We start from the raw sequence: 57,671 nt of genomic DNA, 5'->3' as shown, positions 1-57,671 counted from the left end.
CCGAAGCCGTGAGCATCATCCAGTAACAACCCGGCATCATACTGCTCACATAGCGCCAATAGTTCAACGACAGGAGCGATGTCACCGTCCATGCTGAACACAGCATCGGTGACGACGAGTTTACCACTTGCGTCTGAGTTCGCCAGATACCTTTCCAGCCTTGTCAAGTCAAGATGGGGATAACGCTTAAAGGTGGCCTTGGAAAGCAGCGCTGCATCATTGAGAGAAGCATGATTGAGCCTGTCGGCGAAAATCGCATCGCCACGACCGACCAGCGACGTGATCACTGCCATATTCGCCATATAGCCGGTAGAGAACAATAATGCCTGGGGTAGCCCTACAAAATGGGCCAACGCTTCCTCGAGCGTATGATGAGCCAGAGAATGGCCGCAGATCAGATGGGATGCACCTGATCCCACGCCATAACGTTGAGCGCCCGCACAGGCCGCTTCAATTAATGCGGGGTGGTTGGCGAGGCCTAGATAATCATTGCTGCAGAAAGCAAGATAATGCGTTCCCTCAATCGCAGCATGAACCATCTGAGGGCCGTCGAGCATCAACCGGCGACGGGATAACCCCGCGTTTTCGCGTTCCCTCAGTTTGGCTGAGAGATGTGTTAGCATGCCTGTTCCCGGCTAGAGGGTGCGTAACCCCAATTTGTCAAATAAGGCTTTATCGCTCTCTGTTTCGGGATTACCTGTCGTCAGCAACTTGTCTCCATAAAAAATGGAGTTAGCGCCCGCCAGAAAACATAATGCCTGCACCGCCTCTGACATTTGCCGCCTGCCTGCAGATAACCTGACCATCGCTTTCGGCATCGTAATACGGGCGGCTGCAATGGTACGTACAAACTCGAACGGATCAAGGGGATCCGTACCATAAAGCGGGGTCCCTTCAACTTGCACCAGATAATTGATCGGCACTGATTCAGGATAAGGATCCAGATTGGCCAGCTGGGCAATCAATCCAGCGCGAGCCAGCCGGGATTCCCCCATACCCACAATCCCGCCGCAGCACACATTGATGCCTGCCTTGCGCACTTCCTCAAGGGTATCGAGGCGATGCTGGTAGTCGCGTGTGCTAATGATTTCTTCATAGAACTCGGGTGAGGTATCCAGGTTATGATTGTAATAATCCAAACCAGCCTGTTTGAGCTGCTCGGCCTGCCCCGGTTTCAGCATGCCCAAAGTCGCACAGGTTTCAAGTCCCAGCACCTTCACAGCCCCAATGATCTCGCTCATTTTATCAATATCACGTTGTTTGGGGCCACGCCAGGCTGCTCCCATACAAAATCGTGTCGCACCTTCCGCCTTGGCTGCCTGGGCAGCGGCCACAACGGTATCCAGCGACAGCATATCCTGATTCTCCACACCGGTATGATAGCGCGCGGCCTGGGGACAGTAACCACAGTCTTCCGGGCAGCCACCTGTTTTAACAGAAATCAGCGTAGATAATTGAACAGCATTGGCCTCATGGTATTGCCGATGAATGGTTTGCGCTTGATGAACCAAATCAGTGAAAGGGAGATCCAGTAAGGCCTGGATTTGTGGAACGCTCCATGGTGCCATACGGCTGTGATCCTGTTGTTCACCCCTAGAGTACTTTTTTTCGTTTGCAACAGACTTGGTACTGGATTCAATCATGATAAGGTCAGAAAATTTTGCTCGATCTATAATAGAGTGCCAAGAATCATCAAGGATCACGCTTCAATTGTCAAATTTTCTTTCAAAATTTTTGAACAGGCGATTAAATTTTGTGCAAACCCTGTTCCCAACCCATTGTCTTTTATGCCTGGCAGACTGCGAAAGCGATCTGTGTCGTGCCTGTCGTGAGAGCTTACCCCAATTACCTTCTGAACATTGTCCTTTGTGCTTATTGCCCACAAAAGGTTCCTGTATTTGTGGTAATTGCCTCAAGCATCCGCCAGTATGGACACATGCGCTTGCAGCACTACAATACGTTTTTCCCATCGATGCCATGATTCATTCGCTTAAATATCAGGGTAACCTGACTGTGGCGCCCATCTTGGCTAATCTATTGCTCGCAAAAATGAATCATTGCCCTCTGCCCGATGTCATCATTCCTGTTCCGCTCCATCCGACTAAATTACAGGAAAGAGGCTTTAACCAGGCGCTAGAAATAAGTCGACATATATCCAGACAAATCAATGTGCCTTTGCTGCCTCATGCTTGTGTGCGTACCAGAGACACGTTTTCTCAAACTGAGTTATCGTGGAAGAAACGGCTAACTAATATACGAAATGCGTTTGAATGTACGACGAGTCTCGCACATAAGCAGGTTGCCTTACTGGATGATGTCATGACAAGCGGTGCCACATTGAATGAATTGGCCAAGGTGGTACGTAAACAAGGCGCAACCGGGGTGAGTGTATGGGTGATCGCTAGAGCAATGCCCATCCGCTTTAATCAACGCCACTGAGCATCATCAGACTATGTTATAGAATAGGCCTTATGCTGAATGTTATTCTCTATCAACCTGAGATTCCTCCTAATACGGGCAATATCATCCGACTTTGTGCCAATACAGGCGCTACACTTCATCTGATCAAACCGTTAGGGTTTCTTCTGAATGACAGGCAGCTGCTCCGGGCCGGACTCGACTATCATGAATTTGCTCATGTCGTGTTACACAAAAGTTGGGAAGAATGCAGGCGTAGCTTACCAGGACGGCGTATTTTTGCGGTGTCTACCAAAGGAACCCAGCGCTATGATCAGGTTAAGTATCACCCTCAAGATGTTTTTCTGTTTGGTACAGAAACCCGTGGATTACCGATTGAAATTCTGGAGAGTTTTTCCAATACGCAACGTATTCATATTCCCATGCTGCCTGACCGTCGCAGCTTGAATCTTGCTAATGCTGTTTCCATCGTAATCTACGAGGCTTGGCGACAGCTTGGGTTTATCGCAAACGGGAAATGTTAGCCTCGATTTCTGAGCCGGCTGTGGTGCATATTGGTACAGCAGCGAAAACAGGAGGACAAGCATGCAATCGATAAGAAAGACTACTATATGGATTCTCTTAACAACCGAGCTAGCCATTAGCTGCAAAATCCAGCTTTAATGGTTTAACGTATGCTTAAATTTTCATTCAAAATCCGAGGGGTGACAAAAATCAGCAGTTCCCGCTTATCATCCCGTCTTGAATTATTCTTGAAGATATTACCGATTATCGGCACATCACCGAGCAAAGGCACTTTGTTATTCGCAACATTTTCTGCTCGCTCGAAAATCCCACCAATTACTACGGTGCCACCATTCTCAATGAGAACTTCAGTCGTAATTTGTTTAGTGTCAATCGCTGGACCAGCAGGCGTATCTTGACCACGGGTGTCCTGATTAACTTGCAGCTTCATGATAATGTTGTCATCCGGAGTAATCTGTGGCGTTACCCTGAGGGCCAGCACAGCTTTTTTGAACTGAATCTGCGGCCTTCCGAGCTGGCTGACAATCTGGAAAGGTATTTCGGTTCCCTGCTCAATGGTTGCTTCTACACGGTTAGCTGTAACCAGGCGTGGACTGGCAATCACTCTACCTTTACTGTCTGATTCCAGTGCAGATAATTCCAGATTGATCAGCGAATCATCATTGATCTTGATTAAACTCAGCGCTAAAGCAGCCGGCCCCCCTGCTGCACCCGCAATCGCAGCAGCCGGTAAATTGACGTTAAGATTCTGGCCACCGCCCGGGGCAGCGCCAGTAGCAAGTGCGCTGGAGCTGTCCAGATTGCCGGAGATTCCCAGATTACGGTTTCCGATCTGATGAGCACTTTGTACGCCAAACCGGGCACCTAGATTGCGACTAAAGGTATCCGTTGCGACCACGATACGGGACTCGATCATGACTTGACGCACAGGAGTGTCAAGATTTCTGATATGTTTGGCGACCTCTGCCAGTCTGATAGGAATATCGGTGACGGTCAAAGTATTACTGATATCATCAACTTCTACCGTTCCACGTTGACTCAAAATCCCTTTGAGAGGAATTGAACTGGCTGTCCGATAATTTAATCGGAAAGTCTCAGTATGCAAAGGTTCTAATTCAGTAATTTGCTGACGAGACTCCAGTTCGGTTTTTTCCCTGGCAGCTAATTCCTCACGTGGAGCAATAAAAATGACGTTACCTACTCGCCGTTTATCGAGCTCCTGGGACTGAAGTACAATATCCAAAGCTTGGTCCCAGGGGACATCTTTCAGACGCAAAGTAAGACTTCCTTTAACTGAATCGCTGGCAATAATATTGAGATTAGTAAACTCAGCCAGAACCTGCAAAACTGAGCGAACTTCCACATTCTGAAAATCAAGCGATAGTTTCTCGCCAGTATACCCTCCTGTGAGCAATTTCCTGTGGGCAGGCACATCTTCGCTTTCAACAATCGGCTTGACATCCAGAATAAATCTCGCCCCTGCATGATAGGAGGTATGCTCCCACCGTCCTTTGGGTTTGATGACCATCTGTACGTTATTACCTTGTGTCATGGTTTCTATAGTTTGCACTGGTGTGCCAAAATCTACCACATCCACACGCCGCTCTAAATGAGGAGGCAAATAAGCGTTGATGAATTCGATCATGATCCGGTTATCCTGTTGACGGACATCGACGCCGATGCCTGGGGCGGAAAGATCGACTTCCACACGGCCCTCGCCATTCAGGCCACGCTTGAAATCAATATCTTGCAGGCTCAACAGCTTCTTCTCCTGCATATCTACGCTGTTAAAAGGATGAACGGGAGCATGGGCAGTTTTTTTTGCATTGAGTCCATTTAGTGAAATAAACAGTTGATTTCCTACCATTTTAGTCTCATAGATCATAGGCTTTAACAAGTTCATCACCAGGCGGGTACGGTTTTCAGTTTGAACAATATCAATACTCTTCAAATCTCCTTCCTCTACTGCCTGTACTCTTTTACCCAGTGCATTAACCGTATTGATAAAATCAAAATAAATTCTATCCGGATTGTTCAAAGAAATCCCTACAGGCGCTGTATCAAGCAGTTGATCAAGCGATACTTTCACTATGATTTGTCTGTTTCGATTGCTAACCACATCGATTCCACTGATTCTGTTCTGCTGCTTTGATGCCACACGCGCCGGATTATCGGCCGCGACGATGGGAACCTGAAATAATATCAATAATAGTATGAGTTGGGAGGCAGCATATCGCCACCCGTAGAAAAGCTCTCTTGCTATCATCCTTCTCATTATTTCTGCGCCTGCACTTGCAATACGAGCGTACTCAGGCGCTCGATCCAAACATGGACACCATCTTGTACGATTTCTTTTAGCTGGATTTCTGTCTCGGAAATATTGGTAATCAATCCAAAATTCTGGCCTAAGTAATTACCAGCCTTGACACGATGCACAGTATTATCAGGCGTTCTCACTAATGCAAAAATTTGCTTGTTTCGCTGCAATGTTCCTACCATGGTCAGATTTTCCAGCGGAAAATTCTCCAACGCTTCCTTACGTCGTTTCAGATCAGGCTGAAGCGTGTCATGCTTGCTGGATGGAATGTTTTTTTGTGCATTGAAAGGATCGGAAACGTTAAATGCTTCATAATTGAACTGAGCAAAAGGCCTGATCTGAGGTAATGGCTCGACCTTGCCACGCAACCCTTCTCCAGATTGGTTCACAAACTCTTCAAGATCACTGTAGGTCCCTTCACTACAGGCCGAGACCGAAACGATAACAAGCCATATACGCCATAAATGAGGAAACCACTTAATCATTTATTTCCCCCACTGTTGCTCTTGACCTGATTAGCAAGCTCTTCATCATCAAGATAGCGAAAGGTCTTTGCGACAGCGTTCAATACCAGATTTTGCTCCTTCCCGGGAGTAATATTGATCTCATTTAACGTTACAATCCGTGGTAATTGGGCAACATCACTGGCAAAAGCACCGATGTCGTGATAGTTACCCATGACACGTACCGTTACGGGTAATTCAGCATAAATTTCCTTGATCGTTTCGCTCGCTGCGGGCTTGAATAACTCAAATTGCAATCCCCGTCCTAAACCAGCCCGATTAATATCTACCAGCAAAGCATCTATTTCAGATTTATTGGGTAATTGTTTCAGCATCAAACTGAGTGTCTGCTCGATCTCCTGTAATTGCTGCCGCATAATATCCAAATTAACCGCGCTTCTTTTTTTGATCAGATAAGTTTCTTTAAGCGTCACTTCCTCTGCTTCAGCCCTTTCAAGCATTTCTGACTGCTCCTGCCAATCCAGAAAATAACCTACTGCAACAATTGCCACCAGCAAACTGATCAATGCACAGACCTTAATGGCTACCGGCCAGCTACCGGGATCATTGGGGTTAAGTAGCCGCAATTGTTCTGATAAATTCATCCTCATCCCCCTTTTTATTCCAGTTCTAAATCAAAACTGCCTTTGCCGGCTTCACCCTGCCGTATGATGGATACTGTCTGCGGCTCGCCTTCGCACCATTTTTGATTTGGAAATGGAATCAGCTAATTGGAAATATGCGCTGGCGTAGATCCATTATCCCAGCTAGTCAATAATTCGGTGAGCCTCACATTCAAATCAAATTCATTCATACGCACATTATTGACATTAACTGCCTTGATCTCGATCAATAGAGGAGATTCAAATATGGGTGACGCGTCCAAATTCCGCATTAAGGTAGATACCCATGCATTTGATTGCGCATAGCCAGAAAGATGGATGTGCTCATTAGTTTGCTTGAGACTCTTGAGATATACCCCATCTGGCACTAGTCTAGCCAGCTGATCTAACATATAAACAACATGCGTGCGATTGACTTGTAATGCTTCTACGACCTCTTTGCGTGCGAGCACTTCCTTGAGTTGCTGCTTGATTTGTTTGATTTCTACAATTTGCTTATCGAGAATAGCAATTTGACTCTGCAGGTATTGATTACGCCTATTCTGATACTCAATCTTTCCCAGAATAGCCTCATGCCCTGCCCAGATAGTCAGTATGCCAAGAACACAAGCAACTCCAGCCAGCATGGCAAACTGCTGCTGGCGTGCCTTACGTTTAAGTTCACGGTGCGGAAGTAAATTAATGCGAATCATGATGGATCAAAGCCCCGCATTGCCAATCCACAGGCAGTCATTAATAGGGGTGCATCTGCTTTCAGCTGCTTGAGGGGGATACGATTAGATAGCTCCATATTGACAAAAGGGTTAGCGATTTGTGTCATCACTTGGGTACATTCAGTCATCATCTCCCCCAAACCAGGAACTGTTGCGCATCCGCCACAAAGAAAAATATAATCAATCCGGGTATATTGGGTAGAAGTAAAAAAGAACTGCAAAGCACGTTTCACCTCCTGCGTAAGTGTTTCGCAGAAAGGTTGCAACACATTCGTCTGGTAGCTGTTGGGTAAACTCCCATTGCGCTTGGCTGCTTCCGCTTCTTCATATGTCAAATTAAACTGATTCTGAATTTCCTGAGTTAACTGAGCTCCCCCAAACGGTTGATTCCGTGTATACACAAATTCACCATTGCAAAGAACATTTAGACGGGTAGTGCTCGCACCGATATCGACCAGTGCAATCACTTGATCCTTGCCTTCTCCAGGCAACTGACGCTCAATTAACTCAAAAGAAGTTTGGGCAGCGAAGTGCTCGACATCGATTACGACTGCTTTTAAACCAGCCGTTAATGCAGCAGCAACCCGATCTTCCACTTTTTCCTTGCGTGCAGCAGCGATCAGGACTTCTACCTCATTTGGATTCTCAGGTATTGCTCTGATGACCTGAAAATCGAGATTGACTTCATCCAGCGTAAATGGAATATATTGATTCGCCTCTGTTTCAACTTGAAAGACCAAATCATCTTCTCGTTGCCCAACGGACATGATGATTTTTTTGGTAATGACAGCAGCCGCGGGCAGTGCAAGGGCGATATTTTTTACACGTGTCTCCATGCGCTTCCATGCACGATGAAGGCTATCTCCCACTTCCTTGAGATCATTGATATTTCCATCAAGAATAGCTTCTTTCGGCATCGGTTCAATAACATATCGCTCAAGGCATAATGTGTTCTCAGCTTTGTTAGTCATGGAAAGCTCGATCATTTTCACCGACGAAGCACTGATATCGACCCCTAAGAGTCGTGACGATCTGGTAGAAAAGAAATTAAGATTGATATCAAAGCTTTTATTCAACATTGATTTATTAGAAACAATATTTTAAAGTGCGGTATTGTAATTATCAGATGACATGCAAAAATTTTCATCGGCATGTGTAATCCTTCGAGTCAATCTAACTTTCTTTAGCAAACTGATATGCTGGGTAAACTATTCTGGCAGATTCCAAAAGAGTTTGATTTATACAAAAACAGCAGATATACCCTCTATAATTAGCAATTGATTTTTATTCCTCATAGTTAGAAATTTTATATCTCATGTTATTTCGTTGGCTGGCCTATCTCTTTCTAGCAGTGCTGGGAGCAAGCATGATTGGTGTTTTGCTAATCGTTTTTGCAGCACTCGTTGTTATCCCGACATTACCTTCGCTCGAAGTTTTGATGGATTATCGGCCTAAGATACCGTTACGGATCTATAGCGCGGAAGGGTTACTCATCGGTGAATTTGGAGAAGAGCGTAGAAATTTTGTAAAAATTAACGAAACACCCACCTATCTTAAACAAGCCATCGTGGCCGCTGAGGATGACCGTTTCTATCAGCACGGCGGGGTGGATTATATTGGTATTCTGCGAGCTGCTTATTCCAATTTCAGTGGAGGAGGCGCGCTTCAAGGTGGCAGTACGATTACGATGCAGGTTGCACGTAATTTTTTTCTGACCAAAGAAAAAACCTTGACGAGAAAATTCAGCGAAGCCTTACTGGCATTTAAAATTGAGCACAGTCTAAGTAAAGATAAAATTCTAGAACTCTATATTAATCAGATATATCTGGGTCAAAGAAGCTATGGGTTCTCAGCCGCAGCTCAAACTTATTTTGGAAAATCGCTCGATGAAATTAATTTAGCGGAAGCAGCCATGCTGGCAGGATTACCCAAGGCCCCCTCAAGATTTAACCCAGTCGTTAATCCAGAGCGCGCAAAGATACGCCAGCGTTATGTGTTGAAGCGGATGCACGAACTTGACTATATTTCCGACGAACAATTAGCCAAGTCAGAAAAGCAGCCGTTACCCATACACCGCCAAGTACGGAATTCTGCCATGCCCGCTGAGTACGTGGTTGAAATGGCCAGACAAGCAGTATATCAACGCTTTGGTGAAGAAGCCTATACACGTGGCATTAAAGTCTATACCACTGTAAGAAAATCAGATCAAGAGGCCGCTAATCAAGCACTGCGTAAAGGCGCATTAGAATATGATAGCCGTCATGGTTATCGAGGCCCAGAAGGGTTCATTGATTTACCCAGAAATGATGCTAACCTGAAAAAAAATCTGGAAGAAGCGCTGCAACCATTTCATGATAGCTACGATATGTTCATTGCTGTAGTGCTAACCACCAGCTTAAATTCTGTTAAAGCTTATCATAAGGGTGGAGAAGTGATACAGATTAGCGGAGATGGACTCAAGTTTGCCAAAAGATTTCTTACCGATGACCCTAAGATTGGTAACCAGCGAATTCGTCCAGGCGCATTAATCCGGATACAAAAGAATGAGAAAAATGTCTGGCAAATTGTCCAACTTCCCGAAATTGAAGCCGCACTCGTTGCCATTGATCCGATTGATGGGATGATTCGTGCTCTGGCCGGAGGATTTGATTTCAATCTCAATCAGTTTAATCATGTCACCCAAGCATGGAGACAACCAGGCTCCAGCTTCAAACCATTCATTTACTCCGCTTCACTGGAAAAAGGATTTACACCCGCAACGATCATCAACGATGCGCCTTTATTTTTCGATGCGGCGCAAACGGGTAGCAAGTCTTGGGAACCTAAAAATTTTGATGGCAAGTTCAGCGGTCCAATACGCATGCGCGTTGCACTGACTCATTCAAAAAATCTGGCATCCGTTCGAATTCTTCAATCCATTGGACTGCGCTACGCCCAGGATTATATTACTCGCTTTGGTTTTGATAGTGATCGTCACCCTCCTTTTTTACCCATGGCGCTGGGAGCAGGCTCTGTAACCCCCCTGCAAATGGCCGTTGGGTATGCCACGTTTGCTAACGGCGGTTTTCGCATTCATCCTTACTTCATCGAAAGAATAGAAGATGATGAGGGTAGAATTCTTGAAAATGCTCAACCTGTTATTGCCGGGATGAATGCTAAGCAGGTGATTGATCCACGGAATGCCTTTCTGATGACCAGTATGATGCAAGATGTGATTCAACGAGGAACAGCCACCATGGCAAAAAGACTCGGTCGCAAGGATATCGCAGGAAAAACAGGCACAACCAGTAATTTTATTGATACCTGGTTTTGTGGTTTTCAGAAGAATTTGGTCACGGTAAGCTGGGCGGGGTTTGATGAACCTAAAACATTGGGTAAGAATGAAACCGGAGGACGTGTCGCTTTACCCATCTGGATAAACTATATGGAAAAGGCGTTAAAAGATATCCCTGTTGCGACTTATACTCCTCCCCAAGGCATCATGATAGCCAGAATTAATCCGGAAACCGGCTTGAGAGAAGAGAGAGGAGCGATGAGCGAATATTTTTTCAACGAACAGCTCCCCCCTCAGGCTGAGTTACCTACTGAGGATTTTGACTCGATAGAAGCGCTATGGAATCAGTTATACTGAAAGAGGATCTCTCAGGTTTATAGATTTTTTTTGAGCCAAGTAGCCGCATCCAAAGCAAAATAGGTCAAGATGGCATCTGCACCTGCGCGTTTGCATGACAACAAAGACTCCATGACACAGGCTTCTTCGTCTAACCAGCCATTCATTGCGGCTGCCTTGAGCATAGCATACTCGCCACTGACCTGGTAAACCAGCGTAGGGGCGCCAAATTTATCCTTTACTCTGCGCACGATATCAAGATAAGGCAAGCCTGGTTTTATCATGACCATATCAGCGCCTTCCTGTAAATCCAGCCCAACTTCCCATAATGCCTCGTCCGAGTTGGCCGGATCCATTTGGTAAGTATATTTGTTACCCGACCGCAGATTGGCGGAAGAACCTACTGCATCTCGGAATGGGCCATAAAAGCTGGAAGCATATTTTGCCGAATAAGCAAGAATGCGTGCATGAATAAATTTATTGCTATCCAATGCTGCACGGATAGCAGCAATCCTCCCGTCCATCATATCCGAAGGGGCAACCACATCCGCTCCTGCCTGGGCATGGACAAGCGCCTGCTGCGCCAGAACCGAAACGGTTTCATCATTCATCACATAACCATTCGCATCAATTAAACCATCTTGACCATGACTGGTATAGGGATCAAGCGCTATATCAGTAATAATCCCTAGCTCTGGAAAATTCTTCTTTAACTGAGTGACAACTTTTGGCACCAGTCCCTCCGGATTGAGTGCTTCGTCTGCAGTCAAATTCTTGAGTGAAGAGTCAATCACCGGGAAGATAGCGATAGCGGGAATTCCAAGTTGTAAGCACTTCTCAGCCTGAAGCATGAGTAAATCTAGACTTAATCGCTCAACACCCGACATAGAACCCACTTGTTCTTTTCGTTGCTTTCCATCTAGTACAAAAACAGGATAAATTAAATCATCTGTTCGTAAATGATTTTCTCGTACCAAGCTGCGGGAGAAATCGTCACGACGTAATCGCCGCATTCTCTTTTGTGGGAATTGACTAATAAATGACATGATTGATCATCAAAAAATAAAATATTAATATGGAACTTACTAAAAAATTTTGCCTCTTAAGGGGAGGCGATATTTAACTCGTCTCTCGCCTTCCCTCCCTGAGGCGGGGCCTTTGATATAAGGCGATTCCCCCCGGTTTTTCCCCTTTAACCGGGGTTTTTTTTGCCTCTAATTCAATATGATGCTGATCAATCTTTGCTCCGGCTGGCCCAAACCAATCCGTTAAAATTGCGGTAGCCTCTTCAATACCATACCCCATCATGCTGGAAAAAAGCTGCACTGTACAGTGTGGATATCGTTCAGTTAAAAAATGTCTTACTTTTTTCAGCACGCAAGCCGCTTGATTGCGACTCAATTTATCTGCTTTGGTTAATAGAATATGCACTGGTTTTTTTGTGAGCAAAAACCACTCCAGCATCTGGAGATCAAGCTTGGTTAAAGGGTGACGAATATCCATAATGAGCACCATGCCGTATAGCACACCACGAGTCTGCAGATAAGTGCTGAGGAGATGCTCCCAATGCTGACGGATGGCTAAAGGCACTTTGGCATAACCATAGCCAGGAAGATCAACCAGAAAGTGACTATCCCCGAGTTGAAAAAAGTTGATATGCTGGGTTCGGCCGGGTGTTTTACTTACATGAGCAAGACGACCACGTTTGGCAAGCGTATTAATGGCACTGGATTTACCCGCATTTGAACGTCCAGCAAAAGCAACCTCCAGACCAGATGCTCGAGGTAAGTCTACTAACCGATTGACGGTAGTATAAAAATGGATATTTTGAAATAATGACATATACTTATTTTCTACCAAGCTATTTCAGGTTTTTCTTGGGCAATTATCTTTAATCCTTCCAGCACCAAATTATCCGCACTCATGGTAGGAATTTTAATATAAGGTAACAATAAGGCAGCGCCTCCACCGCTAATAATACAGTGGATAGTATCGCGATCCAGATAAGTGGAAAGCAATGTATACATATGGTCAAGCGTACCTGTCAATGCATGAACTATTCCGCTGTGAATAGCATCTGCCGTGTTAACCGGAAAATCTTGAAAGCGACCTTCTTTTAAAGTTAACAATGCCGTCTGGTGTGCTAATACCTGTTTCATTAACTCAAAGCCAGGCAAAATAATTCCACCCAAAAACTCTCCTCTATCAGAGAGAGTATCGACTGTCATAGCAGTCCCTACATTGACCACCAGACAGCCCTGTTGTTTCATTCTCCATGCAGCGATCAAAGCTGCCCAGCGGTCGCTACCCAATTGCGCTGGATTTGAGTAGCGATTCTTAACACCACATTGATCAGCAGCCGCTGAGATCCAATGCGGGATGGCTTTCCAAATAGCAAACAAATTTAATAGTGCCGATTCAGCTGAAGGCCCTGCCACATTGGAAACAATAATAGCGGATGGCTCCGGCACATCTCGCCAAATCTGGCTCAGCAATACACGTTGATTCTGAGTAACGCTTCCGCGTTCATGCCAGTCATTACCATTGTGTAACCCCCACTTGATAGCAGTATTACCCGAATCTATAGCTAGAAGATAAGGCATAGCATTTATTTCAGTCTAATTTACGCAGACTGATCTCGCCACCATGGAAGCTTTGCTCGCCCATTAAAGTATTTACCAGTAATGATCCATCAGGCGCAACACCATGGGCAATACCTTGCTGTATAGAGCCATTTGGTAGATGCAACTCAATCAGTTTATTCTCAAAGGCATGATAACGTATCCATTCATCCTTAAATAGCGAGAAGCCCTTCTGATCAAATGTATTTAATGTCGCCACCAATTCTCCCAATAAAACAGCCAACAATTTATTGCGATCAGGAACTTCCTGAACAATGGAATAGAGATCAGTCGTCTCTTGGTCTATCTTATTTTTAATATGATCAGGCAATCTTAGATTGATTCCGATACCAATAACTGCCGTAGCCGGTCCAAGCATGTCGCCCTGCAACTCAATTAACACGCCTCCAAGCTTAATAAACTCAAACAGCAGATCGTTAGGCCATTTTAGCGTCACACCCTTGATCCCGACTGCCATTAATGCTCGAATAATTGCTACACCAATGGCTAAACTTAAGCCAGAGAGAAAATTGACCCCTCGCTGGAACTGCCACGATAATGAAAAAGTCAGGCTGTCTCCTAAGCCTGTATACCATTGCCGTCCTCGGCGTCCCCGTCCCTGAGTTTGTAACTCAGCAGCAATGACATGAATTTTTCCATCATGGATGATATGGTTTCTTGTGATCTCATGCAGCAGTAAAGTGTTAGTAGATTCTGTAATGTCGAGGACCTGAATATGAAAGCGATCTGACTCCCCCGCAAGATGCGTCTGAATCATGGCTGTGTTCAGCCATTGCACGGGATTAAGCCAGCGATAACCACGGCCTTGAATTTTGTGAATAACCAGCCCTAATCGATCAAGATCATGCAAAGCATTTGAGATGCTGGAGCGTGATACCCCCAGAATTTGAGAAAGCTCTGTTCCTGAATGAAACTCGCCATCACTTAATCGTCTTAAAATAGCAAATGTAAGTGATTTCACATTGAGACCGATGTAAAAAATTTGCGAGCATTCCCAAGAACGCTCTTATTCAGGTGAAATGGAAAGCGAAGTAGTTGCTTGATTGGGTATTCATGCTAAGGTTTAATCTTATTCCATTTCTAAATCAAAACTGACTTTGTCGGCTTCACCTTGCCGTATGATTGATACTGTCTGCGGCTCGCCTTCGCGTCATGTTTGATTGGGAAATGGAATTCCCATGAATACCTTCATATAGTGGCGTCCCCAAGGGGATTCGAACCCCTGTACTCACCGTGAAAGGGTGATGTCCTAGGCCTCTAGACGATGGGGACCAGAATATATTTACAACGACTAGCGAGAGATACTGGTGGAGATAAGCGGGATCGAACCGCTGACCTCTTGCATGCCATGCAAGCGCTCTCCCAGCTGAGCTATACCCCCGACTGAAGGAGAAAGGATTATACTGGGACACTTGGTTATTGTAAAGTTGAAGATCAATCTGGAAAGTAAGATATTTGTTGTTTTATTCGCTTCAGGGTTTCTGTTCTGCCGAGCAACTCCAATATGGCATCTATTGAAGGCGTTTGTGTCTCGCCTGTTATCACTATACGCAAAGGCATCGCTACCTTTGGTAATTTGACATTAAATGTGGCTGCTGCTTTCTTAATTTCATCATGGATAGCCTGACGGTTCCAATCAAGCGAGTTAAATTTATCGATTAAATAAAGCAGGATGGATTTTGCCTCCGGATTGAAATACTGCGCTTTGAGGTCATACGAGGGTTCTAGTGGGCGAAAAAAATAGACAGCCGCATCGGCAAGTTCGCTAATCGTATTGACTCTTTCTTTCAGCAGATTAATTACTTTTAATAAATATTGCTGATTTGGGATATGACAGCCGTCTTGCTCAAGAAACGGTGTCATCAATTCGGCTATATGCACATCATCTTTGTTTTTAAGATAGTGCTGATTCAGCCACATCAGCTTTTCCGGGTTAAACTTTGCTGGAGAACGACTTATTGTGGCTAAATCAAACCACTCAATCAACTGATCAGTATTGAATATTTCTTCATCACCATGAGACCACCCAAGTCGTGCAAGATAATTTATCATAGCTTCAGGTAAATAGCCTTCTTCATGATAGTGCATCACTGAAACGGCTCCATGCCGTTTAGATAATCTTTCACCATCTGCTCCTAATATCATGGGCACATGCGCATACTGAGGTATGGGAGCGTCCAGTGCTTTAAGAATATTAATTTGCCGTGGGGTATTGTTGACATGATCATCACCACGAATGACATGACTGATATTCATATCCAGATCATCCACTATCACACCAAAATTATAAGTCGGGATGCCATCACTTCTCAGCAGAACCAGATCATCAAGCTCGCTGTTCGCTACCACAATTTTACCCTTGACCAGATCATCAAAGACGACATGTCCCTCTGTGGGATTCTTAAAGCGGATAACTGGCTTGACTTCGGCTGGGGGGGGCTGTTTTGCATCCCGCCAACGTCCATCGTATCTTGGTTTCAACCCTGCAGCACGTTGTTGTTCTCGCAACAAATCCAGCTCCTCTTTGCTGGCGTAGCAGCGATAAGCAAGATTGTTTTGCAGCAATTGCTCAGCCACTTCATGATAACGCGCCAATCTCTGCATTTGATAAAAGGGGCCTTCATCATAATCAAGACCTAACCATGCCATCCCATCAAGGATGGCTTGCACTGATAGTTGAGTTGAGCGCTCAAGATCGGTATCTTCAATTCTTAAAATAAATTTACCGCCATGTTTACGGGCAAATGCCCAGGAAAAAAGGGCTGTCCTGGCCCCTCCAATATGAAGATAGCCTGTAGGGCTAGGTGCAAATCGTGTACGTACCATTGTGAAAATGCGATGAGTAATGTCAATTAGAAACAGAACAATGCTTGCAATTACGCAAGATAGTGTTCTGGTGGAATATATTTTTATTTTTAACAAAAAAACCGAAATCAATACAGCTTACTGATCTTGCTTTAGGGCACCTCTAAAAATTCATATTTGCGAGCATCCACTTCGAGGATTGCCTGCTTACCCCGCTTCGCCACCATACTTCGTTGTTCACAAAAAATGTTTCCTTACCTACCAGTGATAGGCTGTGGCAACATTTTTGGTGCTCACCTTGTCTTGTTTAGAACTTTGATTTTTTAGAGGTCTCCTTTATTCTTTTATTTAATTTCAAACTATTTGCTATACTGAGCAACTTTAAAAAAATTTCTAATAACATGAGTGAATATCTTTTTACTTCTGAATCTGTTTCTGAAGGACATCCTGACAAGGTTGCAGACCAAATATCAGATGCAGTTTTAGATGCTATATTAAGTCATGATACAAACGCACGCGTTGCCTGTGAAACAATGTGTAGCACAGGTCTAATTGTTCTATCAGGTGAAATTACAACACATGCGTCAGTCGATTACAATGTAATTGCGCGTGAAACCGTTAAAAAAATAGGTTATACCAGCTCTGAGATTGGTTTTGATTGGAATACCTGTGCTGTATTAACCGCATTTAATAGACAATCACCTGACATTGCACAAGGCGTTAACCGTAGTAAAGAAGAAGAAATGGATCAGGGTGCAGGTGATCAAGGACTAATGTTTGGTTTTGCATGTGCGGAAACCCCACAATTAATGCCGATGCCCATTTATTATGCTCATCGTTTGATGGAACGACAATCACAATTAAGAAAAAACGGGCGTTTACCCTGGTTGCGGCCTGATGCCAAATCTCAAGTATCGGTTAAATATATCGACGGTAAGCCGCAGCGGATAGATACAGTTGTCATCTCCACTCAACATGATCCAGATATTTCTTATGCTGCCCTGAGTGAGGCAGTTATCGAAGAAATCATTAAGCCAGTACTTCCCAAAGAAATGTTGAATGGAAATACCCGGTATCTGATTAATCCGACAGGACGCTTTGTGGTCGGCGGACCGATGGGTGATTGTGGTTTAACAGGCCGCAAGATCATTGTCGATACTTATGGTGGTGCTGCGCATCATGGTGGCGGTGCTTTCTCGGGTAAAGATCCTTCCAAGGTAGATCGTTCCGCTGCTTATGCTGTACGTCATGTTGCAAAAAATATCGTGGCCGCTGGACTTGCCTCTAAATGTGAAGTCCAGGTCGCGTATGCTATTGGTGTGGCTCGCCCGGTCTCTCTGATGGTTGAAACGTTTGGTACCGGGAAAATTTCAGATGAAAAACTTGCCAAGCTAATAGAACAACATTTTGATTTGCGTCCAAGAGCCATTATCCATCGACTTAATCTGTTACGACCGATTTATACAAAAACTGCTGCCTATGGTCATTTTGGACGGGATGATCCGGATTTTACCTGGGAAGCAACGGATATGGCTGCCCAGCTTCGCGCTGATGCTGGCATCTAATTGATTTCATTTTTAGAACAAAATCGACTAGCTGAAATTATCCCTACCTTATTTAAGTATAAGCTTAATTTTTCCTGTAGACTGAGGAGCGCTGCAACGGGTACCTATCCGTGAGGCTCAGTATATGAGGATAGCAACCTAACGGCGCTCGTTCATTTTTGGAGATGTGAACTATGAACGGCCAATCTACTGATTTGAAAATTGCTGATATTTCTCGAAGCCAATTTACTGATTACAAAGTTGCTGATATTTCCCTGGCAGAGTGGGGAAGAAAAGAAATAGCTATTGCTGAAACGGAAATGCCAGGCTTAATGGCATTGCGTCATGAATATGCAGACCAGAAACCGCTGAGAGAGGCGCGCATCGCGGGATCTTTACATATGACGATTCAGACGGCAGTATTGATTGAAACACTTGTTACTTTAGGCGCTGAGGTACGCTGGGCCTCTTGCAATATCTTTTCAACGCAAGACCATGCAGCAGCAGCCATTGCGGCAAAAAATATCCCGGTTTTTGCCTATAAAGGTGAATCACTGGAAGATTACTGGGAATATGCTCACCTTATTTTTGAATGGTCGCAAGATGGCAAAGCCGGTAACGCAAATATGATTCTGGATGATGGGGGGGATGCGACCTTACTTCTAACACTTGGAAGTAAAGCCGAGAAAGAACCTTCTGTTATTGCAAATCCCACCAATGAAGAAGAGCGTGTATTGTTTGCAGCGATCAAATCACGAATTAACAGTCAACCTCACTGGTATTCTGAAAAGCTTGCCAGCATCAGAGGCGTCACGGAGGAAACGACCACAGGGGTCCATCGCTTGTATGAAATGCAAAAAAGGGAAGCTTTACCATTCCCCGCGTTTAATGTTAACGATTCAGTCACCAAATCTAAATTTGATAACTTGTATGGCTGCCGGGAATCGCTAGTGGACGGTATCAAGCGTGCTACTGACGTCATGATTGCCGGGAAAATTGCAGTAATATGTGGCTATGGTGATGTGGGCAAAGGCTGCGCACAATCACTGCGGGGTTTAGGGGCCACTGTCTGGATTACTGAAATCGACCCAATCTGTGCATTGCAAGCCGCTATGGAAGGTTATCGTGTGGTAACGATGGAGGATGCATGCGATCAGGCGGATATTTTTGTGACGGCAACGGGTAATATTCGGGTGATTTGTCATGATCATATGCTGAAAATGAAAGACCAGGCAATTATCTGTAACATTGGACATTTTGATTCTGAAATCGATATTGCTTCAATTCAGCAATATCAATGGGAAAATATCAAACCGCAGGTGGATCATGTCATTTTCCCGACAGGCCGTCGGGTTATTGTATTGGCACAAGGTAGGTTAGTCAACCTGGGCTGTGCAACGGGTCATCCTTCCTTTGTCATGTCCAGTTCCTTTACCAACCAGGTATTGGCGCAAATTGAGCTTTGGCAAAATGGAGAAAGTTATCAGAAAAAAGTGTATGTGCTTCCTAAGCATCTGGATGAAAAAGTAGCGCGCCTACACCTTGGCAAGCTGGGCGCAAAACTGACCGAATTAACCAGCGAACAAGCGCAATACCTTAATCTGGATAAAAAAGGCCCTTACAAACCAGAAGCATATCGATATTAATTACGGATTAAAAGCACGAATAGTTTAAATATAATAAGACGCTTGCCTAACCCTAAAAAAACCCCTTTTTAGGGTTAAGAATTCCTTTTAATAGAGAGGGTCAATCATTTATTTTAATATCTTAGTAAGATTACCCTCTTAATTTAGTAATGATCCAGATATAATAAGTTGAAATCACAGAAAGTTTTTTCGCCTACTTTTAGCTTTGAACTTTTCCCTCCACAAACCCCAGAAGGGGTAGAAAAATTACGCGCTGCGCGCCATCAGCTCGCCCAGTTTAAGCCAAAATTTTTCTCGGTCACCTTCGGTGCAGGAGGTTCCACTCGCGATCGGACATTTGATACAGTATTGGAAATGCTGGCAGACGGTCATTCTGTTGCGCCACACCTTTCCTGTATCGGTTCTACTCGTGAAAATATTTATTCAATCTTGAGAAAGTACCAGGAAAGCGGTATTCGCCACATCGTGGCTCTGCGTGGAGATTTACCTTCTGGAATGGCTCAACCAGGTGAATTCCGTTATGCCAATGAATTGGTTACCTTCATTCGCAAAGAATTTGGTAATACCTTCGAGATGGATGTGGCAGCTTATCCAGAATATCATCCACAGGCCCGATCTGCTCAAGAAGATTTCAGGAATTTTAGAAATAAAATAGAAGCCGGCGCAGACTCTGCAATTACGCAATTCTTTTATAATGCAGATGCTTATTTTCATTTTGTTGATATGTGCGAGGCGGCCAATCTGAATGTGCCGATTGTCCCAGGTATTATGCCTATTAACAAATTTTCTCAACTGGTTAGATTTGCAGATAATTGTGGCGCTGAAATCCCCCGCTGGATTAGAAAAAAGTTGGAAGGATATGGGGATGATATAGCGTCTATCCATGCTTTTGGGTTAGACGTGGTAACCGCTTTATGTGAGCGATTACTTAAAGCAGGCGCGCCGGGACTCCATTTTTACACGCTTAACTCAGCTGTCCTGACAACAAAAATTTGGCAACGCCTTGGTTTATAGCATTATCGCTGCTCTTCACCGGAATCTTCTTAATTCGACCATATCCATAAGTTCAAGAAAGTTATAGGTAGAACAATTAATATAGCACGTAAGTTGAATATTATTCTGTAACATGCAATGACAACATTATATTGGCATGATTATGAGACCTTCGGCTCGGATCCCAGATGGGACCGTCCAGCTCAGTTTGCCGGTTTAAGAACTGATGAAGCACTGAATGAAATTGGCGATCCACTCGTTATCTATTGCAAACCACCCAAAGATATTTTGCCTCAACCCGATGCCTGTTTACTGACTGGCATTACGCCGCAAATAGCCGATAACCAGGGTCTCCCTGAGCCAGAATTTATTGCAAGAATTCATAATGAACTGGCACAGCCCAAGACCTGTGGTGTTGGCTACAATACATTGCGCTTTGATGATGAAGTTACACGCTTTACCCTCTATCGGAATTTTTATGATCCTTATGGGCGTGAATGGCAACAAGGGAACTCGCGCTGGGATCTCATCGATTTGGTGCGTATGACTTATGCGCTCAGGCCGGAAGGTATGATATGGCCCAGGCATGAGGATGGCAGACCCAGCTTTCGTCTTGAGGATCTCACAACAGCCAATAATATTCATCATGATTCTGCCCATGATGCGCTATCAGATGTTAAAGCAACGATCAAGCTGGCGCGCTTATTACATGATAGACAACCGCGTCTTTATAGCTGGTTTTTTCGACTTCGTAACAAGCATAATGCCGCTTTATTATTGGATTTAATCAATCATACCCCGGTTATCCATACTTCTCGTATGTATCCCTCAGAAACTGGCTGTACTACAGTAGTGATGCCCTTGATTCAAGAGCAGGGAAACGGGAACAGTATTTTGGTTTATGATCTGCGTCATAATCCGTCCCCTTTTATGGAATTAAGTGTCGAGGAACTGGCAATGTGCTTGTTTACACCCCAATCCACATTACCTGAGGAAGTGCCACGCTTGCCGGTAAAATCAGTAAAGATTAATAAGTGTCCTGCACTTGCCCCTCAGAATGTGCTTGATAAATCCATTATCTCCCGAATTAACCTTAATACAGAAGCTTGCCAGCAACATTGGCAATTGTTGCATAAAAATATCGCATTTATGCAGCGGGTAGCGCAGGCCTATTCCAGTATGGAATTTGAAGCATCTAAAGATGTCGATCTGGCGCTTTATGACAGTTTTTTCAGTGAGAATGATCGCATCCTCATGTCAGCAGTGCGTAATGCTTCACCTCGGCAGCTTACGCATCATCATTTTGATTTCCAGGATAAGCGACTTCATGAACTATTATTTCGATATCGTGCACGTAATTGGCCAGATACTTTATCAGAAAATGAATTACAGCGATGGAAAGCTCTATGCCGTCAGCATCTTATGGAGAAAAACTGCGACAATAGCATGATTCTAACTGAATTCGCTGATAAAATTAAGGCATTACGTGACGCTCATATAGAAAATGCTCATATTGTGCAAATATTGAATGCCATCGAAACATGGGGTAAAGAATTAGCTACGGCAAATAACCTACCTTGGAATTTTTAATATAAGCAATAAATTCCTTAATAAATTCATATTCTTTATTCCCTTTCCAAATCAAAACTGACTTTGTCAGCTCCACCTTGCCGTATGATTGATACTGTCTGCGGCTCGCCTTCGCGTCATGTTTAATTTGGAAATGAAATTAGAATTCACCCATTCTTCAAATCATTCTCCAACAGAATCACATACAGGCTCAAACCAGGCTAGTTTTTGATGTAATCTGACCACTTCCCCTACAATAATGAGCGTTGGAGGCACCAAGTTAGCGGCCGAAGCAAGAGCAGGTAATGTTTCGAGTGAACCAATCACGATACGCTGTTTGTAAGTAGTTCCCTGCTGTACAATGGCTGCCGGTGTTGATGCTGGAAGACCATGCGCAATAAGCTGCTTGCACAATACAGGTAATCCAAGCAATCCCATATAAATTACGATAGTCTGCTGTGGTCTGGCTAACACCTGCCAATCCAAATTAATGGTATTGTTTTTGAGATGACCTGTAACGAAAATGCAGGATTGAGCATAATCGCGATGGGTAAGCGGAATACCCGCATAGGAAGCCACACCTGATGCTGCTGTAATTCCTGGTACTACCTGGAAAGGAATGTGATGCTGGGATAATGTTTCAATTTCTTCGCCACCTCGGCCAAAAATAAAAGGATCGCCGCCTTTTAGTCGAAGTACTCGCTTTCCTTCTTTGGCTAGTCTTACCAATAAATGGTTGATTGATTCTTGTGGCAAGGTATGCTTATTGCGCTCCTTCCCCGCATAGATACGCGTTGCATCGCGTCTTACCATGTCGAGTATGGCTGGAGAGACTAAGCGGTCGTATACGACAACATCAGCTTGCTGCATCAAGCGCATGGCACGAAAGGTCAGCAAATCGGAATTACCTGGCCCGGCACCTACCAAATAGACTTCTCCCCAAGGTGGCTCGTTTGTTTCGTGCTCAAGAGAACTTAATAAAAATGCTTCTGCCTCCCGATTTTTTCCCGAAAAAACCATTTCAGCAAATGGGCCTTGTAACACTTTTTCCCAGAATAAGCGGCGCTTCTTGGGAGAACTGAAACGGTGCTTGACATGCTCACGGAATTTACCAGCATAATAAGCCAAACGGCCATAAGCTTCTGGTATCAAAGTTTCCAGCTGTGCGCGTAACAACCTTGCTAGTACTGGCGATGTTCCCCCACTAGAAATGGCGATGAGAATAGGTGAACGATTGAGTATCGATGGCATGATAAATGAACACAATGCGGGATTATCAGCGATATTAACTGGTATACCCAGTCCATTCGCGGCTTCAGAAACATATTGATTGACTAAGCGTTCATTCGTTGCAGCAAACACCAGCACCACATCTTTCAGATGCACGGGGTCAAAAGTTTCTGCATAATAAATAATGCTGCCTCGTTGGAGAAGGTTATTTAGTTCATCATTAAGATGTGGCGATACCACTCTGACTTGTGCCCCCGCTTTCAATAATAATATCGTCTTCCTGGCTGCAACCTCTCCCCCACCTACGACGAGGCAGTTACGGTCTTTAATATTAAGAAAAATGGGTAGATAATCCATAGAACTGAGGAATTTTTCATTTTGATCATTGCTTGTTATAGCGTACTCATATTTCGCATATTAAAATTTCTTGAACTTTAATTTCCTCTGATAGACAGATTTAATAGCGATAGATTAACAATATACTCAAAGAGTTATTCCATTTGCAAATTAAAACTGGAGTTGGCACTATAACAAAAATGATAATTTTGAAAATAACTGATTTAAAAGCGAATCTCTTTACCCCTAATCAGCTCTGCAGATTATTGAGATAGCGTTATAAAGCTTAAACAGGAAAATAATTTATAAATGAGGTATAGAATAATGGCAAACTATTGCTGATTGAATAACCAATTGATTTGTCAGCCAATCATACTTCTGGTGATCAAAAATCGCAATTTATTGGTCATCAATCAGCAAGTCCTTCATATTAGGTTAATAATAAATTCTTTATGGAATATTCAGCATTACTGAATATGGATGCTGAGGTAAGATTCGTCACTATTGCAGCTCTCTTCTATTGTATATTAGCAGCATGCTGAACCGCAGTAGCAATCTGTTCTGCCCAATGATCAACTTTCTGCTTCATCCTGCCTTCCACCATTACTCTGATCAGTGGTTCAGTCCCTGATGCACGCAGCAATATTCTTCCATCGTTTCCAAGATCGCTTTCTGCCTGCTGTGTAGATGAGTTAATCGTTAAGTCATTAAGGAAATCGAACCCTTTGGGAACATTCACATTAATCAATCGTTGCGGAAATAGTACCATATCTTGCGTAAACTCTGCCAATGTCAAAGAGGTATCACGTAATGCATACAAAACTTGCAGCGCCGTAATGATGCCATCACCAGTGGTATGCCTGTCGAGACATAGAATATGCCCGGATCCTTCCCCGCCTAATTGCCAGTTATTCTTTATCAGTAATTCAAGCACATGGCGATCCCCAACGCGTGCTCTCTTAAAAGGAATATTAAGCTCCCCAAAAGCTTTCTCAATAGCAAGGTTGGTCATCAGTGTGCCGACCACCCCCCCTTTCAGAATATTTTTTTGCTTACGATGTTTAGCAATAATATAGAGCAACATATCTCCATCATAGACAATTCCTTCCTTATCGACCATTAAGGCCCGATCACCATCCCCATCCAGTGCAATACCAAGGTCAGCTTCATGTTGTATCACTGAATTCTGTAACGCTGCAATATGCGTCGCTCCACATTCATGATTGATATTGAAACCATCCGGTTTCGCACAAATCGTGATGACATCTGCTCCTAGCTCGAGCATCACGTGCCCAGCAATATGGTAGGTAGCACCGTGAGCACAATCAACCACGATACGCAAACCACGAAGGTCAAGATCATAAGGAAAAGTACCTTTACAAAACTCGATATAACGGCCTGTTGCATCTTTAAGACGCTGCACTTTCCCAAGCCCTGCTGAAGGCATGGTTTGAATTGGGTTATTTAATCCTGCCTCAATTTCAATTTCTATTTCATCCGGCAGTTTGGTCCCTCCTGATGAAAAAAACTTGACGCCATTATCTTCAAAGGGGTTATGTGATGCCGAAATAACAATTCCAGCTTGTAAACGAAGAGCTCGAGTTAGATAAGCGATAGCAGAAGTAGGTAATGGTCCGGATAATAACACATCGACCCCAGCAGCAGAGAACCCTGCTTCTAGAGCGGATTCAAGCATATAGCCTGATACCCGGGTGTCTTTTCCTATTAAAACTGTAGGTCGTTCTCCTTTTGCAAGGTGCCAATCAGTGGTCGCTATTATTCTTCCAGCTGAATAACCAAGGTGCATGATAAATTCAGGCGTAATGGGGAATTCACCGACTCTTCCCCGAATCCCATCGGTACCAAAGTACTTCTTATCCATTTTGTGAATTAACTCCTTGAAGTTTGAAATTAATTATTAGCAATACTCTTCATTAACCAATGCATTATGAATCATAATAGCGTCTTTTGTAGCCTTAACATCATGTACACGTAGAATTTTGGCCCCCTTGGTCACAGCAAACAAGGCTGCTGCCACGCTAGCATGAACTCGGTTATCCACATCATTCCCTGTAATCGTTCCCAACATAGATTTTCGCGAAAGTCCTACCAAGACAGGTACATTCATCTGCACAAATTGATCAAGATGCCTGAGTAGCTCAAGATTATGTTTGAGCGTTTTACCAAAACCAAACCCAGGATCTATGATGAGACGATGGTATGGAATACCACTTGAAATTGCAATATCAATACGATGCTGGAGAAAGCTTTTAACTTCAGAAACCACATCAACATAATGAGGGCTGTTTTGCATACTTCTTGGGTTACCCTGCATATGCATTAAACAGATAGTTGCCTTGCTTCTTGCAGCCATTTCGATTGCACCTGGTGCTTGCAAGGCATTCACATCATTTATTATGGAAGCACCTGCGCTTATCGCAGCTTGCATGACTTCAGGCTTAGAGGTATCGACAGAAATGGAAATATTTTTTTGAGATAGAATCTCTACTACAGGTATTACTCGGCGTAGTTCTTCTTCAAGAGTAGTACCTAAACTTCCAGGTCGCGTTGATTCTCCTCCAATATCTAATATATCTGCGCCCTCTTCAATTAAGCGCTCAGCAAGCTCAAGAGCCTTATCTGTTGTTGCGTAGAGACCGTGATCAGAAAAAGAATCAGGTGTTACATTGATAATCCCCATTATATATGGGCCGTCAATCAGTTTTAATTGTTGTAATTGGCTCATTATAAAAATAACAAAACTGGGCAACCTAGCAAAATATCAACAGAAATATACCATGTTGATAAAAATATGGCCCGCGTATCAATTAATACGCAGGCCATATTGAATCGGGAAAAATTATTATGGGTTACACTTCAGCTTCTTGTGCCGGTGTTTCAGTTGCAACCGTTCCTGCAGATTGCTTACTTTCTTTCTCCTTAACTGAAGCTGGAGATTGTGGTGATTGAGGTGGCCGTGGTGGCCGTCCATCCATAATATCCTTGATTTGCTCGCTATCAATCGTTTCCCACTCAAGCAGGGCTTTAGTCATAGCTTCTACTTTATCCCTATTCTCTTCTATAAGTTTACGAGCAAGCGCATACTGTTCATCAACGATACGGCGAATTTCCATATCAACTTTCTGCATAGTTGCTTCACTTACATTTTTATGAGTAGTGACCGATCGCCCAAGGAATACTTCGCTTTCATTTTCACCGTAAACCATCGGTCCCAGTGTATCTGACATACCCCATTGAGTTACCATTCTTCTAGCCGTTTCAGTGGCACGCTCAAAGTCGTTGGAAGCACCTGTCGTCATTTGATTCATAAATATCTCTTCTGCAATACGCCCACCAAACATAACCGCGATAGTTTGTAGAATCTGGTCACGATCCATACTATATCTATCCTCTGCTGGTAATTGCATCGTCACACCCAGTGCTCGTCCGCGAGGAATGATTGAAACTTTGTGCACTGGATCAGTTTTTGGTAAAAGATAAGCAACCACAGCATGCCCTGATTCATGATAAGCAGTATTACGGCGCTCATTTTCAGGCATTACGACCGAGCGTCGCTCAGTACCCATGAGGATCTTATCTTTTGCGCGTTCAAAATCCTCCATATCCACTAAACGTTTGTTAGCCCGTGCCGCAAACAATGCTGCTTCGTTAACCAGATTGGCAAGATCAGCACCTGACATACCAGGGGTTCCCCTTGCAATTACATCCGCATGAACATTTGGAGAGATGGGCACCTTTCTCATATGAACCTGAAGAATTTGCTCACGACCTCGAATATCAGGAAGGGGCACGGTAACTTGCCGATCAAAACGACCTGGACGCAATAAAGCGGGATCAAGCACATCAGGACGATTGGTTGCTGCAATCACGATTACACCCATATTGCCTTCAAAACCATCCATCTCTACCAGCAATTGATTCAGTGTTTGCTCACGTTCATCATTTCCACCCCCTAGACCAGCGCCGCGTTGCCGACCAACTGCATCAATCTCATCAATAAAAATAATGCAGGGTGCATGCTTCTTAGCCTGCTCAAACATGTCTCTTACCCTGGATGCACCAACACCCACGAACATCTCGACAAAATCAGAACCCGAAATACTGAAAAAAGGAACTTTCGCTTCTCCTGCTATAGCCCGAGCTAATAGTGTTTTTCCAGTTCCTGGATTACCTACCATGAGCACACCTCTCGGGATACGCCCACCTAATTTTTGGAATTTTGTAGGATCCCTCAGAAATTCAACCAATTCGGCTACTTCTTCTTTTGCTTCTTCGCAACCTGCAACATCTGCAAAGGTCACATGATTACTATTTTTGTCCAACATCCTGGCTTTACTTTTACCAAAAGAAAATGCTCCGCCACTTCGCCCACCGCCTTGCATTTGACGCATGAAGAAAATCCATACTGCAATCAGCAATAGCATGGGGAACCATGAAACAAAAATACTCATGAGCATAGAGGGCTCTTCTTCTGGCTTAGCTTCGACGATCACCCCTGCTCTGAGCAGGTCACTGACTAACCACGGATCTGACGGGGCATAAGTTATAAATTGCCGACCATCTGATTTAGTACCTTTAAGTGTGCGCCCATCAATAATCACTTTCGCAATCCTGCCTTGATTCATTTCATTGATGAACTGAGAGTACTCCAGCGGCGCCTGTAATGATTGACGTACAGTGAATTGATTGAATACGGTCATTAGCACCAACGCAATCACCAGCCAAATAGCCATATTTTTAATTAAATTATTCATGACAGCTCCTTGGTTTGCAGCTTAATAATGTACCAGAATATTAAGTTTCTCATTCTAATCCTATTTTGTAATATTTGTGACAAAACCGGTTATTTGAAAATATCTGATTGAATAAAATTTAATATCCGCCATTTAATTAACAAAACGTATATTCAGTCTAACAGATTTTTTCTAACCCTAATAAATATAGTTCGCTACTTCGATCTCGTGACGCCTTGGGTTTACGAACAACCACCTTTTTAAAGCTTGCTCGCATATCCTTCAGATATTGATCGAAATTACTCCCTTGAAAAAATTTGACAAGAAAATTGCCACCAGGGTTCAATTGTTCCCTGGAGAACACCAATGCCAATTCAGCAAGATAAGAACTACGTGCATGGTCACTGACTCCAATACCAGCGATATTGGGTGACATATCTGAAATTACAAGATCTATCGAACAATTTCCAAGACAAGTTTTAAATTCTCTCAGAATCGCTTCTTCGCTGAAATCACCCTGAATAAAAGTAACACCTGTCAAGGAAGGCATCTCGAGTATATCCAGCGCAAAAACTTTCCCATTTTTTCCTATTTTTTCAATGGCTACTTGTGACCAACCACCAGGTGCTGCTCCTAAATCTATGACCGTCATTCCAGGTTTAAAAAGTTGATCTCGCTCAGCTATTTCTTTTAATTTATAGGCTGCTCTTGAGCGGTAACCTTCTTTTCTTGCTTGTTTAACAAAAAAGTCATTAACATGTTCTTTCATCCATGCTTTACTAGTTTTAGCAGACTTCATCAAGTAGTAAAATATAATTTTAGAAAGAATTTATTCTATGTTGAAATTTAATAGTTCCCAACGCCGATCGCTTGCTGCGCGAGCTCATCACATTAACCCAATCGTGATGATAGGTAAAGACGGTCTATCAGCAGGCGTAATGAGCGAACTCGATAAAGGGCTTTCAAACCACGAACTCATCAAAATTAAAATATTGAATGGAGATAGGAAAGCGAGAGCCTTATTGCTAGAAGAAATCTGCCAGCAATTGGAAGCCTTTCCGGTCAATCATATCGGCAAAATTCTAGTCATTTATCGTCCAGAAACCGAAGGAAAGGAACCTGCCTGCTAAGCCTTTTCTCAAAAAATCACCTTAATCACAGAGGCATCTCTAAAAATCCATATTTGCGAGCATCCGCTTCGCGGATTGCTTGCTTACCCTGTTTCGTCACAATACTTCATTATTCACCAACAATGGTTCCTTACCTATCAGTTATAGGCTGCGTCAACATTTTTTGTTCTCGCCTTGTCTTGTTTAGAACTCCGAATTTTTAGAGGTACCTACAAGAAACCAATCTTTATTCTTCTAGCAGGAATTAATCAATATTCTAAATATATTTTACATCTAGAATTTCATATTCCCTGATACCGCCTGGTGCTTCTACTACTGCGATATCACCCGCGTACTTACCAATCAAGGCGCGAGAAATTGGAGAACTGATAGAAATTTTTCCTTCTTTAATATCAGCCTCGTCATCTCCTACGATTTGGTAGGTTACTGCCACATCACTGTCCATATCCTTAAGATCGATCGTCGCACCAAAAACACAGGCACCATCTGCATTTAGCAGTGTAGGATTGATGATCTGAGCGTTTGAAAGCTTGGCCTCCAGTTCAGCAATACGTCCTTCAATAAACCCTTGCTTTTCCTTTGCCGCTTCATATTCAGCATTCTCAGAAAGATCACCATGTGCACGTGCTTCTGCAATAGCGGCAATGACAGCAGGACGCTGGACAGTTTTCATCTCATGTAATTCTGCACGCAGTTTTTCTGCGCCTCTCACGGTTAAGGGAACTGGACTCATAACACTTTTCCACCTTTTATTATCGATTTTATATTATTTATTTGGAATTCATTCTTTCTCATTATGCATGCAGTTTTTGTAAGTTATAAGCTTGCAACTCGCGCATTTCAGCGATACCAATACATGCTGCACGAGCTCCAGCCATAGTCGTGTAATAGGTCACTCTTGCTTGTAACGCAGCATGCCGGATCGAATATGAATCCTGAACTGCGCTGCGTTTATCGGAGACAGTATTAATAATCAGACAAATTTCTCCATTCTTAATCATATCCACGATATGCGGCCGACCCTCTGCAACTTTATTTATTTTATTAACCACTAAGCCAGCCTCAGCTATCGCTTCAGCAGTACCATGAGTGGCATAAATAGTGAATCCTAACTTTGCAAATTTTTGAGCAATACTGACAGCCTCTGGTTTGTCACTGCGTCGCACGCTGATAAAAATTTTGCCAGTCATGGGTAACCGAACACCTGTAGCAAGTTGCGATTTAACGAATGCCTCTGCAAAAGTAGAGCCTACCCCCATGACTTCACCAGTCGATTTCATTTCAGGTCCCAATATAGTATCTACGCCAGAAAGTTTAGTAAAAGGGAAAACCGCTTCTTTCACTGAAAAATAAGACGGTTTGACCTCACGTAAAATACCTTGATCGGCTATTTTCTTACCAACCATGCAACGCGCAGCAATCTTTGCTAACTGAAGGCCAGTTGCCTTAGAGACAAAGGGAACCGTACGAGATGCTCGGGGATTGACTTCTAATACGTATACAGTTTCATTCTGGATAGCAAACTGTACATTCATTAATCCCTTCACATTGAGAGCACGAGCCATGATGCCAGTTTGCCGACGCAATTCATCTTGCATGACCGAAGAGAGAGTAAAGGGAGGTAGAGAACAAGCAGAATCTCCTGAATGGACACCTGCCTGCTCAATATGTTCCATTATTCCACCAATTAAAACGCTTTCTCCATCAAATATTGCATCGACATCCACTTCAGTTGCATTGGTAAGAAAATTATCTAGCAGAACGGGTGAATCATTGGACACCTTGACGGCTTCACGCATATAGCGCTCGAGCTCACGCTGCTCATGAACAATTTCCATCGCACGACCGCCCAGCACATAGCTGGGACGAACAACTAAAGGATAACCAATGTCATTTGCTGCTGACAAGGCAGCCTCCGCACTACGCACTGTACGGTTAGGGGGCTGTTTTAATCCTAATGTGTGAAGCATCGCTTGAAAGCGTTCACGATCTTCAGCACAATCGATCATATCTGGACTGGTACCGATAATCGGAACACCATTTGCTTCAAGTTCTCCCGCAAGCTTAAGAGGCGTTTGACCACCATATTGCACAATAACGCCCACCGGTTTTTCTATCGCAACAATTTCAAGCACATCCTCCAGTGTAAGCGGTTCAAAATACAATCGATCAGAAATATCATAATCTGTGGAGACCGTTTCTGGATTACAATTGATCATGATTGTTTCATATCCATCTTCACGTAGAGCAAGCGATGCGTGAACGCAGCAATAATCAAATTCAATCCCTTGACCAATTCGATTAGGACCGCCGCCCAGCACAATAATTTTCTTGCTGTCACTGGGGTTTGCTTCACATTCCTCTTCATAAGTAGAATATAAATAGCTCGTATAGGTAGCAAATTCTGCTGCACAGGTATCCACATGCTTGTAAACGGGACGTAAATTTTCTTGATGCCGACGTGCTCGTACAGCTGCCTCAGTGGTATTGAGCAATTTGGCCAGCCGCCGATCAGAAAAACCACATCGCTTTAATTTACGCAGCGCCTGTAAATCGAGTGCCTCTAACTTTTTGTCTCCAAGCGCTTCTTCTTTTCTGACTAAATCCTCAATTTGCGAGAGAAACCAAGGGTCAATGTGTGTAAGATGATGAATCTCATCAAATGAAATATTGCAACGGAATGCATCAGCAATATACCAGATACGTTCAGAACCAGGGTGGCCCAACTCAGTTTCAATCGTTTCGGTATCAGTAGTTTTTTCATCCAAACCATCTATGCCCGTTTCCAATCCGCGCAATGCCTTTTGTAGGGATTCCTGAAAAGTGCGCCCCATAGCCATCACTTCTCCTACGGATTTCATCTGGGTAGTTAGACGATCATTGGCTTGAGGAAATTTTTCAAAAGCAAAGCGTGGAATCTTAGTGACCACATAATCAATGGTTGGCTCAAAAGAAGCAGGCGTCATCCCTCCGGTAATATCGTTACCAAGTTCATTGAGCGTATATCCGATCGCAAGTTTAGCAGCGATTTTAGCGATGGGAAACCCTGTCGCTTTAGATGCCAAAGCGGAAGAGCGTGAGACACGTGGATTCATTTCAATCACTAACATACGGCCATCTTGCGGATTGATGGCAAATTGCACATTGGAACCACCTGTCTCTACACCAATTTCACGCAATACCGCAATAGATGCATCACGCATACGCTGATACTCTTTGTCAGTAAGCGTTTGTGCCGGTGCAACTGTAATTGAGTCTCCGGTATGAATCCCCATTGGATCAAAATTTTCAATAGAGCATATTATGATGCAGTTGTCATTTTTATCGCGCACCACCTCCATTTCAAATTCTTTCCAGCCAATGACTGATTCTTCAATAAGAAGTTCCTTTGTTGGAGAAATATCAAGGCCACGCTCGCAAATTTCAACAAATTCTTCGCGGTTATATGCAATACCTCCTCCGCTGCCACCTAAAGTAAATGATGGCCGAATAATAGCAGGATAACCAATCATGGCTTGGACTTGCAATGCTTCTTCCAGGCTATGCGCGACTGCAGAACGGGCTGAATTTAACCCAATTCGCGACATCGCATCTTTAAATTTTTCCCGATCTTCAGCTTTATCAATGGCCTCACGGGACGCGCCAATAAGCTCCACACCATATTTTTCGAGAACACCATGCTTAACTAAATCAAGCGCGCAATTTAGGGCTGTTTGCCCCCCCATTGTTGGCAATAAGGCATCAGGGCGCTCAATCTCAATAATCTTCTCAACCATTGTCCAGGTGATGGGTTCGATATAGGTGGCATCGGCCATCTCTGGATCAGTCATAATAGTGGCAGGATTGGAATTAATCAGAACAATACGGTAGCCTTCTTCACGCAAGGCTTTGCATGCCTGCACACCGGAGTAATCAAATTCGCAGGCCTGACCAATGACAATCGGCCCAGCTCCAATGATGAGAATGGATTTTAAGTCAGTACGTTTAGGCATATTCCTCTAACCAGGCAATCTGTAAAACTGAATGTGATACAAGCTATTATGATGCAAATTGGCTTTTTTTTCTCTGATTCATCTGACCGATAAAACGGTCAAATAAATAATCCACATCGTTTGGACCAGGGCTCGCTTCTGGATGCCCTTGAAAAGTAAAAGCCATATTTTCAGTAAGTTCAAAACCTTGTAGACTATCATCAAATAGTGATCGATGGGTAATGCGTGCGTGGGATGGAAGCGTATTGATATCTACGGCGAATCCATGGTTCTGGCTTGTGATGATCACCCGACCACTATCCAGATCCTGGACAGGGTGATTTGCCCCATGGTGACCAAATTTCATTTTGATGGTTTTAGCGCCAACGGCAAGTGCAAGTATCTGGTGTCCTAGGCAAATACCAAAAAGTGGGATTTTTTCTTCCAGCAATCTCTGGGTCATCTTAATCGCATAATTACAGGGCTCTGGATCACCAGGCCCATTTGATAAGAATACACCATCGGGCTGCGAGGCTAGAATTTCATTCACCGGTGTTTGTGCTGGAAATACCGTTACCTTGCAATGACGCTGCGCCAGCTTCCGCAATATGTTGCGTTTGATCCCGAAGTCGAGCGCAGCAACATGGAAATGTGTTGTTGGTTGAATAGGATATCCCACCCCCAACTTCCATTCCCCCTCTTTCCATTCGTACCTTTGATCACAGCTAACGACCTGCGCCAAATCCATGCCTGCTAACCCCGGGAATGTTCTAGCTTCCTGCAATGCTTCGGATTCATTGATCCTCCCAGCCATAATACAGCCGGCCTGAGCCCCTTTTTGCCTTAAAATACGCGTAAGCTTACGTGTATCAATCTCAGCAATAGCAATAACGTTATAATTCTTGAGAAAAGCAGGAAGTGATTCAGTTTTTCGCCAATTACTAGAAACGGGAGGCAAATCTCGCACTACCAAACCAGCAGCAAAGACTTTGTTGATATTTGAGGATTCTATATCCTCTAAATTAGTCCCAGTGTTACCAATGTGGGGATAAGTAAGCGTAATAATTTGGCGACAATATGAGGGATCAGTCAGAATTTCTTGATAACCTGTCATAGCTGTATTAAAAGCCACCTCACCAGCAGTTATCCCTTCAACACCGACAGAAATACCATGAAAAACGGTGCCATCTTCTAAAACGAGGATAGCACGTGGATGTTGTGACACAAAAAGACTCCTTATGGATCTAACCAGACTTAAAGACAAAGACAAACGTAGACTCGTATATTGTCCACGTTCAAAATCTCTATAGATTATACGTGAAAAGTGCGTTTTCTATGAATAGCCAAGCATACTGCCCAACAAGCAAAATTATAGCATTATCAACAAAACACTTTATAGTTATTATCAATTATCTAACAGATCTAACCGGCTGTTGAAAAAACGCATTTGAGTAGTCGAGATAGGCAGAAGAGAGGTAGAAACAGGTGAAAAAGCAAAATTTATATTTGATCAATGAGCAGCATTTTGAGCCAGTTTTTAACAGCGCAGCTGCAACGGAGCGAAGAGATATTTTTATCAGACTGCTAATTCAGGTAGGATCAGATCGATTTGTTAACATAAAGAGAATAACATCCTTAGAGGATTAGAGGAGATTGAGTGATAAATAATATTGGTTTTATTGGCTTGGGTATCATGGGCAAGCCCATGGCAGGTCATCTTATTCGAGGTGGGCATAAATTATTTCTACACTCTCGTAGCGGCGTACCTGAAGAACTTATCAAAAAAGGCGGTAAGCGTTGCGCTACACCCAAAGAAGTCGCTAAAAATGCAGAAATAATTTTTCTGATGTTACCTGATTCGCCTGATGTTGAAAAAGTTTTATTTGGTCGCGATGGAATCGCTGATAGTTTGAATGAAAATTCTGCAAAAAAAATAATCGTGGATATGAGCTCTATCTCCCCTCTCCAAACCATAAAATTTGCACACCGAATCAATGAATTAGGTTGCGATTATATGGATGCTCCTGTTTCGGGAGGAGATGTCGGCGCGAAAAACGCTACACTCACCATCATGGTGGGAGGAGACGAAAGTGTATTTCAAAAAATAAAACCCATACTTGATTTGATGGGACAAACCATCACGTTGATAGGGGCGAATGGCGCGGGTCAAATTTGCAAGGTGGCTAACCAGATTATAGTTGCGCTTACAATAGAAGCGGTAGGAGAGGCGCTCCTGTTTGCATCCAAGGCAGGCGCTGATCCTGCAAGAGTACGACAAGCTTTGCTCGGAGGGTTCGCTTGCTCACGTGTTCTTGAGGTTCATGGAGACCGTATGATCAAGCGTTCATTTGACCCAGGATTTCGGATCGAATTGCAACAAAAAGATCTTGCTATCGCTCTTTCATGCGCATCTGACTTAGGCATCAGTTTACCCAATACAGCTATAACCCAATCGCTTTATAATGCATGTATTGCTCATGAAGGCGGCAAGTGGGATAACTCCGCCATTGTTTGCATACTTGAAAAATTAAGCAATCATCAAATAAAGAATTAATACCGATTTATGTCTCGCTTCGAATTAGTCAGTAAATTGCGCTCTTTCCTTCCTCGTGATGCTGTTTTATATGAAACGGAGGATTTAAAACCGTACGAATGTGATGGCCTATCGGCATACCGGCAAACACCGATGATCGTTGCGCTCCCTCAAACAGAAGAAGAAGTGGCCAAAATTCTACAGATTTGCCATGCCACCCAAACCCCGGTAGTTGCACGTGGCGCAGGAACAGGCCTATCGGGTGGCGCGCTACCTCATAATGAAGGTATTTTGCTATCGCTTGCCAAATTGAAACGAATACTTGAAATCGATCCAATAGCACGCACGGCACGCGTACAACCGGGGGTAAGGAATTTGGCGATTAGCGAAGCAGTTGCGCCATACAGTTTGTATTACGCGCCTGATCCTTCATCACAAATAGCTTGCACGATTGGTGGCAATGTAGCTGAGAATTCTGGCGGAGTACATTGCCTGAAATATGGATTGACCGTTCACAATATTCTCAAGTTACGCGTACTCACCATGGAAGGTCAAGCAATCGAAATCGGAAGCAGTGCGCTCGATAGTCCAGGCTATGATTTGCTGGCTTTAATGACTGGCAGCGAGGGAATGCTAGGTATCATTACCGAGATCACGGTTAAGCTCACTCCAAAACCTGAAAAAGCACAGTTAGTAATGGCAGCATTTAATGATATTCAAAAAGCTGCAGACGCTGTGGCTAATATCATCAGTGCCGGAATTATTCCTGCCGGCATGGAGATGATGGATAAGATTACTATCCATGCTGTTGAGGATTTTTTGCATGCAGGCTATGATTTAGATGCTGCTGCTATCCTATTATGTGAAGCCGATGGCATGACAGAAGAGGTGGCAGATGAAATTCAAAAGATAAGCACCATCATGCAAGAGAGTGGCGCAATTAAAATCAGCATCTCACGCAATGAAACAGAGCGGCTTTGTTTTTGGGCAGGACGCAAAGCTGCTTTTCCTGCTGCCGGCAGGGTATCCCCCGATTACTACTGTATGGATGGAACGATTCCTCGCAAGCGTTTAGCGCAAGTATTACATGATATTGAAACGCTCTCTGCTGAATATGGCTTGCGCTGCATGAATGTTTTCCATGCCGGGGATGGTAATTTACATCCATTAATACTTTATGATGCCAATCAACCTGGAGAATTAGAGAAAACTGAAGCTTTCGGCGCTAGAATATTGGAAATATGTATTGAGGCTGGCGGAACGATCACTGGAGAGCATGGCGTTGGAATAGAAAAGCTAGATCAAATGTGTCTTCAATTTAAATCTGCCGAACGAAACCTATTTCATGCGATCAAACATGCCTTTGATCCAGCTGGCTTACTCAATCCCGGGAAAGCGGTTCCATCGCTCCATCGCTGCGCAGAATTAGGAGCCATGCATGTACATCATGGCGAAAATAAATTTCCAACGATCCCTAGATTTTGATTAAGCAATAAACTGGGTAAATTCATCCAAACTATATTATTTTTTTACTTTATGCCAAAAGCAGTTGAACACTTTATTCATACTATCAATGCTGCAGTAAAAAATAAAAGACCGCTTTATATCCGTGGCGGTAACAGCAAATATTTTTATGGTGGTCAGCTAACTAGTCAAACATACGAAATACTTGATGCCGCAGCATATTCGGGTATCGTAAATTACGAGCCGAGCGAACTTATCGTAACCGCACGTGCGGGCACACGCTTATCTGATCTTGAAGCAGTATTATCCGAACATCATCAGATGCTGGCTTTTGAGCCGCCTCATTTTGATGAAAATGCCACATTAGGTGGCTGTATCGCCACCGGTCTTTCCGGACCCCGAAGAGCCTATACGGGAGCAGCTCGTGATTTTGTGCTCGGGGTACGCATGCTGGATGGCAAAGGGGATGATTTACATTTTGGCGGACAGGTCATGAAAAATGTGGCTGGTTATGATGTTTCACGTCTTGTAACCGGCGCAATGGGGACCTTAGGAGTTCTGCTGGAAGTTTCACTCAAGGTATTGCCGCTACCGTCGATGGAAATAACGCTAGGCATGCAGATGACAGAACCCGAAGCAATTGACAAAATGCATCATTGGGCAAGCAAACCATTACCTATTTCTGCTACCTGTTTTTATAATGACCATCTTTTTGTAAGACTCTCTGGTGCCGAGTCTGCGGTGCACGCCGCTCGCCTTAAACTGGGTGGAGAAGAAATGAAACAAGCCAAATCGTTCTGGCAATCCATACGCGAGCATACCCATCCCTTCTTTCATTCAGGGACGAGACTGTGGCGCTTATCACTCAAATCTTCTACTCCGAAGCTACTACTGCCAGGAGAACAATTATTAGAATGGGGGGGGGCATTGCGCTGGCTGGCGAGCGACGAAAATTTAAATGAAAAAACGATTCGATCGCAAGCAGAAGCAGCAGGTGGACATGCTACTTTGTTTTATGGCAACAAATCCTCTGCTCAAATTTTTCATCCCTTAACATCTTATATGATGACACTCCATAAACGCTTAAAACAAAAATTTGATCCTACGGGAATATTTAATCCAGGACGAATGTATCCAGAGTACTAAAAAATGCAGACGAATCTTGCTGATTTTATTAAACATACCCCGGATGGCCAGGAAGCTGATGCGATATTGAGATCCTGTGTACATTGCGGTTTTTGCCTGGCCACATGCCCTACTTACCAGTTATTGGGCGATGAATTGGATAGCCCACGCGGTCGCATTTATTTGATGAAGCAAGTCTTGGAAGGGCAGCCAGTCACGCAGAAAACACAACAGCATCTGGATAGGTGCCTTACTTGCCGTGCTTGTGAAACAACCTGCCCTTCTGGCGTTCGATATGGTCGACTAATCGATATTGGGCGAGGTGTTATTCACAAAAAGGTAACACGCAGTACGCGCGAGAGAAGCATGCGCTATCTATTGAACAAAATCTTGCCTAATCGATATTTATTTACCTCATTATTTAAAATAGGCCAATTTTTCCGTCCTTTAATTTCGGGCAAATTAAAAAAATCAATCCCTGCCAAGATTCCAAATAGCAGAAAGTGGCCTACAAAAAAACATCAACGAACTATGCTTGTACTCGATGGATGCGTGCAACCGGAGTTTTCGCCTAACATCAATATTGCTACTGCGCGCGTTCTCGATAAGCTTGGAATTTCGCTGATTACAGCGGAAAAAGCAGGCTGCTGTGGTGCGCTCTCTTATCATCTTGATGCTCAGCAAGATGGATTGAATTACATGCGTCGCAATATCGATGCTTGGTGGTCACTTATTGAAGAAAAAAAGAACACAGAGCCGATAGAAGCCATTGTGATTACAGCAAGTGGTTGCGGAGTCACGGTCAAGGATTATGGGCATTTACTACACCACGATCCAGATTATGCAGAAAAAGCTAAACAAATTTCAGCATTAGTTAAAGATATCAGTGAGATATTAGCAGCAGAAACAGTTAATTTGGCTACTCTTCTTGAAGAAACCGGACAATATGACAAAACAAAGCTTGCGTTTCATTCTCCCTGCACACTTCAGCATGGCATGCAGATCCGTGGTGTCGTCGAAAAAATACTCGGTATGACTGGTTTTACACTTTGTGCGGTTAAAGATGCCCACCTTTGCTGTGGTTCTGCTGGCACTTACTCTATCCTTCAGCCAATATTGTCTCAACAATTGCTCAAAGAAAAATTAATCAATCTTACTGCCGAGAAACCAGATCAGCTTGTAACTGCAAATATTGGTTGCTTAATGCATCTACAAAGCGGCACATCATTACCCGTCAGGCACTGGATAGAAATTTTGGATGAGATATTAAGTAATCATTCTACTACCCAAGATCACAAATAATCTCCTCCATGCTTTTATCGCAGTTGGGAACGGTATTTATATATCTTTTATTATCTTATTTTTATAATAGCGCGCCTCTAAAAATTTAAAATTCTAAACAAGACAGGCGAGAACAAAAAATGTTGGCGCAGCCTATAACTGATAAGTGAGGGAACATTTTTTGTGAACAACGAAATATTGCGACGAAACGAGAAAAACAGGCAATCCACGAAGCAGATGCTCGCAAATATGGATTTTTAGCGGTACCCAATATTCTTTCTTTGTAATTTATTTCTTATTAACCTCGTCACTACATCCAGTGGTAGTGATAGAAATGCCGGATAATGAACAGCATTCCTATCACTGCCCATTCAACTCGCCCTACACCCCCAAATTTTCCTTACAATTTTTTCACATTCATTCAGGTAAAGTTTGTAACCTCAGCTCTAGTTATATAACGCAAATCGCAAGCTTATTGTCATGAGATTAGCTTAGTAATTAAAACAATCTTAGTTAATCGAATCAATAATTATTTATTCAATAAAAATAAAATATTAGGAGCGATTTCAGTTTATTATTAAAAGTACCTATGATAAAGTTTTTGCGTGTATCAAAATAAATTTTTAAGCCATTTTATTTAGAGAGGAGAATTTCAGCATGAAAATAAAAACTGCTAATCTGATAATGATAATTTTTTCAATATTGCTTGCATTTGGCTTAATGGGCTGCCAACCGAGAGGAAAAATTGTAGATGCAAAGCAAGGCAACTCAGAAGTTCTCCAGAAAGATGAGAAGAAAGCCGAGGCAAAAGCCGAGCCTGATAAAACCGCAGATACTACAAAAGACACGCCTGAATCAATTCCAGATGAGAGTGATGGAGCTTCTAAAGAGACAATTATATCCGCTGATCAAACCATTGATACTATGCCAAACGAATCAATTGAATCTGAAGACCCTTTATCTGCATTCAGTAACGAAATTCCGCCACCGGCGAAAAAATCAGAACAGCACATTGAAAAGTATGAAGATTTGAGCGAAGTTGTCAAGGGAACTCCTGAATTAACTCGTAAAGTTCAACAGGCTCTAGCGGATGCTGGATTTAATCCCGGTGCAATTGATGGAAAAAGCGGGGCCAAAACTATCACTGCATTGAAAAACTTTCAGAAACAGAACCATATTACTATGGGCTATGGCCAGCTAACCAAAGAAACGCTGCAAAAGCTTGGCGTATCCTATCAATAGAAATTCATAACCAATACAGACCGGAAAGAGATAATTGCAGATTATTCTGAAAGTATCGCTCGAATAAGAAAATTTATTTATGATAAAAATCTCTTTTCCGGTTTGTTTCCTTCATCCATTATTTATTGTCACTAATAAATTTAGCATATAAATATAAATATGCTGAAAGCAGATTGTCAGATTTCTAAATAAATTTCAGGAATTAGAAGAGTTAATATTTTTATTCTAAAATCATTGCTTTGGTTTATAAAATATACATGCTAGCATATCGCCACTTAGTAGAATAATAACAAATAGAATAGCGGTTTTATTTAAAGCATTATTATCTATAGCTCTCATTAAGCTATATTGAAACTTTTTTCTTTTCATAAAAAAAAAGAAATGATATTGCATCAAATTAACTAGAATAAGAAAAAGATAGTGTTCAAATTGTGAACAAGTTGAGAATTCCTAATTTATCGTGCGATAAAAATAAAATTGGTACTAAAAATAACGGAGAGAAATTAAATGGGCGTCCCTTTTTTACAAAAATACCGTGTAGGTAGTTATATATTAAAGCAGAAGCTTCAGGGTAATAAACGTTATCCTTTAGTACTAATGTTGGAGCCTTTATTTCAATGTAATCTGGCGTGCGCTGGTTGTGGCAAGATTGATTATCCAGATGATACCTTACGTCGCCGAATGAGCGTTCAAGAGTGTCTATCAGCTGTGGATGAATGTGGAGCACCAGTTGTTTCAATCGCTGGTGGAGAGCCACTCATCCATAAAGAAATGCCTCAAATTGTAGAGGGTATCATCGAGCGAAAAAAATTCGTCTATTTATGTACCAATGCATTATTGCTAGAAGACCGGATGAATGATTACCGCCCTTCCCCTTATTTTACTTTTTCAATCCATCTTGATGGTAATAAAGAACGTCATGATGCATCTGTTTGTCGTGAAGGAGTTTATGATAAAGTCATTCCAGCTATTCAAAAAGCGCTCAAGCGCGGCTTCAGGGTTACGGTAAACTGCACACTTTTTCAAAATGAAACGGCAGAAGAAGTTGCAGCATTTTTTGACACGGCCACTGAATTAGGAGTGGAAGGGATCAATGTATCACCTGGGTTCAGTTATGAACATGCTCCACGTCAGGATGTATTTTTGCAACGATCGGTTAGCAAGCGACTTTTTCGAGCGATCTTTCAAGAAGGAAAAAAAAGAAAGCAACCATGGAGATTCAACCATTCCGGTCTTTACTTAGATTTCCTCGCAGGTAATCAGAATTATCAATGTACTGCATGGGGTAATCCCACACGCAATCTATTTGGATGGCAACGTCCTTGTTATTTATTGGTAGATGAAGGTTATGCAGCCAGCTTCCGTGAATTAATGGAGGAAACAGATTGGGATAAATACGGTGTAGGCAATAATCCGAAATGTGCTAATTGCATGGCTCACTGCGGATTCGAGCCAACCGCGATTAACGATACATTCGCTCATCCGCTTAAAGCAATGCGCGTAAGCCTGCGTGGACCGCGTCTTGACGGCCCTATGGCACCCGATCCTTCTCAGAAGAACTTAACCACCTCCTCAAGAGAAAGTACCTCGTCGCAGAAGGAATTTCCAATACCCGTCACAGTTGAACAAACAACAAGTACCCCAACCGCTTCATCAAGTAATCTAACTCGCTCTGATAGTTAGTATAGTAGAGCCTATTTTTAACCTATTATATAAAAGTACGAAGAACAATGTTTACCCTGAATTAATTCCGTTGATTGAGATCAGGCGATGATAGAGCTTGCTACGTTTCTAGCTTTTATAGGTACTTTTCTTTGGTGGATAATAGTGCTGGTTCCTTGGCAACCATGGAGCACACAAGAGTCTTTAGATGCAATAAATGATGAAAAGCAATCATTGGATGATATTACCGTGCTTATTCCTGCACGCAATGAAGGGGCATTTATTCAGCAAACATTAGCAGCGCTCAGCACTCAAGGATTAAACCTACACATCATCGTTATAGATGATCAATCAGATGATAATACTGCTGAACAAGCACAGGAATGGGGAGCAACAGTATTATCCGGCACACCACTGCCCACTGGCTGGAGTGGAAAATTATGGGCTTTAGAACAAGGACTCAGTAAAGTTCGTACGCCTTATACATTATTACTGGACGCAGACATTACCCTTACCCAAGGAATTGTTGTTGCTTTACTCAAAAAAGCGCGTGAAGAGAATCTAGCTTTTGTATCTTTAATGGCACAACCCTCTCTTCACCATTTTATTGAACGTTTATTGATGCCTGCCTTTGTGTTCTTCTTTAAATTGCTTTATCCTTTCCAGCTTGCTAATAAACCTGGCTCGCGAATTGCTGCTGCAGCTGGCGGGTGTATATTGGTCAAGACGAATGTGCTGCGAACAATAGGCGCATTTGACAGTTTACGTGATGCACTGATTGATGATTGTACGCTGGCATCCCGCATCAAGCATACTGGTTTGCTCACTTGGACCGGTCTTAGTCATTCTGCTCGTAGTCATCGAGTTTATGATGATATGAAAACAATTTGGAATATGGTGGCACGAACGGCTTATACACAATTACATTACTCTTCTTTATTACTTTTTGCTTGTACATTGATTATGGTAAGCATGTTCTGGTTTGCTCCGTTAATATCTTTGTTTCTTCCGTTAACAACCTATTTAATTATTACTGCCGTATTAACGTGGATTGCCATGATCATTGTTTATCTGCCCATTTTACGTTATTACCAATGCTCCTCGCTTTGGATAGCTGCACTTCCTCTTATCGGTACTTTGTTTTTACTGATGACATGGACGTCAGCATTCCGATTCTGGCGTGGTGAGCGTGCTCAATGGAAAAATCGTCGATATGAAATCTCTGCTTGAATTTCGAAACATCAAATATGTCTTAATTACGCTAATTTTATTGTCGCTGGCTGCTGTGACTAGCGCTCAGGATTTTCAATCTGACACCCCTGAACACGTCATCCATGGTTTACAGGAAACACTCATTCAGGCGATGAGAAAAGGGGATGAATTAGGCTACCGCGGACGCCTAGAGCTTATGACACCTGTTATCAATCGCTCGCATGATATAGATACTATAATACGTTCAATACTGGGAGCTAATTGGAATAAGCTAGATGGGGAACAACAACAAAAAATCACTGAAACCTTCCGCAAACTCAGTATTGCTACTTATGCTGAAAGATTTGATCACTATGAGGGAGAACGTTTTGAAGTTATAGAACGGCGCTCATTACCACGCGATCAGATATTAGTACGTAGTAAATTGATTCCGGGAGATGGTAATCCTATAAATTTTGATTATGTATTGCATCAGAGTAAAGACGGTTGGCGTATTATTAATATTCTCGTGGACGGTGTCAGTGATCTCGCCCTGAAGCGGGCTGAATATAATGCAATCTTAAAGCGAGATGGCTTCCAAGCCTTGATTTCAATGCTTGAACAAAAAATTCTTCAATCGGAGCACAATTAGCGTATTAAGGAAAATTCTTGTCTCCGCGAGAACACCTTGCAAGCATGTCGCCTGGTTGGTTATTTATTCATCCCTTACCTTGGCTAAGCATTAATAGCAATTTATACTGGACTTGAATTCAAGTAATAAATGCATAACTCACCAATTTTTCAGCATCTGTGCCTGATAATTCGCGGAATACCTCGTAAGGCGGCCTAAACCTCAAGCACTTTCTTGGCCTGCTGTTTAGTTTGAGGGCAACCTCCAACACCTGCTGGGTAGTCACATTCAGCAGCACCATTGCTTTGGGAAAGTACTGACGTAGCAGCCCGTTGGCGTTCTCATTCTGGCCACGCTCTCACGAGTATAGGGTTTGGCAAAATATGGTTCATTCGATAGTATCTGCTACCTGTTCATGCTTAGCAAACTTCTTGCCATTGTCAAAGGTAAGGGTATGCACCCATTCCTTGAATACACCCAATTGATGCCCCAACAATCATGGCCAAAGCCAGGGCTTCAAACAGCAAGGTAAAACCACTGTTGGCGCGTGCCTCGGCACCGCGACATTAACTACGATACCTGACGAGGTTGCAATGCGGGCAACCGCGCAATACAAGTAACAAGTATACTCAAAGAAGTTAAGGTGCTGCCATGTCCGCTCCACTGTGTCATCAACACCGCAAAGGTTTCCCGCTTCATCTGCAAATCGTGCCTCTACTGCAAAACCAACGTGTAGGCGTCATTCTTTTCGCTTTAATTCAGCATGAACAAACTTTATTTCTTTAACTTCCCAAGGAGGCTGAAGGCTGAAGGCCTAAAGCCAAACTAAACAAGGTTTCACTATTCATTGCTCAATAATGCCATATTCACTAAAATTCATATAGAGCCCCACTAGCTCCATTGTCATTTTAATGGCTTTGGGTTTGTCTGCATGGCGTTGTTTGGCCTTCCTGTTCGCCAGCATATGGCGGTAACTGCGAATCCCCATGTTTCAGACGCATTTCGATATAATTCCTCTCCGCAAGGGTAAGCTGTGCATAAGCCATAAGGTCTCCCGTCAGTTGTATATCGGAATACCTTTTATCATGCCTTGCTCTTGACTGCCTCGGCTGGCAAGCATCTCGGCTTGATAAACGGGTTATGCACTTATATAATACGAATTCATCATCTGGAAGCAGACAGAATTGTACAGCAGGTATCGAGACCACCTGCAGTCGAGAAAGCCGTCACCATCGCTGATTTTGTATCTGAAGAACAAGAAGAGAAACCACTATTACTTGTCGATGATATTGCCTTGGCTGTTGGACCTTTTTTGCTGTCTGACACAGCCTCAACTGCAAGTGATCACTCGCTAGTTCAGCAACGATTAGCCTTAATTGAATGAGGAGAAGGGCTGGCACGCTTTGTCGCAAAGAAGCCCGATCACCCCATTTTACTTTCTGCCAATCAGTTGAGTTTATGTATCAACATGCTATTGGTTTAACTTGAGACGGAAAATGATCGTAACCACAAAATATTACTTGATAATAGAGATATCGATTTAATCAAATTTTTGCCAGATGTGTTGAAATGTTTACAAACAGAGATTGAACCTGAACTTGTCACGTTATAAGAACTGCCAGAAACGCTACGAAAATGAAGACCTGATGAAAAAGGTGCCTATCTGATCGCCATTTGTCCAGAAGGAAATTAATGGTAATCAAGCATTACGACATTTTGTGCGTGCTGCACAACAATTTGCTCCCTCAGCAAGCGGGACACCTCCCAATATCCTCGAGGCCGGATCTGTGTTTATAATTTCACCTGCGCAGCTGCATATGTTCGGGCTGAGCCTAAATGATAAAAAAACTCGTCTCCACAAGGCGCTGCTGCCTCCAATTTACCCGATAACCAGTTGCTGCCTATGTTCGGCGGTCATGTACACATCTTTCCAGCGCATCAATCATTATTCCTGCGACGTTAAAACCAGTCTGATTGGTGATTTCTTGCATTCCTGTGGGACTGGTAACATTGATTTCAGTCAATGAATCACCGATCACATCAAGCCCTACTAGTATCAGTCCCTGCTCATACAATTGTGGACCTATAGTATTTGCAATCTCAAGATCGCGTTCAGATAATGGTTGAGCTATACCAATACCACCTGCAGCAAGGTTGCCCCGCGTCTCGCCCGGTTTGGGTTTACGGGCGAGTGCGAAAGGGAGAGGCTTTCCAGCAATAAGTAAAATGCGTTTGTCACCTTGGCTGATCTCGGGTAGAAAACGCTGTGCCATGATAGTGCGCTTACTGTAATGCGTAAGCATTTCCAGAATAACGCTAATATTATGATCAGCGCTATGAACACGAAACACGCTAGCACCTCCCATTCCATCAAGTGGTTTTAACACGATATCTCCATGCTTATCAAGAAACTTCCGCAGCAGAGACTCTTGTCTGGTTACCAACGTATCTGGAATAAATTGAGAAAATTTTGCAATGGCAAGCTTTTCATTATAATCTCGTATACTTTTTGGTCTGTTGACAATCAATGCGCCCTGCTGCTCAGCAAGCTCCAATAGATAAGTGCTGTATACATACTCCATGTCAAAGGGTGGATCTTTACGCATTAATACGGCATCAAATTCTTGTAGTGGTATGTTCTTCGGAGGACCTTCCTGATACCAACGGTGTTTTTGCTCCTTTTGATGCGTAAGTGTCAATTCTCGTGAAAATCCGGTGACTAAGCCTTCATTCCAGATGAGATCTCCTTGTTGCATGACAAACAATTGATGATCACGGCCAGCAGCTTCACGCATCATCACATAACTGGAGTCTTTCTCTATTTTAATTGAATCAAGCTGATCTACGATGAAAGCAAATTTCATTGGAACTAACTCTGCAATGCTTCTAAAGAGGGGTCAGAAATATCTGCCAAATGCCGCTCCAACTCTAGCGCAGCTGCCAATAATGCCAATCGTGCTACTACGCCATAAGCATAAAACCGATTCACCGCGGCATCTGGGAGCGCGGTGTGGTTAGGTAAAACACAGGAAGTGTTAAAAGCCAACGGGACAAAATGCATCCCTGGAGCATTCAGATTCTCGTCAGCTCCTCTACCGGTATGAACTCGATAAAATCCACCCACCACATAGCGGTCTATCATGTAGATCACAGGTTCCGCAACGGCATGATTGATGCTCTCGAAGGTATATACTCCTTCTTGTACCAATAAACGGGTGACTGGCAGACCTTCTTTGATTATGGTCATTTTGTTGCGCTGCTTACGATTAAGCTTATAGACATCTGCGCTATCTTTAACAGTCATAATACCCATGCCATAAGTACCTGAATCAGCTTTGACAATTACGAATGGCTTTTCTTTAACACCATATTGAGCATATTTTTCCTGCAGATCTTTCAATATCTCATCTACGGCAGCAGCAACGCATTCCTCACCTTTTTTCTCTCGAAAATCAATTTTGCCACAAGAGCTAAAATAAGGATTGATAAGCCATGGATCAATTCCGATTAATTCAGCAAATTCTTGGGCCACACTATCATAAGCAAAGAAATGCTGAGATTTTCTGCGCGTCGACCAGCCTGCAGATAATGGCGGGATAACAATCTGCTCAAGATCCTTCAATATATCAGGAATACCACTAGAAAGATCGTTATTAAGCAGAACAGCACAGGGATCGAAATTGTCCACAGACAACCTATTATTTTTGCGTTGTATCGGTTCCAAAACAAGAGTATTTCCATCTGGAAGAGAAATCGTAGTCGCACTGGTTATTTCCGGCATCAGAGAACCAATACGAACATGCATACCGGCATGCCGCATAATGTCTCGTAATACGGCAACATTCTGTAAGTAGAAGATATTGCGAGTATGGCTTTCCGGTATCAACAATATGCTATGTGCATCAGGACAAATTTTTTCAACGGCAGCCATCATCGCTTGAACACAGAGTGGTAAAAATTCTGGGTTAAGATTATTGAATCCACCCGGAAAGAGATTAGTATCAACCGGCGCGAGTTTAAAACCACTGTTACGCAAGTCGACCGAACAATAAAAAGGAATGCTGTAATTCTGCCATTTACCACGTAGCCAGTGCTCAATCGTAGGCATAGCTTCCAGAATACGTCTTTCCAGTTCAAGAATCGGACCACGTAATGCAGTGGTAAGATGAGGTACCGACATAGAGTAATTTATGTAATAAGAATAATTCATTATAGCATCTGAGGTCTTACAAACTAATTATTGCCATTGCACCGAGTTCGGTCAGCTCAGTCTTGTGTCTATTACGCATGTATCGATATAGATTGACTACAAAGTATTTGACTCAATAAAATAAGCAATTCATCGGAAAGATCGTCACAAGAGCTCAGTCAAACCGCGGCGCCATCCTTTGTCGCAGGTTAAAGACAACAGTTTTACCACGAAATTCTGGTAAATAGATAATATATATATTTCTCAGTCAAATATTGACGTCAACGAATTTGATCTAGCACTTTCAGTGACTTAACATATAAAAGAGCAGAATACTTGCTTGCCGCCTCCGCCAAGATGTGGCAGAATCCTTGTCTATCATGCATCAGCTTGCATGAGACAACGGTCAGAATTTCCTTGATTAACGTTATCAAATAGAAAAAATGAAAGTATCCGAACAACCTTCGATTAGTTCAATCGAACAGTCTATTCAGTCCAGTATTGTCGCCGAGACCATGTCAGCTGGCGGGAGTGCGATTCCGCCTAAAACAAGTAATTCACCTATCATCGATAGCGTTCCTCCGGTACAGATGGGACGTGACCTTGTCGAGGATGCAGTTAAAAAAAGCAAATTTAACGTTTCTCAGATATTGGTGCGGGGATTTTTGTGTACACCCTTTCTCGCTTATGCCACGGCATTGTCTGCATTGTTGGTTGCGCAAGGGTGGCCAACAGCAGCTGCTGGCCTACTTTTCCCGGTTGGTTATATCATGCTGGCGATGCTTGGCCTTGAGATGGCCACAGGAAGCTTTTCCGTCATGCCTATGGCCCTGCTTGCAGGCAAAATTAAATTGCTAAGCGTGATTCGTAACTGGTCATGGACTTTCCTGGCTAATCTAGCTGGCGGTATTTTCTTTGCTTGGTTGCTTTGGTTTGCATTGACCAAGGGGGGTGCAGGCGAAACTCCTCCCGTATTAATCACATTAGCTCATCTCGCAGAAAAAAAAGCCTCTTATTCAGGATACGGTTTAACTGGCTGGTTTGCAGCCATTGGCATGGGTGTGTTATGTAACTGGTTAGTCAGCCTCGGTCCGGTTTTTTCGAAAGCATCACGTAGTGTTTCGGGAAAGGTGATGTTAATCTGGTTACCAATCGCAACCTTTTTTGCACTTGGTTTTGAGCATGCTGTCGTGAATATGTTTGTCTTTCCCGTAGGAATTCTATCTGGAGCAGATGTTACCATTTCGCAATGGTGGTTATGGAATCAAATCCCAGTAACGATAGGTAATATTATAGGAGCAGTGATATTTAACTCATTGTTGTGGTACCGTACGCACAGCGCATAAAAACACAACCTAAGACAAGTAAGTAATGCGCGATCATAACCAGTTAGTTCCCTAAATAACCTCAGATATCATATATGAAGACAGGCGCAACCTGATATAGCAAGTCTTGACCATGCTTTTAGGTAGTAGGATAAGAATAGTTTGTCATTAACCTTCTATACGGGTGGTTTTTACTACTGGCACTTTGCATGATTAGCATGCTTGAGATTGCCCCCAAGTCTTTTTCACGAGTGAGGGGGTTCTATCTAATTTGATAGAACCCCCTTCCTCTATCGCTTCCTTGTACTCTTCCAACCGGGCTTTAACCTATCTTAAAGATCAATCCCGCAGTTAGCCAGAAACAGTAGGATCTTTTGCTGGTTTTCTTAAACCTACAAAGCAAATGCTCGAATAAATTGCTCGAAGATAGACTGGGCCATTGATTGTTGCCGGATAAGTTAGCTTATCTAATTCTAATTCGCAATAGAAAAATAAAGTATAAAATTACGTAATATCTTGTAAAGAAATAATTTTATTTAAAAAATTATTTACTTTTTTATTGGGAATTGGAATAACTTATCCGCTCGATAGGCTCGATCCGCGTCAGCTTTGTCTAGAGCAATATCCGTCAATTGTGAATTTACTCCAATGATACTCTAAGTATAGAGCCCATAAAATGGAATGCAATAAAGGGGTATCCTACCGAATACAGCCGCTCAAATGCTCTTCCATACAAACCCCCAGCCATTCCCCTGCCAATCGGTTCGGCTTGTGGCGCTGATTCAACACTTGTTTACCCGAAAAAGATCATCACCAAGATTATTGTGTTCTTGCTTCTTTGGTTTGGTCAGATTCACCAGAAAGCGATATTATTATCATTAGACGCTTTAACAGTTCGAAACACAATTTCATTTGCTTCTTTTAAGCCAAGCAATAGGGACGAGTTCATGCAGCTCAATTCTTGCTTCCTGGCTCAGGGGTTCAATGCCTGCTTGCACCTGTTGTTCCGACCGTGTTTTAATAGCACCACTACTTCCACTACTCGCACCTTCGGCCACCGATTATGGGTGCAGGTCACTTTTCTTCTGTCATTTGCGATAGGTTCGGTCGATCCCTTTTAGGCACCAGAAATAGCATGTCACTTGGGTTTGTTTTGCTCAATGGAGCAGAAGCTATCAGGATCTTCTTCTTTTCCTTTCCCCATCTGATACGGCAAGCGAAAATAACCAAACTTTTTTGCCTGATCAATAAATACCCTGTTGCATTTTCAGGTATTGATAATTTTAGTTCCAAACATAATGCGAAATACCCAAGCTATGGCCCAGGCACTTCCGCCTAGCAAAAGTAACTGACCCAGAATGCGCTGGTCACTCAACAGATAATTTGCACAAAGGCGATCAGGTAGGTCTAAATACAGCCAACCTAGACGCATAAAGGTAGCCCAAAACTCCAGTTTGAAAACCCCTTGCGCAATAGGATGAAGCAATGGCCAGCTCAAACTAAGCGACATACCCATTATAAAAATAGTAATAAATTTTATTAGCTCGAAATACCATTCTGATATTGCAGCATCGAGGGCGCGCGGCAACATCCAGTAAGTCATGATAACAATAGCAAGCGCCATGCCTGTTATTCCCCATTGATTCCATGACGCTATCTTATTTTTCCAATTTGCAGGTAGTGATTTTCCAATCATCCACCCTATTATCGCTAATATCGGGATTTGGACCAGCATGTGTGTCACCATGCTCTGTTCCAGAAATTGCCGCAAGGGAGGCAAAGCCAGTGCAACAAATGCTGCCAGCAGCAACCATTCTCGCTTAATCTTGTTGAACATGTTCTTTATTTAATGATTGAGTTAAATATTCTTTTAGCTCATTAAGCTGCTCAATACCAAAAATAGCAACTAATCTACCCGTTCGATCAATGACGTGATAACCTGCAGAATGCGTATAACCGCCATACTCATCAGGAATAACGATTACCTTAAAGAAATCAAGGATGGCTTCCTTCTGAGATGAGCTTGTGGGACGTGCTGCCATCCAATATTTAAGATTGGCAGAAAAATGGGAAAGATACTCTCTCAGTTTCTGAGGAGTATCTTTCTCTGGATCAAAACTGATACTTATAAGCTTCAAATTATTTTTCTCTAATTCCGAAGAAAAATCTTTTTGCAACTCTTTCAGACTGCTGCCAAGTATCAAACATACACTTGGGCAGCTGGTATAAAAAAAATCAATAACTATAAATTGATTACGAAAATCGTGTAGAGCAATCATCTCCGAATCTTGATTCTGTAATCGCCAGTTAGGGATAGGACGAGGATTCTCGCGTACCTCAAGGCGGCGCGCTTCTTCAACAGTATAAGCGCGCCCCCCATCTGTACTTATCCAGAGAATGAGTAATCCAGCTATGACTATCAAGGTCGTTGCCAGGAATGTTCTCATGCTTTTTTGATTCTCCTTAGAAGAAAAAGCCAGAAATATCTTATATCAGACGCTTTGCCTGCTTACAACCAGTTTGCATTGAGTCCTTAAGATATTTCCGGCACTTTTCTTATAATTCTCCCTTATCAGGGAGAATTATAATTTTAGCGTGGCTCAGCAGCTTTAGGCAAACTGAAGAGCGCACGGAATGTAAATACTAACATGCCCAGCACAACCAATGCAGCCGCAACTGTGCCCACCTGCGCAAAAGTTACCCACTCTGCCATATGTGTCGCCCAACGGCGAGGAATGCTGTTTGCACCGCTGGCGAGAAATACCATAGATGTCAAGAAGGCACCTATTAAATAGGCGTAAAAACCTAGGTTATCAGCCGCTTTAGGTTGCTCGCCTTGACGTCCTTCACCCGTCAGGTGATAGATAAAGCCGAACATCATTGGCAGTAATCCGAGCAACAAGTAGAAATGGAAATGCCCCGGTACCCACATAGTGTTATGAAATACTCTGTTAACGGTAACCATAGCATCCAGAATAGCTGGAATTACACCGGCTGCCCAGCCAAACATCGATAAGAACAACAATTTTGTAGTAGTGCTCCATTGAATTCCAGAGCGATAAACAATCATCAATGCACCGTAACCGGTAACGACCAGAACTGGTATACCACTACCAAAAGAAAGCACTTGCCCCACTATCAATGCCCATCGCGGCATGGGGAAATCCATCATCAAATGATGTGGATAAACTGCCATCACCATGAATACAATAGCGAACCAGGCTGCATAAAACACTTTACTGGTCTTCCATGGACGCCCAGTATAACGAGGAAGCAATTCGTATACCGCGGTAACAGAAGCATAAATAGTAGCGTTAATGAAGACATGACCAAAGAAATAAATCAAATTTTTCATCAACAGTGCATCAGGCTGAAATTCTGGATTATATAAATTGATCAGGCCCATGACCAATACCACTGCTCCAGCTGCAATCCCCAAGAAGTTGACAATGAGAACCATGGTACCAGCTACGACAGTTGGTGGATGGGTAGTATCGACTGGCACTCGCCCAAAAAGTTGTGGAAGTCCAAGTGCTTTTGACAGGCTGCCAAAACTAGCCAGAATGCCTCTGCCCATATCCAGGTAAAGAATCAAGAAGCCAGTTCCAATAATAAGCAATGCCAATTGAAAAACAGCTGCAGCACCAGTTGACCAGACCCCCATCGATTTACCTGGCAACGGATAAAGAAAGGTCCATGCACCGCCATAACCCCCTAGAAAAATAGAGCCCAAGAGCATGACCACGCCCGCCACAAAAACGAAGAAATTGATCCAGAAGATAGTGTTGCTTAAGCGCACATATTGACGCAGAAAATACCATAACACACCTGTGGAGCCAATTCCCGCAGCTCCTACGACTCCTACTCCATGGACTGTCATGATTTGATAAAACAAATCAGCACCAATTTCCAGCCAAGTGCCTTGTACTGCCCGCATGGTTAGCCCCGCTAACATCATCAACAGTAAGACTGCCAAACCCAAGATCAAATGCGCCTTGACCGCAATCAGAGCATTTCTATTTTCTGATTCACTATATTCAATCTTTCTATTCACTACTGCTGTACTACTCATAGTGCCCTCCACTCTTTAATTATCCTTGTTTACTGATGAACTGCTTATTTTACTGTTAGCTCGGTGATCATGGCATGATGAGCTACGCCACAATACTCAAGACAGAGAATCTTATATTTACCTGGTTTATCGAAGGTATGAATCAGTTTGTTAGTGTAGCCCGGCATTGCCTGAGTCTGTCCTAGTAATTCCAGATTTTCATCATAAATACCGAAACCATGATTCACGTCTCCCGAGGTAACAAGGAATGTTACCGGTTTACCTGCTTCAACGGTGTTGGGTGTCATTGTCCAATACCACTGATAGGAATCGACTTTGACGACTTGATACTCATTCTCTTGATAGCCTTTCTTCTGATCGGGAATCGGGAACGGACTAAGAGAAAGATATGTAATGATAACCCCAAGTGTCAGTAGGAAAAAAAACCACTTGCCGCGTACCCCGTACCATTTCTTTGTAACTGATGAATAATCTGTTTCAACCTTCTTGGAATTAACAATGACAAAACAGAAAACTGCTGCTATTAAAGCCATGACCACAAGTGTAATGGCGTAGACTGTTGAGACCATTTTAAATTTCTCCCTCCATTTTTATTGATATACAGAATCGCGAATCTACATTTGATATAAAGTGATGTCAACTTATTCTTTTCATTAAAAAAATCCCTTTTTGTTTTGTGGTTTATCTCGGATTTTCCATTAGGGAGATTTTCTAATGGAAGCCATTAGAATAAGCTGTTAAAAACAAGGATAATTTGTTAAGTAAGGGTGGTTTGATTCATGCACGTTTTACTTCCGGAGGATGCTTGTGGATTTTAAGCTTCGCTTTACCAATAAAGAGATAACAGCTTGGGAAGGTATGGGATTGATGAAGCGGATGCTGGACCGAATTGGATTTAGTGAAGCTGTGATAAGTTGTAGTTGCCGCAACCTGGCAGTAATCGAGGTTATGCACCGATTCAGTTGCTTTTGCAGTTCATATTATCAGTCTGGTGCGGAGCAAACCATTTTGAACAGACAGAAGTGACACGGCATCATTCTGTGCTGAAGAAGCTGTTTGGTTTTAAACGAATGGTCAATTTCAAAGCAATCATACGGCTATTCAGGAAGTTTAATCAAAGCATGAACACGCGGGTATTTGGAAATTTATACCGCTGATTTTTTGGCAATCTTCACGTTGACAGATTAATACTGGATCTGGATTCAACGGTAATGACACGCTATGGGTAGCAGGAAGGTGCGGCGCGAGGTTACTAATGCACGGGCTTTATTCTTCATCACCTTTTGATGGCTTTTGTCGCAGATATTTGCATGGTAGCGAACCTATGGCTAAGGCCAGCTAACAGCCATAGTGCCAATAATGCATTGGCTTTTTTGGACGACAGTTTGGAGAAGCTGGCTGGTAAACGGGTCTTGTTACTTCGGGCGGATAGTGGTTTTAGTGATAGTGCGTTTTTGGATAATTTGGATCAGCGGAGCATGCATTATCTAATTGCCTTGCACCTCAATCAGCCATTGCAAAGAGCACTGGTAGATGAGACAGGCTGGTGGGCACTGGATGATGGCATAGAGTTAATCACTTTTGACTACTAGGCGCCAATCTGAATAAAACCACGCGAGGCGGTCGGTATTCGGCAAAAAATCGAGGAGTGGCCTGATGCTAATGGCAAGATATGGTCTTTATTTGCCGATTATCCAGCTTTTGTTCACTACCGTACAGTGCTCTGGTCACCGATACGGATTTACCTAAAACCAAACTTTGGCGTTTGTATCGTGTGGCCGTGCTGACTGTGAGAACCGTATCAAAGATACTGAAATATGATTTTGGTGGAGAAAGCTTTAATCTCAGAGATTTCTGGGCCACTGAAGCTGTTTTACTGACAGTGACGCCGGATTACAATTCGATGAGTTTGTTTCGTCTGGCGATATTGAGGAGCGATGCTGTTTCAGGTAAGGGTTAATGTTCTGCATACCCTCAAAACGCTGCGCTATAAGCTCTTTGCCAAAGCTGGCTAATTATACCCATACGGGTCGAAAAAGATTTTTAAAAAGACTTTTAATCTGGTTGTTGCCATGCAACAACGCAAACGAATTGATGGTGTGTGGGATAGACCCAAAATGATTGATCTTCCGTTAAATTAACTCAATATTTACACCTCAGCCGGTCCTAATGGAAAATCTGGAATGAAAATTATGTGAACGTGCATCTCGCAGTCACCCACGGGCATTATCTGCACGGTGCAGTGGTGGAGACACAGGATGAGGTAAGCGCATTCGCACCGTGAAGCAGGCCGGCTGTTCTGCATCCATAAAAATGTCACATACTCATTCTTGAGGTTTGTTTGAGTACAATAAAATTTACAGCCGCTGAAATTCATAAAGATATTCTCATAGAGAAGGGGATACTTTAAACACGGGCTTGTCCAACAACTGGTTCAGATTGTAGCTCGCTTCGCTCTCACAATCTAACAAAAAATCTAACATAATTCGTCAGGTTTGCAATTATGGAGCAGTGACTCGACAGCAGTTCTAAGAGGCGACATGGGGATTGCTAAAACTAATTCACTCAAATTCTGAGCTGCTTTCTGGCTTAGTTGTGGCTTGTAGTAAGTTGAAAGGCTAATAGCATTTTTATAACATTGATTATTTACGATAACCTGGATTGTATTCACCTGTGAACCAAATTTCTTCAGCAATGACGGAGTAATATGTTTTAATTTAGCTGCTATAGCACTGCTGTCTACGTATATTACGAGTATTCCTTCGGAAAACTTACCAATAAGACATCGTTTAGCTAACTGAGGAGAAATAGTCTTTTGGAAAATACGTTGTATTTGAATTATTTGATTTGCTGAAACGAATAAATTCTGATGAGCTGGAGTTTTACTCAGGATATCAAGAAAATAACTTACTTTGCCTGTAGCCATATTTTGTTTTATAGTGCCAGTTTAATTTTTCTTCAGCTCTCTTGTTGATGAAATCGGTGCTCAATTAGAAGATGAAGGAAATAATTTATCAAGGTACTCTTTAGTTAAACTAGTCAGGCAATTAATTCATTAATTCTAAGAAAAGTTTAAATAAGGGAAGCGTCGTCTCGTATTATCTATAATTCCAAAATAGCAACGCGCCCCTTTCTTAACAATACATTCTTCATGCTTTAATATCTGCTTTTAGCAGAAAAGCCAGAAAGCTTAAATCAAGCGTGCAAATCCCTTAGTGATCTAGAAAAAACAACTTGAACACATCACGCTATATTCATGGATAATCGATGCTTAATTTTGTAATTCCATTCACTGTGATGTTCAAGTTATTTTTTCTAGCTTCCTTAGCATTGATTAGCCAGTTCGTGGAAAATATAGTTATTAACAATAATCTTCGCATACTGGTCAGTAATTTGACTCACATTTGCATCATAACCAAGTTCACACATTATAGCGGTCACTTCGTGCGACCTATCATTTGGGAAAGAATATTTAGAGCTACACGATATTTAAATTCTTTTGCCACCTGCTCTCTAAGCCCGGCAAAACAGGCTTTTAGGCGATTTCCGAAAATAAACATCCCCATCAGGCTGGCCGAATCAGAATGTCCCATTTGGGCAAAAGCGGGTTGCGCTCCAATCTGGCTT

General features: G+C 42.9%; 49 protein-coding genes, 2 tRNA genes and 1 riboswitch (1 of these 52 running past the window's edge). Of the genes, 20 read left to right on the top strand and 31 right to left on the bottom strand.

Annotation, left to right across the window (positions count from 1 at the left end; genetic code table 11):
• On the bottom strand, nt 1-623 hold the 5' portion of the coding sequence (gene bioF / locus BM283_RS08665) for an 8-amino-7-oxononanoate synthase (RefSeq protein ID WP_090692087.1). 550 nt of this gene lie to the left of the window's left edge; only the first 623 of its 1,173 coding nucleotides appear in the window; its start codon is at nt 621-623; its stop codon lies beyond the left edge, outside the window.
• Between the two features lie 12 nt (nt 624-635).
• Nucleotides 636-1,568 carry a biotin synthase BioB gene (gene bioB, locus BM283_RS08660; protein ID WP_254776291.1) on the bottom strand — a complete coding sequence of 311 codons (933 nt, stop codon included), beginning with the start codon at nt 1,566-1,568 and terminating at the stop codon, nt 636-638.
• A gap of 187 nt (nt 1,569-1,755) precedes the next feature.
• On the opposite strand from bioB, the gene BM283_RS08655 reads away from it, so the two are divergent.
• Both BM283_RS08655 and trmL read left to right on the top strand, forming a co-directional pair.
• The gene (locus tag BM283_RS08655) at nt 1,756-2,439 is read left to right on the top strand and encodes a ComF family protein (RefSeq protein ID WP_254776290.1); all 684 of its coding nucleotides are present in this window, start codon (nt 1,756-1,758) and stop codon (nt 2,437-2,439) included.
• A gap of 32 nt (nt 2,440-2,471) precedes the next feature.
• Nucleotides 2,472-2,942: a tRNA (uridine(34)/cytosine(34)/5-carboxymethylaminomethyluridine(34)-2'-O)-methyltransferase TrmL gene (trmL, locus tag BM283_RS08650; protein ID WP_090692082.1), complete on the top strand. Its 471-nt coding sequence runs from the start codon at nt 2,472-2,474 to the stop codon at nt 2,940-2,942.
• Between the two features lie 143 nt (nt 2,943-3,085).
• On the opposite strand, the gene BM283_RS08645 is transcribed toward trmL, so the two are convergent.
• The 5 genes from BM283_RS08645 to BM283_RS08625 all read right to left on the bottom strand — a co-directional run bounded on the left by BM283_RS08645 (nt 3,086) and on the right by BM283_RS08625 (nt 8,178).
• Complete coding sequence (locus BM283_RS08645; RefSeq protein WP_254776289.1) at nt 3,086-5,218, bottom strand: type IV pilus secretin PilQ; 2,133 nt, start codon at nt 5,216-5,218, stop codon at nt 3,086-3,088.
• Complete coding sequence (locus tag BM283_RS08640; RefSeq protein WP_090692077.1) at nt 5,218-5,745, bottom strand: pilus assembly protein PilP; 528 nt, start codon at nt 5,743-5,745, stop codon at nt 5,218-5,220. Before BM283_RS08640 ends, BM283_RS08645 begins: the two co-directional genes overlap by 1 nt.
• A complete protein-coding gene (locus tag BM283_RS08635; protein WP_090692074.1) occupies nt 5,742-6,368 on the bottom strand; it encodes a type IV pilus inner membrane component PilO in 627 nt (208 codons plus the stop codon). The genes BM283_RS08640 and BM283_RS08635 overlap by 4 nt, the downstream gene beginning before the upstream one ends.
• A gap of 122 nt (nt 6,369-6,490) precedes the next feature.
• Nucleotides 6,491-7,078 (bottom strand): PilN domain-containing protein, encoded by a 588-nt coding sequence (locus BM283_RS08630; RefSeq protein WP_090692071.1) that lies wholly within the window; start codon nt 7,076-7,078, stop codon nt 6,491-6,493.
• Nucleotides 7,075-8,178 (bottom strand): pilus assembly protein PilM, encoded by a 1,104-nt coding sequence (locus BM283_RS08625; RefSeq protein WP_090692068.1) that lies wholly within the window; start codon nt 8,176-8,178, stop codon nt 7,075-7,077. The genes BM283_RS08630 and BM283_RS08625 overlap by 4 nt, the downstream gene beginning before the upstream one ends.
• A gap of 236 nt (nt 8,179-8,414) precedes the next feature.
• Between BM283_RS08625 and BM283_RS08620 the strand changes: the two genes are divergently transcribed.
• Nucleotides 8,415-10,730: a penicillin-binding protein 1A gene (locus tag BM283_RS08620; RefSeq protein WP_090692067.1), complete on the top strand. Its 2,316-nt coding sequence runs from the start codon at nt 8,415-8,417 to the stop codon at nt 10,728-10,730.
• A 17-nt stretch (nt 10,731-10,747) separates the two neighbouring features.
• On the opposite strand, the gene hemB is transcribed toward BM283_RS08620, so the two are convergent.
• The 7 genes from hemB to gltX all read right to left on the bottom strand — a co-directional run bounded on the left by hemB (nt 10,748) and on the right by gltX (nt 16,177).
• Nucleotides 10,748-11,755 (bottom strand): porphobilinogen synthase, encoded by a 1,008-nt coding sequence (gene hemB, locus BM283_RS08615; RefSeq protein ID WP_090692064.1) that lies wholly within the window; start codon nt 11,753-11,755, stop codon nt 10,748-10,750.
• Nucleotides 11,756-11,828: 73 nt separating this feature from the next.
• Nucleotides 11,829-12,551, bottom strand: coding sequence for a ribosome biogenesis GTP-binding protein YihA/YsxC (gene yihA / locus BM283_RS08610; RefSeq protein ID WP_090692061.1), 723 nt, complete (start codon nt 12,549-12,551; stop codon nt 11,829-11,831).
• A gap of 11 nt (nt 12,552-12,562) precedes the next feature.
• Nucleotides 12,563-13,312 (bottom strand): type III pantothenate kinase, encoded by a 750-nt coding sequence (locus BM283_RS08605; RefSeq protein WP_090692060.1) that lies wholly within the window; start codon nt 13,310-13,312, stop codon nt 12,563-12,565.
• A 10-nt stretch (nt 13,313-13,322) separates the two neighbouring features.
• Complete coding sequence (locus BM283_RS08600; protein ID WP_090692058.1) at nt 13,323-14,312, bottom strand: biotin--[acetyl-CoA-carboxylase] ligase; 990 nt, start codon at nt 14,310-14,312, stop codon at nt 13,323-13,325.
• Between the two features lie 235 nt (nt 14,313-14,547).
• A tRNA-Glu gene (locus tag BM283_RS08595) sits at nt 14,548-14,623 on the bottom strand.
• A gap of 33 nt (nt 14,624-14,656) precedes the next feature.
• Nucleotides 14,657-14,732: transfer RNA gene (locus BM283_RS08590), tRNA-Ala, on the bottom strand.
• Between the two features lie 53 nt (nt 14,733-14,785).
• On the bottom strand, nt 14,786-16,177 hold the full coding sequence (gene gltX / locus BM283_RS08585) for a glutamate--tRNA ligase (protein WP_090692055.1): 1,392 nt from the start codon (nt 16,175-16,177) through the stop codon (nt 14,786-14,788).
• A 380-nt stretch (nt 16,178-16,557) separates the two neighbouring features.
• On the opposite strand from gltX, the gene metK reads away from it, so the two are divergent.
• The 4 genes from metK to sbcB all read left to right on the top strand — a co-directional run bounded on the left by metK (nt 16,558) and on the right by sbcB (nt 21,929).
• Nucleotides 16,558-17,721, top strand: coding sequence for a methionine adenosyltransferase (gene metK, locus BM283_RS08580; RefSeq protein ID WP_090692054.1), 1,164 nt, complete (start codon nt 16,558-16,560; stop codon nt 17,719-17,721).
• Nucleotides 17,722-17,798: 77 nt separating this feature from the next.
• Nucleotides 17,799-17,878, top strand: a riboswitch (S-adenosyl-L-homocysteine riboswitch).
• A gap of 16 nt (nt 17,879-17,894) precedes the next feature.
• Nucleotides 17,895-19,346: an adenosylhomocysteinase gene (gene ahcY / locus BM283_RS08575; protein WP_090692051.1), complete on the top strand. Its 1,452-nt coding sequence runs from the start codon at nt 17,895-17,897 to the stop codon at nt 19,344-19,346.
• A gap of 168 nt (nt 19,347-19,514) precedes the next feature.
• Nucleotides 19,515-20,360: a methylenetetrahydrofolate reductase [NAD(P)H] gene (gene metF / locus BM283_RS08570; protein ID WP_090692049.1), complete on the top strand. Its 846-nt coding sequence runs from the start codon at nt 19,515-19,517 to the stop codon at nt 20,358-20,360.
• A gap of 117 nt (nt 20,361-20,477) precedes the next feature.
• A complete protein-coding gene (sbcB, locus tag BM283_RS08565; protein ID WP_090692048.1) occupies nt 20,478-21,929 on the top strand; it encodes an exodeoxyribonuclease I in 1,452 nt (483 codons plus the stop codon).
• A gap of 162 nt (nt 21,930-22,091) precedes the next feature.
• Here the strand turns inward: sbcB and cysG are convergent, their stop codons facing one another.
• The 5 genes from cysG to BM283_RS08540 form a co-directional block, all read right to left on the bottom strand.
• Nucleotides 22,092-23,495, bottom strand: a complete 1,404-nt coding sequence (gene cysG, locus BM283_RS08560) for a siroheme synthase CysG (RefSeq protein ID WP_090692046.1) — start codon at nt 23,493-23,495, stop codon at nt 22,092-22,094.
• 496 nt (nt 23,496-23,991) lie between these two features.
• Nucleotides 23,992-25,356 carry a phosphoglucosamine mutase gene (glmM, locus tag BM283_RS08555; protein WP_090692043.1) on the bottom strand — a complete coding sequence of 455 codons (1,365 nt, stop codon included), beginning with the start codon at nt 25,354-25,356 and terminating at the stop codon, nt 23,992-23,994.
• 36 nt (nt 25,357-25,392) lie between these two features.
• A complete protein-coding gene (folP, locus tag BM283_RS08550; protein WP_090692042.1) occupies nt 25,393-26,220 on the bottom strand; it encodes a dihydropteroate synthase in 828 nt (275 codons plus the stop codon).
• Between the two features lie 124 nt (nt 26,221-26,344).
• On the bottom strand, nt 26,345-28,249 hold the full coding sequence (gene ftsH / locus BM283_RS08545; protein WP_090692039.1) for an ATP-dependent zinc metalloprotease FtsH: 1,905 nt from the start codon (nt 28,247-28,249) through the stop codon (nt 26,345-26,347).
• 157 nt (nt 28,250-28,406) lie between these two features.
• Complete coding sequence (locus BM283_RS08540; RefSeq protein WP_074667127.1) at nt 28,407-29,027, bottom strand: RlmE family RNA methyltransferase; 621 nt, start codon at nt 29,025-29,027, stop codon at nt 28,407-28,409.
• Nucleotides 29,028-29,064: 37 nt separating this feature from the next.
• Between BM283_RS08540 and yhbY the strand changes: the two genes are divergently transcribed.
• Entirely contained in the window at nt 29,065-29,358 is a 294-nt protein-coding gene (gene yhbY, locus BM283_RS08535; protein WP_090692038.1) for a ribosome assembly RNA-binding protein YhbY, read from the top strand.
• 256 nt (nt 29,359-29,614) lie between these two features.
• Here yhbY and greA read toward each other — a convergent pair whose 3' ends face one another.
• The 3 genes from greA to carA all read right to left on the bottom strand — a co-directional run bounded on the left by greA (nt 29,615) and on the right by carA (nt 34,554).
• Complete coding sequence (gene greA, locus BM283_RS08530; RefSeq protein ID WP_046849519.1) at nt 29,615-30,091, bottom strand: transcription elongation factor GreA; 477 nt, start codon at nt 30,089-30,091, stop codon at nt 29,615-29,617.
• Between the two features lie 61 nt (nt 30,092-30,152).
• Entirely contained in the window at nt 30,153-33,350 is a 3,198-nt protein-coding gene (gene carB / locus BM283_RS08525; RefSeq protein ID WP_090692036.1) for a carbamoyl-phosphate synthase large subunit, read from the bottom strand.
• Nucleotides 33,351-33,396: 46 nt separating this feature from the next.
• Nucleotides 33,397-34,554 (bottom strand): glutamine-hydrolyzing carbamoyl-phosphate synthase small subunit, encoded by a 1,158-nt coding sequence (gene carA, locus BM283_RS08520; RefSeq protein WP_090692032.1) that lies wholly within the window; start codon nt 34,552-34,554, stop codon nt 33,397-33,399.
• A 435-nt stretch (nt 34,555-34,989) separates the two neighbouring features.
• Between carA and BM283_RS08515 the strand changes: the two genes are divergently transcribed.
• The 8 genes from BM283_RS08515 (at nt 34,990) to BM283_RS08480 (ending at nt 44,479) form a co-directional block, all read left to right on the top strand.
• Complete coding sequence (locus tag BM283_RS08515; protein WP_090692107.1) at nt 34,990-35,883, top strand: 2-hydroxy-3-oxopropionate reductase; 894 nt, start codon at nt 34,990-34,992, stop codon at nt 35,881-35,883.
• Between the two features lie 9 nt (nt 35,884-35,892).
• On the top strand, nt 35,893-37,347 hold the full coding sequence (locus BM283_RS08510) for an FAD-linked oxidase C-terminal domain-containing protein (protein ID WP_090692029.1): 1,455 nt from the start codon (nt 35,893-35,895) through the stop codon (nt 37,345-37,347).
• A gap of 51 nt (nt 37,348-37,398) precedes the next feature.
• On the top strand, nt 37,399-38,472 hold the full coding sequence (glcE, locus tag BM283_RS08505) for a glycolate oxidase subunit GlcE (protein WP_090692027.1): 1,074 nt from the start codon (nt 37,399-37,401) through the stop codon (nt 38,470-38,472).
• A 3-nt stretch (nt 38,473-38,475) separates the two neighbouring features.
• On the top strand, nt 38,476-39,753 hold the full coding sequence (gene glcF, locus BM283_RS08500) for a glycolate oxidase subunit GlcF (protein WP_090692025.1): 1,278 nt from the start codon (nt 38,476-38,478) through the stop codon (nt 39,751-39,753).
• A gap of 636 nt (nt 39,754-40,389) precedes the next feature.
• A complete protein-coding gene (locus tag BM283_RS08495) occupies nt 40,390-40,974 on the top strand; it encodes a peptidoglycan-binding domain-containing protein (protein WP_090692023.1) in 585 nt (194 codons plus the stop codon).
• 507 nt (nt 40,975-41,481) lie between these two features.
• The gene (gene hpnH / locus BM283_RS08490; protein ID WP_090692021.1) at nt 41,482-42,657 is read left to right on the top strand and encodes an adenosyl-hopene transferase HpnH; all 1,176 of its coding nucleotides are present in this window, start codon (nt 41,482-41,484) and stop codon (nt 42,655-42,657) included.
• A gap of 87 nt (nt 42,658-42,744) precedes the next feature.
• On the top strand, nt 42,745-43,866 hold the full coding sequence (locus BM283_RS08485; RefSeq protein ID WP_090692018.1) for a glycosyltransferase: 1,122 nt from the start codon (nt 42,745-42,747) through the stop codon (nt 43,864-43,866).
• On the top strand, nt 43,850-44,479 hold the full coding sequence (locus BM283_RS08480; protein ID WP_254776288.1) for an HpnM family protein: 630 nt from the start codon (nt 43,850-43,852) through the stop codon (nt 44,477-44,479). The genes BM283_RS08485 and BM283_RS08480 overlap by 17 nt, the downstream gene beginning before the upstream one ends.
• 823 nt (nt 44,480-45,302) lie before the next feature.
• Here BM283_RS08480 and BM283_RS18780 read toward each other — a convergent pair.
• Nucleotides 45,303-45,446: a hypothetical protein gene (locus BM283_RS18780; RefSeq protein WP_175492075.1), complete on the bottom strand. Its 144-nt coding sequence runs from the start codon at nt 45,444-45,446 to the stop codon at nt 45,303-45,305.
• A gap of 108 nt (nt 45,447-45,554) precedes the next feature.
• Between BM283_RS18780 and BM283_RS08475 the strand changes: the two genes are divergently transcribed.
• Entirely contained in the window at nt 45,555-45,842 is a 288-nt protein-coding gene (locus tag BM283_RS08475) for a hypothetical protein (RefSeq protein ID WP_090692017.1), read from the top strand.
• A gap of 517 nt (nt 45,843-46,359) precedes the next feature.
• Here the strand turns inward: BM283_RS08475 and gshB are convergent.
• Nucleotides 46,360-47,322 (bottom strand): glutathione synthase, encoded by a 963-nt coding sequence (gene gshB / locus BM283_RS08470; RefSeq protein ID WP_090692014.1) that lies wholly within the window; start codon nt 47,320-47,322, stop codon nt 46,360-46,362.
• Between the two features lie 5 nt (nt 47,323-47,327).
• Nucleotides 47,328-48,638 carry a glutamate--cysteine ligase gene (gene gshA, locus BM283_RS08465; RefSeq protein ID WP_090692013.1) on the bottom strand — a complete coding sequence of 437 codons (1,311 nt, stop codon included), beginning with the start codon at nt 48,636-48,638 and terminating at the stop codon, nt 47,328-47,330.
• A gap of 452 nt (nt 48,639-49,090) precedes the next feature.
• Here gshA and BM283_RS08460 point away from each other — a divergent pair, with 452 nt between their 5' ends.
• Complete coding sequence (locus BM283_RS08460; protein ID WP_090692010.1) at nt 49,091-49,993, top strand: formate/nitrite transporter family protein; 903 nt, start codon at nt 49,091-49,093, stop codon at nt 49,991-49,993.
• A 1,246-nt stretch (nt 49,994-51,239) separates the two neighbouring features.
• Here BM283_RS08460 and BM283_RS08455 read toward each other — a convergent pair.
• From BM283_RS08455 to BM283_RS08440, 4 genes are all read right to left on the bottom strand, one after another.
• Nucleotides 51,240-51,809 (bottom strand): hypothetical protein, encoded by a 570-nt coding sequence (locus BM283_RS08455; protein ID WP_090692008.1) that lies wholly within the window; start codon nt 51,807-51,809, stop codon nt 51,240-51,242.
• Nucleotides 51,793-52,419, bottom strand: coding sequence for an SCO family protein (locus BM283_RS08450; RefSeq protein WP_090692006.1), 627 nt, complete (start codon nt 52,417-52,419; stop codon nt 51,793-51,795). The genes BM283_RS08455 and BM283_RS08450 overlap by 17 nt, the downstream gene beginning before the upstream one ends.
• 143 nt (nt 52,420-52,562) lie before the next feature.
• The gene (locus BM283_RS08445) at nt 52,563-54,044 is read right to left on the bottom strand and encodes a cbb3-type cytochrome c oxidase subunit I (protein WP_090692004.1); all 1,482 of its coding nucleotides are present in this window, start codon (nt 54,042-54,044) and stop codon (nt 52,563-52,565) included.
• 44 nt (nt 54,045-54,088) lie between these two features.
• A complete protein-coding gene (locus BM283_RS08440) occupies nt 54,089-54,613 on the bottom strand; it encodes a cupredoxin domain-containing protein (protein ID WP_090692002.1) in 525 nt (174 codons plus the stop codon).
• Nucleotides 54,614-55,330: 717 nt separating this feature from the next.
• Here BM283_RS08440 and BM283_RS08430 point away from each other — a divergent pair.
• Together BM283_RS08430 and BM283_RS08425 are read left to right on the top strand one after the other, a co-directional pair.
• Nucleotides 55,331-55,636, top strand: a complete 306-nt coding sequence (locus tag BM283_RS08430; protein WP_139225227.1) for a transposase — start codon at nt 55,331-55,333, stop codon at nt 55,634-55,636.
• 80 nt (nt 55,637-55,716) lie between these two features.
• Nucleotides 55,717-56,004 carry a hypothetical protein gene (locus BM283_RS08425; RefSeq protein WP_090691996.1) on the top strand — a complete coding sequence of 96 codons (288 nt, stop codon included), beginning with the start codon at nt 55,717-55,719 and terminating at the stop codon, nt 56,002-56,004.
• 516 nt (nt 56,005-56,520) lie between these two features.
• Here the strand turns inward: BM283_RS08425 and BM283_RS08420 are convergent.
• Nucleotides 56,521-56,970 carry a DciA family protein gene (locus BM283_RS08420; RefSeq protein ID WP_090691994.1) on the bottom strand — a complete coding sequence of 150 codons (450 nt, stop codon included), beginning with the start codon at nt 56,968-56,970 and terminating at the stop codon, nt 56,521-56,523.
• 511 nt (nt 56,971-57,481) lie between these two features.
• Nucleotides 57,482-57,671 (bottom strand): hypothetical protein (locus BM283_RS18775; protein WP_175492074.1); only part of this gene is annotated, 190 nt, incomplete at its 5' end.

The sequence above is a fragment of the Nitrosomonas sp. Nm34 genome (assembly GCF_900113925.1).
Classification (GTDB): domain Bacteria; phylum Pseudomonadota; class Gammaproteobacteria; order Burkholderiales; family Nitrosomonadaceae; genus Nitrosomonas.
This window is presented reverse-complemented; position numbering and strand designations above follow the sequence as displayed.

What these genes read in the sequence shown, in the direction of transcription:
- bioB (WP_254776291.1), bottom strand. Translation starts at nt 1,568, where the DNA reads ATGGCACCATGGAGCGTTCCACAAATCCAGGCCTTACTGGATCTCCCT.
- trmL (WP_090692082.1), top strand. Translation starts at nt 2,472, where the DNA reads ATGCTGAATGTTATTCTCTATCAACCTGAGATTCCTCCTAATACGGGC.
- BM283_RS08645 (WP_254776289.1), bottom strand. Translation starts at nt 5,218, where the DNA reads ATGAGAAGGATGATAGCAAGAGAGCTTTTCTACGGGTGGCGATATGCT.
- BM283_RS08640 (WP_090692077.1), bottom strand. Translation starts at nt 5,745, where the DNA reads ATGATTAAGTGGTTTCCTCATTTATGGCGTATATGGCTTGTTATCGTT.
- BM283_RS08635 (WP_090692074.1), bottom strand. Translation starts at nt 6,368, where the DNA reads ATGAATTTATCAGAACAATTGCGGCTACTTAACCCCAATGATCCCGGT.
- BM283_RS08630 (WP_090692071.1), bottom strand. Translation starts at nt 7,078, where the DNA reads ATGATTCGCATTAATTTACTTCCGCACCGTGAACTTAAACGTAAGGCA.
- BM283_RS08625 (WP_090692068.1), bottom strand. Translation starts at nt 8,178, where the DNA reads ATGTTGAATAAAAGCTTTGATATCAATCTTAATTTCTTTTCTACCAGA.
- BM283_RS08620 (WP_090692067.1), top strand. Translation starts at nt 8,415, where the DNA reads ATGTTATTTCGTTGGCTGGCCTATCTCTTTCTAGCAGTGCTGGGAGCA.
- hemB (WP_090692064.1), bottom strand. Translation starts at nt 11,755, where the DNA reads ATGTCATTTATTAGTCAATTCCCACAAAAGAGAATGCGGCGATTACGT.
- yihA (WP_090692061.1), bottom strand. Translation starts at nt 12,551, where the DNA reads ATGTCATTATTTCAAAATATCCATTTTTATACTACCGTCAATCGGTTA.
- BM283_RS08605 (WP_090692060.1), bottom strand. Translation starts at nt 13,312, where the DNA reads ATGCCTTATCTTCTAGCTATAGATTCGGGTAATACTGCTATCAAGTGG.
- gltX (WP_090692055.1), bottom strand. Translation starts at nt 16,177, where the DNA reads ATGGTACGTACACGATTTGCACCTAGCCCTACAGGCTATCTTCATATT.
- metK (WP_090692054.1), top strand. Translation starts at nt 16,558, where the DNA reads ATGAGTGAATATCTTTTTACTTCTGAATCTGTTTCTGAAGGACATCCT.
- ahcY (WP_090692051.1), top strand. Translation starts at nt 17,895, where the DNA reads ATGAACGGCCAATCTACTGATTTGAAAATTGCTGATATTTCTCGAAGC.
- sbcB (WP_090692048.1), top strand. Translation starts at nt 20,478, where the DNA reads ATGACAACATTATATTGGCATGATTATGAGACCTTCGGCTCGGATCCC.
- cysG (WP_090692046.1), bottom strand. Translation starts at nt 23,495, where the DNA reads ATGGATTATCTACCCATTTTTCTTAATATTAAAGACCGTAACTGCCTC.
- glmM (WP_090692043.1), bottom strand. Translation starts at nt 25,356, where the DNA reads ATGGATAAGAAGTACTTTGGTACCGATGGGATTCGGGGAAGAGTCGGT.
- folP (WP_090692042.1), bottom strand. Translation starts at nt 26,220, where the DNA reads ATGAGCCAATTACAACAATTAAAACTGATTGACGGCCCATATATAATG.
- ftsH (WP_090692039.1), bottom strand. Translation starts at nt 28,249, where the DNA reads ATGAATAATTTAATTAAAAATATGGCTATTTGGCTGGTGATTGCGTTG.
- BM283_RS08540 (WP_074667127.1), bottom strand. Translation starts at nt 29,027, where the DNA reads ATGAAGTCTGCTAAAACTAGTAAAGCATGGATGAAAGAACATGTTAAT.
- yhbY (WP_090692038.1), top strand. Translation starts at nt 29,065, where the DNA reads ATGTTGAAATTTAATAGTTCCCAACGCCGATCGCTTGCTGCGCGAGCT.
- greA (WP_046849519.1), bottom strand. Translation starts at nt 30,091, where the DNA reads ATGAGTCCAGTTCCCTTAACCGTGAGAGGCGCAGAAAAACTGCGTGCA.
- carB (WP_090692036.1), bottom strand. Translation starts at nt 33,350, where the DNA reads ATGCCTAAACGTACTGACTTAAAATCCATTCTCATCATTGGAGCTGGG.
- BM283_RS08510 (WP_090692029.1), top strand. Translation starts at nt 35,893, where the DNA reads ATGTCTCGCTTCGAATTAGTCAGTAAATTGCGCTCTTTCCTTCCTCGT.
- glcE (WP_090692027.1), top strand. Translation starts at nt 37,399, where the DNA reads ATGCCAAAAGCAGTTGAACACTTTATTCATACTATCAATGCTGCAGTA.
- glcF (WP_090692025.1), top strand. Translation starts at nt 38,476, where the DNA reads ATGCAGACGAATCTTGCTGATTTTATTAAACATACCCCGGATGGCCAG.
- BM283_RS08495 (WP_090692023.1), top strand. Translation starts at nt 40,390, where the DNA reads ATGAAAATAAAAACTGCTAATCTGATAATGATAATTTTTTCAATATTG.
- hpnH (WP_090692021.1), top strand. Translation starts at nt 41,482, where the DNA reads ATGGGCGTCCCTTTTTTACAAAAATACCGTGTAGGTAGTTATATATTA.
- BM283_RS08485 (WP_090692018.1), top strand. Translation starts at nt 42,745, where the DNA reads ATGATAGAGCTTGCTACGTTTCTAGCTTTTATAGGTACTTTTCTTTGG.
- BM283_RS08480 (WP_254776288.1), top strand. Translation starts at nt 43,850, where the DNA reads ATGAAATCTCTGCTTGAATTTCGAAACATCAAATATGTCTTAATTACG.
- BM283_RS18780 (WP_175492075.1), bottom strand. Translation starts at nt 45,446, where the DNA reads ATGGGGATTCGCAGTTACCGCCATATGCTGGCGAACAGGAAGGCCAAA.
- gshB (WP_090692014.1), bottom strand. Translation starts at nt 47,322, where the DNA reads ATGAAATTTGCTTTCATCGTAGATCAGCTTGATTCAATTAAAATAGAG.
- gshA (WP_090692013.1), bottom strand. Translation starts at nt 48,638, where the DNA reads ATGTCGGTACCTCATCTTACCACTGCATTACGTGGTCCGATTCTTGAA.
- BM283_RS08460 (WP_090692010.1), top strand. Translation starts at nt 49,091, where the DNA reads ATGAAAGTATCCGAACAACCTTCGATTAGTTCAATCGAACAGTCTATT.
- BM283_RS08455 (WP_090692008.1), bottom strand. Translation starts at nt 51,809, where the DNA reads ATGTTCAACAAGATTAAGCGAGAATGGTTGCTGCTGGCAGCATTTGTT.
- BM283_RS08450 (WP_090692006.1), bottom strand. Translation starts at nt 52,419, where the DNA reads ATGAGAACATTCCTGGCAACGACCTTGATAGTCATAGCTGGATTACTC.
- BM283_RS08445 (WP_090692004.1), bottom strand. Translation starts at nt 54,044, where the DNA reads ATGAGTAGTACAGCAGTAGTGAATAGAAAGATTGAATATAGTGAATCA.
- BM283_RS08440 (WP_090692002.1), bottom strand. Translation starts at nt 54,613, where the DNA reads ATGGTCTCAACAGTCTACGCCATTACACTTGTGGTCATGGCTTTAATA.
- BM283_RS08430 (WP_139225227.1), top strand. Translation starts at nt 55,331, where the DNA reads ATGGCTTTTGTCGCAGATATTTGCATGGTAGCGAACCTATGGCTAAGG.
- BM283_RS08425 (WP_090691996.1), top strand. Translation starts at nt 55,717, where the DNA reads ATGGTCTTTATTTGCCGATTATCCAGCTTTTGTTCACTACCGTACAGT.
- BM283_RS08420 (WP_090691994.1), bottom strand. Translation starts at nt 56,970, where the DNA reads ATGGCTACAGGCAAAGTAAGTTATTTTCTTGATATCCTGAGTAAAACT.